Origin of the sequence: Jatrophihabitans sp. (assembly GCA_036399055.1) — a bacterium.
Lineage (GTDB): Bacteria > Actinomycetota > Actinomycetes > Mycobacteriales > Jatrophihabitantaceae > Jatrophihabitans_A.
Genome location: DASWNX010000014.1, coordinates 1 through 56537, shown reverse-complemented (window position 1 = coordinate 56537; position 56537 = coordinate 1). Strand labels below are relative to the sequence as shown.

The following is a 56537-nucleotide window of genomic DNA, read 5'->3' as shown; positions in this document are numbered from 1 at the left end:
GGCCGTCTCCGCCCTTGCAGTCTCCGGCGCCGTCGCGGCATCCGGCTCCACCCCTTCCTCGGGCACGGTGACCGACACCAGTGGCGCCAAGTCCTGGTCCGCTGGCCCGTTCCTCGCTCCGAACGTGACGGCGCAGGCTGGTGACCCGGTCTGCACGCTGCCCCAGTCCTGTGACGACTACACCCTGACGGTGACGACGCCGGCCGGCTACGGAGACGCCAACAACCTCAAGATCGCGGTCAGCTGGCCCAACGCCGCCGCCGACTTCGACGTCTACGTCCTGAACTCCGCCGGCGCCACGGTGGCCACCGCGGCCTCCTCGGCCGACCCCGAGGTCATCGTGCTGCCGCCGACCAGCGGCACGTACACGGTGCGGGTGGTCCCGTTCGCTCCGCTCGGCCAGAGTTACTCGGCGAGCGCGAGCATGGTGGCCAAGGCCTCCGACGGAGCGCCGGGTTCCACCGCGCCGGCCCCCAAGCTGGCCAATTACGGCGCGCCCGAGACGCTGGCTGACGCGCACAACGCGGGCGAGCCGTCCATCGGCAACAGCTTCAAGACCGGCTCAAGCTTCTACCAGGCCTACCTGTCGACCTACAAGGTCAGGTTCAACGACGCGGTGACCCCGCCGGCGGCCACCTGGAGCGATGTGTCGGCCAAGGCGGCCAATGGCTGCCTGGCAGGGTCGACCATCTCTCTCGATCCGATCCTCTACACCGACGCGGTCACCGGCCGGACGTTCGAGTCGCAACTGTCCGGCGCCAACTCGCTGACCTGCTACACCGATGACGAGGGCCTCACCTGGCACCCGAGCACCGGCGGCGGCATCAAGTCCGGTGTCGATCACCAGACCCTCGGCGGCGGCAACTTCGTCGCCGGGGACCCGCTGAACGCGCTGAACCTCTACCCCCGCGCCGTCTACTACTGCAGCCAGGACATCGCCACCGCGTTCTGCGCGCTGTCGCGCGACGGCGGCGCCACCTTCGGCGTCGGCGTTCCGGTCTACAACCTGCTCGACTGCGGCGGCCTGCACGGCCACATCATGGTTGCCCCCGACGGCACCGCCTACGTGCCGAACAAGAACTGCGGCGGCAACCAGGCAGTGACCGTCTCCTCCGACAACGGCAAGACCTGGACGGTGCACAAGATCCCCAACAGCCTTCCCGGCGACACCGACCCGGCGGTCAGCATCGGCGCCAACGGCACGGTGTACTTCGGTTACGCCAACGGTGACGGCACCCAGCACGTCGCGGTCAGCCACGACAAGGGCGTCACCTGGGTCAACGACTTCAACGTCGGCGCGTCCCAGGGCGTGAAGAACTCGGTGTTCCCGACCGCGGTGGCCGGCGATGACAACCGGGCCGCGGTGAGCTGGATCGGCACCACGACCGCTGGCAACTACCAGGACGCGGTGAACTTCAAGGGCGCCTGGCACCTCTACACCGCCTTCACCTATGACGGTGGCGCCAGCTGGGTGACCGTCGACGCCACCCCGACCGACCCGGTCCAGATCGGCTCGATCTGCACCGGCGGCACGACCTGTGGAACCGACCGCAACCTGCTCGACTTCATCGGCTCCACCATCGACAAGCAGGGCCGGGTCCAGGTCGGCTACGCCGACGGCTGCACCGGCAGCTGCGCGAGCACCGGCGTCAACAACTTCGACGCCTACGCCACCATCGCCCGCCAGTACGACGGCCTGACGATGTTCGCGGCCAGTGACCCGGCGGCCAACCTGACGCTCAGCAATGTCTCCGCTGCCCTCGCGGCCAACGGCGCGTCTTCGATCACGGCGACGGTGACCAACCTCGGCAAGGCGGCCGCGACCGCCCCCGTCCAGTTCGTGGTCAACGGCACGGTGCTGAGCACCTCGGCGCCGGTGGCCGTGCCGGCCGGCACGTCCAAGACGGTGACGGCAGCCTGGAGCACCAAGCAGCTCAAGGGCAGCCAGACCGTGTTGGCGATAACCGACCCCGCCAACGTGGTCACCGAGTCCAACGAGGCCGACAACCGGCGTTCCATCTCGGTGACCATCAAATGAGGTGGGCTGCCCGGGCTGCCGCCGTCGCGACAGCTCTGATCCTGGTTGCCGGTTGCGAGAGCGAGTCTGAGAAGGAGAAAGAGAAGGAGAGAGAAGCGGCTGCGGCCGGCGCCGCCGTCTGCCTCAAGGACGCCAAAGCCGCGCAGTTGCCCGACGGCTTCCCCACGAACTTCCCGTTGCCGGCCGGAACGATCGTCACCTCGGCCGAGAACCGCGGTGATGCCGGCTTGGTGATTGAGGGCGTGACGAACACCGCGTTCAAGGATGTTCTGAAGGGCCTGCAGGACGACCTGCCGGCCAAGGGCTTCACATTGAAGAACGGCGAGACCGAGCCGCATGACGCCGAGTCCGACTGGACCTCAGCGGAGTTCGACGGCCGGTGGGCCATCCGTGAGATGTCCCAGTGCGCGGGTGAGACCTCGGTGTCGGTGGTAGCCCGCAAGAAGTAGCGAGCCCCGCGCGTGACAGCGCGATATACGGTGCCGCCGGCTCACCAGCCGGCGGCACTGTCCATTTCGCTGTGGTTCTGTTGGTCCGGTCGGTTCTGTTGGTCCGGGGGAGTAGGCATACTGACCTGGCCCTGTCGGGTTGAGGGTGAGGAGGCCAGTGGATGGACCAGCCTCGGTTTCTGGCGGCCGTGCCGGCGCTGGCGGTCTCCGACGAGCGGCGCGCGGTCGCGTTCCTGCAGGACGCGTTGGGCTTCGTGGAGTTCCAGCACGAGGGCCGCGGTCTGGGGATCCTGCGACGTGACCAGGTCGAGCTTCACGTCTGGGTGGCTGACGGCAGCGCGCCGGGGGCGGAGCGGCGCCTGGCGGGCAGCGTCTCCTGCCGGATCGAGGTCACCTGCGTCGACGAACTGCATCGGCACTGCCACGAGCTGGGGGTGGTCCATCCCAACGCCGGGTTAAGCGACAAGCCGTGGGGGACGCGCGAATTCGCGGTCCTGGACCCGGACCACAACCTGATCACGCTCTACGAGCGGATCGCTCCGGCATGACCGGTCTGTGGCAGCGCCCCGGCGACTGGATCGTCGGATGGGCCGCGTGTGGGTGCGGCGTCATCGGACTGGTGGCGGGTCTGGTGTGGGGGTTGAGGGTCTACGTTCCCACCGCCTGGGCCGCGGCGCTCGAAGTCGGCGTTCCGGCCGCAGCCGTCGGGGGAGTCATCGGGCTCGGCATCGTCGGCGTGCGCAGCCTTGTGCGCTGGGTTCGCGCGCGATCGGCATAGGCGGAAAACGTCGGGTTCCTACGGCATCGAGCCCCGCCCAGGCCGTACTACGGTGAGGCCATGGCTGACAGCGACCGTCCGTGGGAACCATCCGACGCCGACGCCGAGGTCGAGCACCTGGCGGGCGCGCTGGACCGTTTGCGCGCGACCTTCCGCTGGAAAACTGACGGCCCTCGAACGCAGCAGGGCTACCGCGGACTGAGGCCCTAACGAAGCGGCACGGGGTCTCGTGCGGCGTTGGCGTCCTGACTCTTCACGACGCCACCGGTGACCAGCGCAGCCCGGCTGCGATCGCGTCCCGGTCACCACCCACACTGGAGGCATGGTTGAGGTAGATCCCGATAGCTTCGAGGCGATGGTCGGCCAGGCATTGGACGGGTTGCCCCCGGATCTGGGCCGGATGATGCGCAACGTGGCGGTCGTCGTCGAGCACGACGCCGGCCCTGCGGGCCTGTTGGGGCTCTACCGCGGTATCCCGCTGACGGAGCGCACCAGCCAATACTCCGGCGCGTTGCCCGATCAGATCACCATTTACCACCAGGCGATCTGCTCCATCTGCAGCACCGAGGCCGAAGTCGTGGAAGAGGTGCGCCGGACGGTGATCCACGAAGTGGGCCACCACTTCGGCATCGACGACGATCGCTTGCACGAGCTGGGCTGGTGAGCCTGTTTCCGCCTGAGTGTCTCGGCCCTGCCCGGTGCGGTGGTTCTGCGGTCGATTCCATTTGCTGAAAAGCCGTGCCCGAGGCGGAGAAGGGCGCCATTCTCTCTGCCTGGGAGGGATGCGCTATGACGGACCAGGATGACGGCCTGCACGAGGCCGTTGAGTCCCGGCGGGAAGAACTGATCGCCGACAAGTCAGGGTTCATCGGCGAGTGCCGAGAGACGGTGCCGTTCGGGGAGATGTTCTACGTGTTCGCGGGTGGAAAAGAGTACATGTCCTGTACGCACACACCGCCCCACACTCATCCGGCGTAGTCGGTGGCGGCCCGATCGTTGACTGTCCTGCTGGCCCCGTTGAAGGTGCCACTGGCCACCGCGGCATACACATTGGTGGGCCTGGTGCTGGCGAAATACTGGTATGACGGCGTGTACTGGCCGACGTGGGTCGCCTTGCTCGGAGCTGTCGCATTGGCAGTGGGTATCGCCCCAGCCGCGCGCAGCCTGATAACGCGACGGCCCAAAGCCGCTCTAGGGGCCTTCGAATCCTATGCGTGGCTCAACGGCCTCCTCGCCGCTGTGGCCACGTGCGCGACGGTCCTGGTGACCGTGAAGCTGTCTGCCGTCGCGGGTGAGAAGGACCCCGTGAAAGAACTCATCACCCAGGCGAGCACTGCGTTGACCGCCCTGATCGGTGGAGTCGTCGTCGCGACGAAGGATCGGGACGAGACGCTCGGTAAGTGGATCGCCAAGGAGTTCCAGGCGAAGTTCACCGTGAGAGGGCAAGAGGCGCAGGGGCAGGGGCCCCAGGCCCAAGACGTGCGGGGCATGGTCACCTTGAAACCGGATTCAGCGTCCCTCATAGCCCTTCACACGAAGTATGAGAACGGTTGGACCGACTGGTCGAAGGACAACCGGGCCGCGAGGATCGAGTGCCTTCACGACAACCTGGCGGCCGACAGGGTGTGACCCGGCCCGGCCAGGGGCCGCGAGCGGTGAGCGGGTGAGCGGTGACGAGCGGGTGAGCGGGTGAGCGTCATGCTCAGCGGTCGTCGGAGCGACGCGTGAGCATGACGCTCGACGTCTACGCGGGCTATAAGTCGAATTCGGCGGGAGCGATGCCGAGCGCGAAGCACGCCTCGCGGACGACCTTCTTCTCGTCGTCGTCGAAGTTGCCGTCGGCGCCACCGATGATGATGCCGATCTGGATCACCGCGCGGGCCTCGTTCGGCTTCTTCTTCACCTTGCCGATCTCCTGGATGACCGCCACCTTGCCGAAGTCGAAGTCCGCGCTGAGCTTGTTGGCGTAGCCGTCGAACTTGGCGCGCAAATCGTCGGCGGCGAAGTTGGACAGGGCGTCGTTCGTCGTGATCAGCCCGGCGACCCGACGCCGCTCCTCGGCGTCGATCGTTCCGTCCGCGGCCGCGACCAGCGCGCACATGGCCATGCTCGCGTCGCGGAAGGCGCCGCTCTTCAGGTCGTTCTTCTTGGCGGTGAGCTGTTCCTGCATCCCCTGAGCGGACTGCCGCAGCTGATTCCAGATAGCCATACGTCGGTCTCCTCGCATCATTCGGAGCCACGCGCGGCGGCGACGCGACTGTTCTCACCTGGCCCAACGAGCGGCGCCCGCGTAGGTTCCCGTGCTTGGACCACGCTCGCCTGGCCTACAGGCGGGCGAGCGTCATGCTCAGCGGTCGTCAGGGCGAGGCGTGAGCATGACGCTCGACGTCAGCCAGCGCCGACCCTGCCACGACCTACCAGCCGCGGGCTCGCCACTCGGACAGCTGCGGGCGCTCGGCGCCTAACGTCGAGTCGTTGCCGTGGCCGGGATAGAACCAGGTGTCATCGTCGTAGACGTCGAAGACCCGCCGCTCCAGGTCGTCCATCAGCGACGTGAAGTCCGCAGGCGAAGCCGTCCGGCCGGGCCCGCCCGGAAACAGCGAGTCGCCGGTGAACAGGTGCGACGAGCCGTCCGGGTCGCGGTAGTGCAGCGCCACCGAGCCGGGTGTGTGCCCGCGCAGCACGATCACCCGCAGCTCGGCGTCGCCGACGTGCACCGCGTCACCGTGCTCCAGCCGCCGCTCGGTCGGCACCGGGATGCCTCCGGCGTCCTCGACGCTGGCCATCGTCCGGGCGCCGGTCTGGGCCACCACGGCGGCCAGCGCCTGCCAGTGGTCGGCGTGCTGGTGGGTGGTCAGCACCGTCGCGGCGGTCTCGCCGCCGAGCCGGACAAGCTCCAGCAGCCGGTCGGCCTCGTTCGCGGCGTCGATCAGCAGCGCCTGGCCGCTGGCCTGGCACCGCAGCAGGTAGGCGTTGTTCGACATCGGGCCGACCGCGAGCTTGGTGATGCTCAGCCCGGCCAGCTCGCGGGTGTCCATCGGGCCGCCCACGCTCACCTCGCCCGTGTACGTCATTCTCGGATCACCGGGAGCTCCTCAGTAATGGGGTCTGTCAGCACCTGCACGGAGGCGTCCGGCAGCTTGGACAGCACGGTCTTGACGTAATCCTCCACTGCCGCCTGCCGGCCCACGTCGCGGCCCAGCCGCTCTGACATCAACCACCGGTGCTCGGCGATCTCGTAGAACAGCTCCGCGTCGGGCAGCTTGCGACGCAGCTGGGGCGGCACCATGGACAGAACCCCGTAGAACTTCTCATCCAGCCACCGCCGCGCCGCCAGGTCCTCGGGGATGTCGTGCTCGACGCCCTCGATCCACTTCGCGCGGAACCGGGCGAGGTCGGACAGGATCTGGCGTGCCTGATTCTCCTGCACCCGCAGCCCGGTGAGGGCGTACACCCGGCGCTGGTGATGGCCGGGCTCCACGATGTGGGTCTCGAAGCGCAGCTTGCGGCCGGCGTCCTCGGTCCGGATGCCGATCTCGGAGACGTCGAAGCCCAGCGAGTTCAGCCGCCGAACCCGTTCCTCGATGCGGTAGCTCTCGGTGGTGGGGTAGATCTCGTCGTCGGTCAGCTCGGCCCACAGCTGGTCATAGCGCGGCTGCAGGCCCTGGGCCGTCTCGATCGGGTCGTCGTCAAGGGAGAGGTAACCGCCGGCCTGCAGGTCCATCAGCTCGCCGGCGATGTTCTCGGTGGCGATGGACAGGTCGTGCATCCGCTGGCCGCGCGAGAGCTGCGGGTGCATCTCACCGGTCTCGGCGTCCACCAGGTAGGCCGCCAGCGCCCCGGCGTCGCGCCGGAACAGCGTGTTCGACAGCGAGCAGTCGCCCCAGAAGAAACCGGTCAGGTGCAACCGGACGAACAGCTGGGCCAGGGCGTCCAGCAGCCGTGAGCGCAGGTCGGGCAGCGACCGCTCGGTGAACAGCGACCGGTAGGGCAGCGAGTAGGGCAGGTGCCTGGTGATCAGCAGGCCGTCCAGGTGATGGCCCTCGTGGTCGCCGCGGTCGAGCACGGTGCCGAAGGCGTCGACCACCGGCACCGAGGACTCGGCCAGGGCGCGCAGCAGGTGGTGCTCGCGCGTCACGTAGCGCTCGGTGGCCTCCTTGATCGCGAAGATCTGGTTGTGGGCCCGGATGAAGCGCACCACGTGCCGGGAGATCCCGCGCGGGACCTGCACCAGGCGGGGGTCGTTCCACTCCTCCAGCGGCTTGTCGAAGGGCAGATCGAGAAGCTCGGTGGCGGCCCCGAGCGTGATGATCGTGTAGTTGCCCATGACAGTTTCAAGCGTAGTGCCGGATCGCCGGGCGCTACGGTGTCAGTCATGTCTGTGCGCCCCCTGGAAGAGATCGTCGAGACGGGATGGGCCAAGGCCCTGCAGCCGGTGGCCGCCGAGGTTCGGGCGATGGGGGACTTCCTGCGGGCCGAGCTCGCCGCCGGACGGTCCTACCTGCCGGCCGGCGAGCACGTCCTGCGGGCGTTCAGCCAGCCCTTCGAGGACGTGCGGGTGCTGATCGTGGGCCAGGACCCGTACCCCACGCCCGGGCACCCGGTCGGCCTGTCGTTCTCCGTCGCCCCGGATGTCCGGCCGGTGCCGCGGTCACTGCAGAACATCTACCGCGAGCTGCATGAGGACCTGGGCGTGCCGATCCCGTCCAACGGCGACCTGACGCCGTGGACCAAGCAGGGGGTGCTGCTGCTCAACCGGGTGCTCACCGTGCAGCCGGGCAAGTCCGGCTCGCACGCCGGCAAGGGCTGGGAGCGGGTCACCGACCAGGCAGTGCGGGCCCTGGCAGCCCGGGACCAGCCGCTGGTGGCCATTCTCTGGGGCCGGCAGGCGCAGTCGCTGGAGCCGCTGCTGTCCGACGCCGACTGCCTGAAGTCGGTGCATCCGAGCCCGCTGTCGGCCAGCGGCGGGTTCTTCGGCTCCCGCCCGTTCAGCCGCGCCAACGAGCTGCTGGTCAAGCGGGGCGGCCAGCCGGTGGACTGGCAGCTGACCTAGCGGCAGCACCAGCGCGGCGCGTTGTCGTAGCCCGCGATTACTCTTTCAATGCACGCCGCGCACCTTCGTGGTTGGTGACGGCCGAGCTTCTAGCAACAAAGCCCTTCCCAGACCGCCTGCTGGACCAGAAAGAAGACTGTGGCTGACCGTTTGATCGTCCGTGGCGCCCGTGAGCACAACCTCAAGGACGTCCAGCTGGACCTGCCCCGGGACGCGATGATCGTGTTCACCGGGCTGTCCGGCTCGGGCAAGTCCTCGCTGGCCTTCGACACCATCTTCGCCGAGGGCCAGCGCCGCTACGTCGAGTCGCTGTCGGCCTATGCCCGGCAGTTTCTGGGCCAGATGGACAAACCGGACGTCGACTTCATCGAGGGCCTGTCGCCGGCCGTCTCGATCGACCAGAAGTCGACCTCGCGCAACCCGCGCTCCACCGTCGGCACGATCACCGAGGTCTATGACTACCTGCGGCTGCTCTACGCCCGGATCGGGCACCCGCACTGCCCGACCTGCGGCGAGCCGATCAGCAAGCAGACCCCGCAGCAGATCGTCGACCGGGTGCTCGAGATGCCCGAGGGCACCCGGTTCCAGGTGCTGGCCCCGGTGATCCGCGAGCGCAAGGGCGAGTACGTCGACCTGTTCGCAGACCTGCAGACCAAGGGCTACTCCCGGGTCCGGGTCGACAACGTCAACTACTCGCTGACCGAGCCGCCGACCCTGAAGAAGCAGGAGAAGCACACCATCGAGGTGGTGGTGGACCGGCTGACCGCCCGCGCCTCCAGCAAGCAGCGCATCACCGACTCGGTCGAGACCGCGCTGGGCCTGGCCGGCGGCATGGTGATCCTGGACTTCGTCGACCTGCCAGAGGACGACCCGCACCGCGAGCGGCGGTTCTCCGAGCGGCTGGCCTGCCCGAACGAGCACCCGCTGGCCATCGACGAGCTCGAGCCCAGGTCGTTCTCGTTCAACGCCCCGTTCGGCGCCTGCCCGGCGTGCACCGGCATCGGCACCCGCAAAGAGGTCGACCCCGAGCTGCTGGTGCCCGACCCTGAGAAGTCGCTGGCCGACGGCGCCATCGCCCCGTGGGCCAACGGCCAGAACAGCGACTACTTCCTGCGGCTGCTCGAGGGCCTGGGCGACCAGCTCGGCTTCAGCGTGCAGACCCGGTGGGACCGGCTGCCGGCCCGCGCCCAGAAGGCGGTGCTGCACGGCAGCTCCGAGCAGGTGCACGTCCGGTACAAGAACCGCTACGGCCGCGAGCGGTCCTACTACGCCAGCTACGAGGGCGTGGTGCCGTGGCTGGAGCGCCGGCACGCCGAGACCGACAGCGACTGGAGCCGGGAAAAGTACGAGGGCTTCATGCGCGAGGTCGACTGCCCGACCTGCGGCGGCACCCGGCTCAAGCCCGAGATCCTGGCGGTCACGGTGGCCGGCAAGTCCATCGCCGAGATCTGCGCCCTGTCGATCGGCGAGGCCGCGAAGTTCCTGGCCGGCCTGCGGCTGACCGAGCGCGAGGAGATGATCGCCGTCCGGGTGGTCAAAGAGGTCAACTCGCGGCTGGGCTTCCTGGTCGACGTGGGGCTTGACTACCTGTCGCTGAACCGGGCCGCGGCCACGCTGGCAGGCGGCGAGGCCCAGCGGATCCGGCTGGCCACCCAGATCGGCGCCGGCCTGGTCGGGGTGCTCTACGTCCTCGACGAGCCCTCGATCGGCCTGCACCAGCGTGACAACCGCCGGTTGATCGACACCCTGATCCGGCTGCGCGACCTGGGCAACACCCTCATCGTGGTCGAGCACGACGAGGACACCATCCGGGCCGCGGACTGGATCGTCGACATCGGGCCCCAGGCCGGCGAGCACGGCGGCCAGGTGGTCGTCTCGGGAACCCTTGAGGATCTGCTGGAGTCGAAGGACTCGATCACCGGCGGCTACTTGTCCGGCCGCCGGGCTATCGACGTGCCGGCGATCCGCCGGCCGGTGACCGCCGGCCGCGAGCTGGTGGTCGAGGGCGCTCGCGAGCACAACCTGCGCGACATCGACGTCAGCTTCCCGCTCGGGGTGTTCGTCGCCGTGACCGGCGTGTCGGGCTCGGGCAAGTCCACTTTGGTCAACGACATCCTGCACGCGACGCTGGCCAACAAGATCAACGGCGCGAAGATGCCGCCGGGGCGGCACAAGCGGGTCACCGGGATAGACCAGCTGGACAAGGTGGTCGGGGTCGACCAGTCGCCGATCGGGCGCACCCCGCGGTCCAACCCGGCTACCTACACCGGCGTCTTCGACCACGTCCGCAAGCTGTTCTCCGAGACCACCGAGGCCAAGGTCCGCGGCTACCTGCAGGGCCGGTTCTCCTTCAACGTCAAGGGCGGTCGGTGCGAGAACTGCGTCGGCGACGGCACCATCAAGATCGAGATGAACTTCCTGCCCGACGTCTACGTCCCGTGCGAGGTGTGCAAGGGCGCCCGGTACAACCGGGAGACCCTGGAGGTGCACTACAAGGGCAAGACGATCTCCGAGGTGCTGGACATGCCGATCGAGGAGGCGGCGGAGTTCTTCCGGCCGATCTCGAAGATCGCCCGGCACCTGGAGACCCTGGTGGACGTGGGACTGGGCTACGTGCGGCTCGGGCAGCCGGCGCCGACCCTGTCCGGGGGTGAGGCGCAGCGGGTGAAGCTGGCCAGCGAGCTGCAGAAGCGCTCCACCGGGCGCACCATCTACGTGCTCGACGAGCCGACCACCGGCCTGCACTTCGAGGACGTGTCCAAGCTGCTCGCGGTGCTGCAGTCCCTGGTCGACAAGGGCAACTCGGTGATGGTCATCGAGCACAACCTCGACGTCATCAAGACCGCCGACTGGGTGATCGACATGGGCCCCGAAGGCGGCTCCGGCGGCGGCACGGTGGTGGCCCAGGGCACCCCGGAGGACGTGGCGCGGGTGGCCGGCTCCTACACGGGGCAGTTCCTGGCCGGCATCCTGGCCGATCGGTTGGAGTCCGATCGGTTGGAGTCCGAGCGCGCCGGTGAGCAATCCGCCAAGCCGGCGCGCAAGGTGCGCCAGCCCGTGGCCGCCGCGAGCAACGGCTCAGCGCCGGTGAAGCAGTCAGTGGCAAAGGTCACCAAGGTGAGCGCCAAGACCACGGCCACCAGAAACGGCACGGCCAAGGTCACCCCAGCCGAGAACGGCACGGCCAAGAACGGCACGGCCAAGAACGGCACGGCCAAGGCCACCCCAGCCAAGGCAGCCAAGGCCAGCCCAGCCAAGGCAGCCAAGGCCAGCCCAGCCAAGGCGACCAAGGCCAGCCCAGCCACAACCACAGCCAAGGCCAGTGCTGCCAAGACCAGCGCTACCAAGACCACGGCTGCCAAGACCGTGCGACGGACGAGCGCGGCCACCACCCGGGCGGGCGGTCGGGCGACCGCTGTCCGGCAGCCGAGCGCTGACGGCTACTGAGCGCCATCGGCTTTCCTGAGAACCATTCCCTTTCCAGCGACCTAGGCTCTACCCGTGGCTGACCCGTCCTCATACCGCCCGGCTACGGGCTCGATCCCGGTCGAGCCCGGCGTGTACCGGTTTCGGGACGCCACGGGCCGGGTCATCTACGTCGGCAAGGCCAAGAGCCTGCGGTCCCGGCTGAACTCCTACTTCGCCGACATCAGCGCCCTGCACCCGCGCACCAGGCAGATGGTCACCACGGCCGCCAGCGTCGAGTGGACCATCGTCACCACCGAGGTCGAGGCGCTGCAGCTGGAGTACAACTGGATCAAGGAGTTCGATCCGCGGTTCAACGTCCGCTACCGCGATGACAAGTCCTACCCGTCGCTGGCAGTCACCCTCAACGAGGAGTACCCGCGGCTGCAGGTGATGCGCGGTCCGAAGAAGGCCGGCGTCCGGTACTTCGGCCCGTACGCCCACGCCTGGGCGATCCGCGAGACCCTCGACCTGCTGCTGCGGGTGTTCCCGGCCCGCACCTGTTCCAACGGGGTGTTCAAACGGGCCGGTCAGATCGGACGGCCCTGCCTGCTCGGCTACATCGGCAAGTGCAGCGCGCCGTGCGTGGGGCGGGTCAGCGCCGCCGAGCACCGCGCCATCGTCGAGGACTTCTGCGACTTCATGGCCGGCAAGACCGACAGCATGATCCGCCGGCTGGAGCGCCAGATGGCCGAGGCCAGCGACAACCTGGAGTTCGAGCGGGCGGCCCGGCTGCGCGATGACCTCGGCGCGCTGCGCCGGTCCATGGAGAAGCAGGCGGTGGTGCTGACCGACGGCACCGACGCCGATGTCGTGGCCTTCGCCACCGACGAGCTGTCCGCGGCCGTCCAGGTCTTCCACGTCCGAGGCGGCCGGGTGCGGGGGCAGCGGGGCTGGGTGGTCGACTCCACCGCCGGGCTCAACGACGAGTCCTCCGTCGGCGAGCTGGTGGAGCAGTTCGCCCTGCAGTTCTACGGCCAGGAGGACGCCGTCGTCCCGCGCGAGGTGCTGGTGCCCGAGCTGCCCGAAGACCACGAGGCGCTGACCGAGCTGCTCAGCGAGCGGCGGGGCAGCCGGGTGTCGCTGCGGGTGCCTCAACGCGGTGACAAGCGGGCTCTGATGCAGACCGTGGAGCGCAACGCCCAACAGGCGTTCCTGCAGTACAAGCTGCGCCGGGCCAGCGACCTGACCGCCCGCTCGCAGGCGCTGGCCGAGCTGCAGGAAGCGCTCGGCATGCCCGATGCCCCGCTGCGCATCGAGTGCTTCGACATCAGCCACGTGCAGGGCACCAACGTGGTGGCCAGCATGGTGGTGTTCGAGGACGGCCTGGCCCGAAAGAGCGAGTACCGGCGCTTCACCATGCAGAGCAGCGGCGGTGACACCGACTGGATCGCCGAGGTGATCCGGCGCCGGTTCGCCCGCCAACTGCAGGAGCAGGCCGCCGAGTTGGCGGCGGCCCCCGACTGGCAGAGCGGGGCCGAGGCCAAGCCGGTCAAGCGGTTCGCCTATCCGCCGAACCTGGTGGTGGTCGACGGCGGCGCCCCGCAGGTGGCGGCCGCGCAGAACTCCCTGGCCGAGCTGGGCATCACCGACGTGACGCTGGTGGGCCTGGCCAAGCGGCTGGAGGAGGTCTGGGTTCCGGACGAGGACTTCCCGGTGATCCTGCCCCGGGCCTCTGAGGCGCTGTACCTGCTGCAACGGGTCCGGGACGAGGCGCACCGGTTCGCGATCACCTTCCATCGGCAGAAGCGGTCCAAGTCGATGACCGAGTCGGAGCTGATCGGCATCGCGGGGCTCGGCCCGGCCCGCCGCAAGGCGCTGCTGACCCGGTTCGGATCGCTGCGGCAACTGCGCGCGGCCTCCGTCGAGGAGGTCGCGCAGGTGCCCGGCTTCGGGCCCGAGCTGGCCCAGCGGGTGACCGAGGCGCTGGCGGCCAATGCGGCCGACCGGGAGCCTGCGGTCAACATGGCGACCGGTGAGGTGCTCAACTAGCGCAATCAACCGCAGACCGCGCAAGATGCCTTGTGACCGAAGCGGCGCATCGATGAGCCACGCAGCCCGAACCCAAGATCGACCGCAACCGAAGGAGTCCTTTGATGGCCAGCGCAGAGCGCGGCGCACTCCAGACGGTGATCGTCACCGGCCTGTCCGGCGCCGGTCGCAGCACTGCCGCCAAGTGCCTGGAAGACCTCGGGTTCTTCGTGGTGGACAACCTGCCGCCGGAACTGGTCGCCACCATGGTCGACCTGGGCAGCCGCAGCCAGGGGGCGGTCACCCGGCTCGCCGTCGTGATGGACGTGCGCAGCCGGGCCTTCTCCACCGACCTGACCGGTGTCATCGCCGAGCTCGAACGGCGTGAGCTGCAACCGCAGATCCTGTTCCTCGAAGCCAACGACAACGTGCTGATCCGCCGGTTCGAGAGCGTGCGCCGGGCCCATCCGCTGCAGGGTGACGGGCGGTTGTCCGACGGCATCATCGCCGAGCGCTCGATCCTGGAACCGTTGCGCGACATCGCCGACCTGGTGCTCGACACCTCTGAGCGCTCGGTTCCCCAGCTGCGGCAGGCGATCGAGCAGGCCTTCGCCGTCGGCGGCATGGACCTGCCCGAGCTGAAGGCGACGGTGGTCTCCTTCGGCTTCAAGTACGGGCTTCCCGCCGACGCCGACCTGGTGGTCGACGTGCGGTTCCTGCCCAACCCGTACTGGATACCGGAGCTTCGGCAGTTGACCGGCGAAGCCCCGGAGGTCGCCGACTACGTGCTCAGCCAGCAGTCGGCCCTGGAGTTCCTGGACATGTACATCCCGATCCTGCAGCTGATCGGCGCCGGCTACCGCCGGGAGGGCAAGCACTACCTCACGCTGGCGGTCGGCTGCACCGGCGGCAAGCACCGCTCGGTCGCGATGAGCCGCGAGCTGGTGCGCCGCCTGGTCGGCCTGGGCATCCGGGCGACCGCGGTGCACCGGGACCTGGGCCGGGAATAGTGGCCGCCCCGGCACCGGACGCGTCGAGCCAGCCGGCGGCGCCCGCCAGGCGACCCAGGGTCGTGGCGCTCGGCGGCGGCCACGGCCTGCACGCCTCGCTGTCGGCGCTGCGGCTGCTCGACGTCGACATCACCGCGGTGGTGACCGTCGCCGACGACGGCGGCTCCTCGGGCCGGATCCGGCGCGAGTTGGGGCTGCTGCCGCCCGGCGACCTGCGGATGGCGCTGTCGGCGCTGGCGACCGGCCGGCTCGCCGGTCATTCCGACCGCGCTGAGAGCTCTGCCGGGCTGGCCTGGTCGACGGTGCTGCAACACCGGATGGGCGGCGCGGGCGCGCTGGCCGGGCATCCGATCGGCAACCTCTTGCTGACCGGCCTGATGGAGCTGCACGATGACGCCGTGACCGCCCTGGACGCCGTCGCCGAGCTGGTCGGCGCCCGCGGCCGGGTGTTGCCGATGTCGGCGCGGCCCCTGGATCTGATGGCCGACGTCGCCAGCGTGGACCCCGACGACCCGGTGCAGTTCCGCCGGATCCGCGGCCAGTCGGCGATCGCGGCCACGTCCGGCCGGGTCACCTCGGTGCGGTTGATTCCCGAGGACGCCCCGGCCTGCCCCGAAGCGGTCCAGGCCATTCTGCGAGCCGACGCGGTGATCCTCGGCCCGGGCTCGTGGTTCACCAGCGTGATACCGCACCTGCTGGTGCCAGAGCTGGCCGCGGCGCTGACCACCACCGACGCGCTGATGATCACGGTGCTCAACCTTGAGCCGCAGGTCGGCGAGACCGACGGGTTCTCCCCGGAGGAGCATCTGCGGGTGCTGCACGAGCACTGCCCGCAGCTCGGGGTCGACGTGGTGATCGCCGACCGGGACGCGGTGCTGGACGGGCCGAGCCTGCAAAGCTACGCCGAGGGGATCGGCGCCCGGCTGGTGCTGGCGCCCATCGCGCTGGCCGAGTCCGGGGCAAGGCATGATCCGTGCAAGCTCAGTCTCGCCGTGGCCGAGGCCGCCGGACTGGGGCGCACGAAAAGCGACGGTGGGTTCCACCGCGGCCCGACGGACGAAGGAGTGCTCTGATGGCGATGACGGCTGCTGTCAAGGACGAGCTCAGCCGAGTGACCATCACCAGGGCATCGGCCCGTCGCGCGGAGATCGCGACCATGCTGCGGTTCGCCGGGGCGCTGCACCTGGTCGCCGGGCACATCATCGTCGAGGCAGAGCTCGACACCGGCTCAGTGGCCCGCCGGCTGCGCAAGGAGATCGCCGAGGTCTACGGGCACACCGCCGAGATCCAGGTCGTCACCGGCGGCAGCCTGCGCAAGGGCACCCGTTACCTGGTCCGGGTGAGCAAGGACGGCGAGGGGCTGGCCCGTCAAGCCGGGCTGGTGGACCTGCGCGGCCGACCGGTCCGGGGCCTGCCCACCCAGGTGGTGGCCGGCACCCTGTCCGAGGCCGAGGCGGCCTGGCGGGGCGCCTTCCTGGCGCACGGCTCGCTCACCGAGCCGGGCCGGGCCGGCGCCCTGGAGATCACCTGCCCCACCAACGAGGCGGCCCTGGCCCTGGTCGGCGCCGGCCGGCGGCTCGGCATCCTGGCCAAGGCCCGCGAGGTCCGCGGGGCCGACCGGGTGGTGGTCCGCGACGGTGACGCCATCGGCGCGCTGCTCACCAGGCTGGGCGCCCACGACTCGGTGATGGCCTGGGAAGAGCGCCGGATGCGCCGGGAGGTGCGAGCCACCGCGAACCGGTTGGCCAACTTCGACGACGCCAACCTGCGCCGGTCCGCGCGGGCTGCCGTCGCCGCCGGCGCCAGGGTCGAGCGCGCCATGCACATCCTCGGCTCGGACGCTCCCGAGCACCTGCTGCAGGCCGGCCGGCTGCGCCTGGAGCACAAGCAGGCCTCGCTGGAAGAGCTGGGCAGCCTGTCGGACCCGCCGATGACCAAGGACGCGGTGGCGGGCAGGATCCGGCGGCTGCTGGCGATGGCCGACAAGCGGGCCCAGGACGAGGGCATCCCGAACACCGAGGCCGCGGTGACCCCGGAGATGCTGGCGCCCTGAGACCGGCCGGCCTGCCCCACGCGGCCACGCTCCGGTATCAGCCTGGTAACACCGCATGCCGACGCACCCGATAAAGTTGACCCCGGACCCTGCGGGGGCCGGTCAGCAGCGTCGCGGCCAGGCACGACCAGCAGCACCTCGGACCTGATTTTTTCGCTGAGACACACGATGCACAAGGAGACCTGTAGTGACTGTTCGGGTGGGTATCAACGGCTTCGGCCGCATCGGACGCAACTTCTTTCGGGCGGTGCAGGCCAGCGGCGCCGATGTCGAGGTGGTGGCGGTCAACGACCTCACCGACAACAAGACGCTGGCCCACCTGCTCAAGTACGACTCGATCCTGGGCCGGTTCCCGGCCGAGATCGGCTACGACGAGCAGAACATCATCGTCGCCGGCAAGCCGATCCGGGCGCTGGAGGAGCGCGACCCGGCGAACCTGCCGTGGAAGGAACTCGGCGTGGACGTCGTCGTCGAGTCGACCGGCTTCTTCACCAAGGCCGCCGACGCCCGCAAGCACCTGGACGGCGGCGCCAAGAAGGTCATCATCTCCGCACCCGCCACCGATGACGACATCACCATCGTGATGGGCGCCAACCACGAGCTGTACGACCCGCAGCAGCACCACATCATCTCCAACGCCTCCTGCACCACCAACTGCCTGGCGCCGCTGGCCAAGGTCCTTCACGACGCCTTCGGGATCGAGAAGGGCCTGATGACGACGATCCACGCCTACACCCAGGACCAGAACCTGCAGGACGCCCCGCACAAGGACCTGCGCCGGGCGCGCGCCGCCAACCTGAGCATCATCCCCACCTCGACCGGCGCGGCCAAGGCGATCGGCCTGGTGCTGCCGGAGTTGAAGGGCAAGCTCGACGGCTACGCGATGCGGGTGCCGGTGCCGACCGGCTCGGTCACCGACCTGACCGTGACGCTGTCGCGCGAGACCACCGTGGACGAGGTCAAGGCCGCGTACAAGGCCGCCGCCGACGGCCCGTTGAAGGGTTACCTCGTCTACACCGAGGACCCGATCGTGTCCGCCGACATCGTCACCGACCCGGCGTCGTGCATCTTCGACGCCACCCTGACCAAGGTGATCGGCGACCAGGTGAAGGTGGTCGGCTGGTACGACAACGAGTGGGGCTACTCCAACCGGCTGGTCGACCTGATCGGCTACGTGGGCGCCACCCTGTAACGCCCGAGCCGGCAGGAGCCGGCAACGGCTCGCCGACCGAGACCCTGGAGTCGGCCCGCCGACCGAGACCTTGGAGTCGGCCCGCCGACCGAGACCCTGGAGTGGATCTGTATGCGCACGGTGGACGATCTGATCAAGGTCGGGGTGGCCGGGCGGCGCGTCCTGGTGCGTTCTGACCTCAACGTGCCGCTGTCCAAGGACGAGCCCCCGGTGGTCACCGACGACGGCCGGATCCGGGCGTCGCTGCCGGTGCTGGCGCAGTTGCTCAACCACGGCGCCCGAGTGATCGTGGCGGCGCATCTGGGCCGGCCGAAGGGCGCGCCGGAGGAGAAGTACTCGTTGCGCCCGGTGGCCGACCGGCTGGCGGCCTTGCTGGGCGCCCCGGTGGAGTTCGCGCTCGACACCGTGGGCGAAAGCGCCCGGCTGCTGGCCGACGGCCTGGCCGACGGCCACCTGCTGCTGCTGGAGAACGTCCGGTTCAACCCCGGCGAGACCTCCAAGGACGAGGCCGAGCGTGCCGCCTTCGCCAAGGCGCTGGCCCAGCTGACCGGCGGCGAGGACGACGGCGGCGCCTACGTCAACGACGCCTTCGGAGCGGTGCACCGCGCGCACGCCTCGGTCTATGACGTCGCGCGGCTGCTGCCGCATTACTGCGGCGGGCTCGTGCGCGAGGAGCTCGACGTGCTGCGCCGGTTGACCGGCGAGGCCGGCGAGGTGCGGCGGCCCTACGTCGTGGTGCTCGGCGGGTCCAAGGTGTCGGACAAGCTGGGCGTCATCTCCTCGCTGCTGCCCAAGGTGGACCGGCTCCTGGTCGGCGGCGGCATGTGCTTCACGTTCCTCAAGGCGCAGGGCCACGAAGTCGGCGACTCGCTGCTGGAGGCCGACCAGGTGCAGACCTGCCAGCGGTTGCTGGCCGAGGCCGGCGACAAGATCGTGCTGCCCACCGACGTGGTGGTGTCGGCCGAGATCTCCGACGACGCCAGCACCCAGACGGTGCCGGCCGACGCGATCCCGGCCGGGCTCAAGGGCCTGGACATCGGGCCGGACTCGGTGGCCCGGTTCACCGAGGCGCTGTCCGGCGCCGGCACGGTCTTCTGGAACGGCCCGATGGGGGTCTTCGAGGTGTCGCCGTTCGCGGCCGGCACCAAGGGCGTGGCCGAGGCGGTCGCCGGGTGCGAGGGGCTGACGGTGGTCGGCGGCGGCGACTCGGCCGCGGCGGTCCGAGCGCTGGGCATCGACGTCAACCGGTTCAGCCACATCTCCACCGGCGGCGGCGCCTCCCTGGAGTACCTGGAAGGCAAGACCCTGCCGGGCGTCGCCGTCCTCGAGGAGAGCTAGATGGCCCGCACGCCAGCACGCACCCCCCTGATCGCCGGCAACTGGAAGATGAACCTGAACCACCTGGAGGCCCTGGCCCTGGTGCAGAAGGTCGCCTTCAGCCTCAAGCCACAGCACTTCGAGGCCGTCGAGGTGGTGGTGCTGCCGCCGTTCACCGACATCCGCTCGGTGCAGACGCTGGTGGACGGCGACAAGCTGGCGTTGCGCTACGGCGCCCAGGACCTGTCACCGCACGCAGGCGGCGCCTACACCGGTGACATCTCCGGCGCCATGCTGGCCAAGCTCGGCTGCAGCTACGTCGTGGTCGGGCACTCCGAGCGCCGCGAGCATCATCAAGAGACCGACGAGGTGGTCAACGCCAAGGTCATCGCGGCCTACGCCAACGAGCTGACCCCGATCCTGTGCGTCGGCGAACGGCTGGAGGTCCGCGAGGCCGGCGAGCAGGTGCCCCACTGCCTGAGCCAGCTGAGCGCCGGCCTGGCCGGCGTGCCCGCCGAGCAGGCCGCCGCCGTCGTCATCGCCTACGAGCCGGTGTGGGCGATCGGCACCGGCAAGGTGGCCACCCCGGCCGACGCGCAGGAAGTGTGCGCGGCGGTCCGTGGGCGGCTAGCCGAGCTGTACAGCCCCGAGCTGGCGGCCGGCGTTCGGGTGCTCTACGGCGGTTCGGTGAAGTCCACCAACGCCGGTGACATCGTGGCCCAGCCAGACGTCGACGGCGCCCTGGTCGGCGGCGCCAGCCTCGACGGCGCCGAGTTCGCCGGAATCTGCATCGCCGCTGGCGGCGGGCCGATTCCGGCGTGAGCCCGGCTTCTGGACTGAGGCGCCAGCTGCGGCAAGCTGAGCAGGTATCCTCTTGACACATATCGCGTCAACCCGTCTAGATCTGCGAGGCCGTCGAACCACATGATCATCACGACGCTGTCGATCGTCCTCATCATCGCGAGCCTGCTGCTGATGGTCCTGGTGCTGCTGCACCGCGGCAAGGGCGGCGGCCTCTCCTCGATGTTCGGCGGCTCGCTCTACTCCAGCCTGTCGGGCTCCTCCGTGGTCGAGCGCAACCTCGACCGGCTCACCGTCATCGCCGGCCTGGTCTGGTCCATCTGCATCATCGGTCTCGGACTGCTCTACAAGGCGAGCTGATCCCACCCGCGGCGGTCATCGCGGCGGCCGCGCGAAGCGTCGGAGCTCCTGGCCGAAGCCTCACAGTGACATCGAGTTAGAGGAGTCAAGAAGTGGCAGGTGGCAGCGCAATCCGCGGCAGCCGGGTCGGCGCCGGGCCGATGGGGGAGCGGGAGCGTGGCGAGTCCGCTCCCCGCCAGTGGGTCTCGTTCTTCTGCGCCAACGGCCACGAGACCAAGCCTGCCTTCGCGATCGAGGCCCTGGTGCCCGACACCTGGGACTGCCCGCGCTGCGGCTTTCCAGCCGGCCGCGAGTCCGCGGCCCCGCCGGCCGCACCCCGCAACGAGCCGTACAAGACCCACCTGGCCTACGTGAAGGAGCGCCGCTCCGACGCCGACGGCGACGCCATCCTCGAAGAGGCGCTGGCTCGGCTGCGGGCCCGCCGCGGCGAGGCCTGACCCCTGCCCGCCGGCCGCTTCAGCGGCCAGGCTCCTCAGCGCACTGCCGGCCGCTTCAGCGGCCAGGCGCCTCAGAGCACCGGCTGGCCGTCGGGACGCCGAGGCAGGCCGGCCGCCGCGTCCCGGTCCACCAGCCACAACGTCCGCAGTCGCCCGCGCGGGCCGGCGGCGGGCACCTGCACCCGACCGGCGCCGCTGAGCGCCAGCGCGACCGCCCGGGACTTGCCGGCGCCGGAGGCCACGAACCAGATCTCGTTCGCCGCGGCCAGGCCCTCGAAGCTCAGCGAGATCCGCAGCGGCGGCGGCTTGGGTGAGTTGCGCACCGCGATCACCGGGCCGGAGTCGTCATAGGCGCTGGGGTGCTCGGGAAACAGCGACGCGCAGTGCCCGTCCGGGCCGACGCCCAGCAGCAGCACGTCGAAGTGCGGCAGCTCGTGGGGATCGTCGGGCCGGCGGGCAGCCGACAGCTGCTCGGCGTAACCGGCCGCGGCCCGGTCGAGGTCGGCGAACGGGCCGTCACTGGCCGGCATCGGAAACAGCCGGGCAGCGGTGAACGGCGAATGAGAGAACAGCAGCCGGTTCGCCGGGGCGTCGTTGCGGTCGGCAGAGTCGGCCGGGACGTAACGCTCATCGGCCCAGAACACGTCCACCCGCGCCCAGTCGACGGCCTCGCGCGAGGCCGTCGCGGCGATCGCCGACCAGACCTTCTCCATGATCGAGCCCGCGGTCAGGGCCAGCGCCGCCCGGCCGCGCGTCTGCTGAGCGCGGGCCAGGGTGGACACCACCCGCACCGCCACGTCGGTGGCCAGGTTCTCGGCAGTGGCCTGGACGATCAGCTCTGGCGGGGCTGGCATGGGGCCTCTCAGGCTTCCGACGGGGCGGGCATCGACTCAGGCCTCCTGCTGGGCCAGCGCCGGATCGTGCCAGATGTGGGTTCGCACCGCCGGGCGGTCATTGAGGCCGGTCAGCCCCGACACCGCGCCCAGAGCCTCGCCGTAGGGCTGGTCGTCGTCCAGGCGGCGCAACTCCTCGGCCAGCATGTCACCGGTGGTGCGCTGGGGGAACGGCTGGATGGTGTCGAGCTGCCCGGGCCGGCGCATCAGCAGCTTGTAGCCCTCGTTGGTCATCTGCACCGTCCGGCCGTCTTCGAACTCGACCGCGACCGCGACGATGTACTTGCCCTCGGCCTTCTCCACCGGAACCGGGATCCCCAGCCGCGACGTCAGCCAGCCGGCCAGCAACTGGGCCGAGGGGTCCTGCGGGTTGCCGGACACGGTCACCGAGGTGGCCGGTGAGGATGCGGTGTCGAACGCCGCCGCCAGCGCTGCCCGCCAGGGCGTGATCACCGTCCAGGTCAGGTCGGTGTCACCCGGGGCGTAGTCGATGGCCCGTTGCTGCAGCGAGGCAGCCGGGGCGGCGTCACGGATCACGTTGGTGATGCGGCGGTCGGCGAACACGCCGAGCGGGTCGTTGGCGATCACCTTGGGGGTCTCGGAGTACCACCAGGCGACCACCGGCGCGTCCGGGGCCAGCAGCGGCAGCGTCACCGACTCGGCGTGCAGCGCCAGACGCCCGAACATCCTGAGCACCACGGCCTCACCGGGTCCGAGGCGCCCGCCGATCGACACCTCGGCGTCCAGCCGGGGGACCGGGGCGTCGATGTGGTGCCTCAGCACCATGATCACCCGCATCGGGTGCTTGGCCGACGCCGTCGCCACGGCCGCCTCCACATCGGCGGTGTCCTTCTCTTCCAGCACCACAACCAGCGTGAGGGCCAGGCCGCTGGTCACCGCCCCGCCCGAGCGTCGCTTGGCGGCCAGCGCCTGCACCACCGCGGTTCCGGTGGTGTCCCAGAGTGTGGTCACCGCGCATCTCCTCTATCTGAGTGGGTCGAGCCTGGACGGGCCGTGCCTGGACGGCTCTGGGGTGAAGGGGCCGTGCCTGAGCGGGTCACGGCCGTCGCCAGCTGCGCCCGTCGCGGGCCAGCATCTCGTCAGCGGCCTTGGGACCCCACTCGCCGGCCCGGTAGGCCTCCGGCTCCTGACCGGCCCAGAACTCCTCCAACGGGTCGATCACCCGCCAGGACGCCTCGACCTCCTCGTTGCGCGGGAACAGCGTGGCGTCGCCGAGCATGACGTCGAGGATCAGCCGCTCGTAGGCCTCGGGGCTGGACTCGGTGAACGCCTCGCCGTACAGGAAGTCCATCGCGACGTCGCGGACCTCCATCATCGACCCAGGGACCTTGGAGCCGAACTTCAAGGTGACGCCCTCGTCGGGCTGGACCCGGATCACCAACTGGTTGTGGCCGAGCTCCTCGGTGTCGGTGTGGCTGAACGGCAGGTGCGGCGCCTTCTTGAACAGCACCGCGATCTCGGTCACCCGGCGCGGCAACCGCTTTCCGGTGCGCAGGTAGAACGGCACGCCGGCCCAGCGCCGGGTGTCGATCCCGAGCCGGACGGCGGCGTAGCTCTCGGTCTTGGAGTCCTCGGGGATGTCCTTCTCGGCGCGGTAGGCGACGACTCGCTCGCCGGCCAGCCAGCCCTGCTGGTACTGCCCGCGGATGGCGTACGCGCCGGTGTCGCTGGGCAGCCGGATCGCCCGCAGCACCTTGAGCTTCTCGGTGCGGATCGCGTCGGCGGTGAACTCCACCGGCTCTTCCATCGCGGTCAGCGCCAGCAGCTGCAGCAGGTGGTTCTGCAGGACGTCGCGAGCGGCGCCGGTGACGTCGTAGAAGCCGGCCCGGCCGGCGATGCCGACGTCCTCGGCCATCGTGATCTGAACCGAGTCGACGTAGTTGGCGTTCCACACCGGCTCGAAGAGCTGGTTGGCAAAGCGCAGCGCCATCAGGTTCTGCACCGTCTCCTTGCCGAGGTAGTGATCGATCCGGAACACGTCCTTGGCGGTGAACACCTCGTCGACCAGGGCGTTGAGCGCTTTGGCGCTGGGCAGGTCGTGCCCGAACGGCTTCTCCACCACGACCCGGCGCCAACCGCCGGAGGTGGCGTTGTCGGCCATCTTGGTGCGCTCCATCTGCTTGAGCACCACCGGGAACATGCTCGGCGGGACCGACAGGTAGAAGGCTGCGTTGCCCTTGATGCCGTGGCTCTGGCGCAGCTCGTCCAGCGTGGTGGCCAGGGTGTCGAAGGCGGCGTCGTCGTCGAACGAGCCGGCCACGAACTTGATGTCACCCGACAGCCGGGCCCAGACCTCCTCGTTCCAGTCGGTGCGGGCGTGCTCCTTGGCCGCCTTCTTGGCCAGCGACTCGAAGTCGCCGTCCTCCCAGTCCCGGCGGGCGAAGCCGAGCAGCACGAAGTCGGCCGGCAACAGGCCCCGGTTGGCCAGGTCATAGATCGCCGGCAGCAGCTTCTTGCGCGCCAGGTCACCGGTGACGCCGAAGACCACCAGGGCGCAGGGCTCGGGCACCCGTGGCAGCCGCCGGTCCCCGGGATCGCGCAGCGGGTTGGATCGCAACCCGGGACGAGTCTCCGGCCCCTCGCCAGCGTCGATCGCGGGGGACTGGTCCTCGGTCAGGCTCACGTCACTTCTCCTTGGAGCGCTTGCAGAAGCTGACCGATGCCCGCGGCCCGGTCGGTCAGATGCAGGTGTAGCACCGGTCTGCCCTTGTCGGCGAGCACCGTGGCGTCGCCGGCGGCCTGCGCGCGCTGCAGCGAGGCGAAGGTGTACGGGCGGTCCGGCACGGCCAGGTCGCCCCCAGTCTCCTGCGAGGCGTCGGCGGTGAGCTGCAGGAACACGCCGTTGGGGTGTCCGCCCTTGTGGTACTGGCCGGTCGAGTGCAGGAACCGGGGTCCCCAGCCGAAGGTGGTCTGCAGGCCGGTGCGGCGTGCCACCGCCGGACGCAGGTCGGCCGCCGTGGCGTCGGCGTGCCGGTCGAGGTAGGCCTGGATGCTGACGTAGCCCCGCTCGGGCGCCGCGGCCAGGAATGCCTGCAGCGCGTCGGCCAGCGTGCTCGCGCCAGCCAGGTCGAAGCCGGCGCTGAACACTTCCACGGCCCCGTCGGTCAGGGCCGGTCGCTCCTGGGCGGCCTGCTCCGGGGCGTCGAGCAGCGCCCGCGCCTGCTTCTTGGCCTCCTCGACGTTGGGCTGGTCGAAGGGGTTGATCCCGATGACACGCCCGGCCACGGCGGTGGCGTACTCCCAGAGCAGCAGCTGCGCGCCGAGCGGCCCGCTGACCGCCGCCCCCCACCCCGAGGGCGGCTCAACGGACTCCCGATCGCCTCCGAGGCTGACCAGGATCGCGTCCGGGCCCGCGTCGGCGAATCCGGCGGCCTGCGGGCTCTCCACGACCACCGGAAGCAGGCCGCGGCCGTCCTTGCCGGTCGACTCGGCGATCAGTTGCTCGGCCCAGTCACCGAAGCCGGTGATGCCCGAGCCGAAGTCGGCGAAGACCACCTTGTCCAAGCCGGCGTCGTGCGCCTGGCCCAGCAACGCGCCGAGCCGGAGGCCGGGGTTGGCCCCGGAGTCCACCGACAGCGCCTCGGCGGCCGTGCCAGCCTCGTCCAGCAGCGCGCTCAGGTCGACGCCGGCCAGACCGGAGGGCACCAGCCCGAACGCGGTCAGCGCGCTGTAGCGGCCGCCCACGTTCGGATCGGCCAGGAACACCTTGCGGTAACCGGCGTCCTCGGCGGTCTGCTGCAACGGCGAGCCCGGGTCGGTGACCACCACGATCCGCCGCTGGGGGTCGATGCCGGCGTCAGCGAAGGCCTTCTCGTAGGCCCGCCGGTGCGAGTCGGTCTCGACGGTGCCTCCGGACTTGCTCGAGACCACCAGGACGGTGCGCTCCAGGTTGTCGGCGAGGGCGGCCCGCACCTGGCCTGCGTCGGTGGTGTCCAGGGTGACCAGAGGCCGCCCGGCGGTGGCGCAGATGACCTCGGGCGCCAGCGAGCTGCCGCCCATGCCGGCCAGCACCACGTGGTCCACTCCCTCGGCGGCCAGTTCTTCGCGCAGCGCGTCGATCTCGGCGACCAGCGGCCGGGAAGTCTGGGCCAGGGACACCCAGGACAGCCGCTTGGCGGCCTCGGACTCGGCGTCGGCGCCCCACAGGGTCGGGTCCTGCGCGGTGAGCTTGCTCGCGACCTGGTCGTGCACCAGCGTGTTCAGGGCATCGGTGTAGGCCTGGACGTCGGGGTACTGCGGTTCCAGCCGCAGCACCCCGTCGTCAGAGGCTGTGTCGGTCATGCCGGGGCGTCCGAGCGGTCGGCGTTGCCGGCCTTACTGGGATCTCCGTTGTCGGCCTTCTGCGCGCCCGCGGTCAGCTGCTTCTGCACGCCCTCCAGCAGGCTGGCCCAGGAGTCCATGAACTTGTCCACGCCCTCGGACTCGAGCAGCTCGGTGACCTCGTCGAGCTCGATGCCCAGCGCCGACAGGTCGGTGACCACCTGGCGGGCCTCGTCGTAGCCGGAGTCGGCGGTCGGGCCGCTGATCACGCCGTGGTCGCCGACCGCGTTCAGGGTGGCCTCGGGCATCGTGTTCACGGTGTTCGGCGCGACCAGCTGGGTCACGTACATGGTGTCGTCATAGGCCGGGTCCTTGACGCCGGTGGAGGCCCACAGCGGGCGCTGGACGTGCGCTCCGGCCGCCTTGAGCTCCTCCCAGGCCGGGCTGGTGAACACCTCCTGGAACGCCTCGTAGGCCAGCCGGGCGTTGGCGATACCGGCCTTGCCGCGCACGGCTGCTGCACGAGAGCCAGCCTCGTCGGTTCCGCTCAACTTATCCAGCCGCTTGTCGATCTCAGTGTCGACCCGGGAGACGAAGAACGAGGCGACCGAGCGGATGGTGGACAGGTCGATGCCGGCTTCGCGGGCCTGGCGCAGGCCGTCGAGGTAGGCGTCCATCACCTTGCGGTAGCGCTCGATGGAGAAGATCAGCGTCACGTTGACGCTGATGCCGGCCGCTGTCGCCGCCGCGATCGAGGCGATTCCGGCCTCGGTGGCCGGAATCTTGATCATCACGTTCGGGCGGTCGACCAGCCACCACAGCGCGGTGGCCTCGGCGGTGGTCTTGTCGCCGTCGTGGGCGATCCGGGGGTCGACCTCGATCGACACCCGGCCGTCCTGGCCGTCGGTCGAGTCGAACACCGGGCGCAGCACGTCACAGGCCCAGCGGATGTCGAAGGCGGTCAGCAGCCGGACCGCTTCTTCCAGGGCGACCTCACGCACCGCCAGGTCGTGCACCTGCTGGGCGTAGGCGGAGTCGCCGTCGGCGGCGCCCTCCATCGCCTTCTGGAAGATCGACGGGTTGCTGGTCACGCCGACGACGTGCTTGGTCTCGATCAGCTGCTGCAGGTTGCCACTGACCAGCCGCTCGCGGCTGATGTCGTCGAGCCAGATGGACACGCCTTGGGCCGACAGGTCGGCGAGTGCGTCGCTCATGATGGATCCCCTTCTCTGGAAAGCTCTCGAACGTGGGTGTCGGCTAGTTGCCGGTGGTGGTGCCGGTGATCGCGCCTACCCGCTCAAGGCTGGTGTGGGCAGCGGTGACGACGTTGTCAGGGGTGAAGCCGAGCTGCTCGAACAGCACCTTGACGTTGGCGCTGGCCCCGAAGTGGTCCAGCGCGACGATCTCGCCGGCCTCGCCGACGATCTCGCGCCAGCCCAGTGGCACACCGGCCTCGATGCTGACTCGGGCCTTGACCGCCGGCGGCAGCACCTGCTGCTGGTAGGACCGGTCCTGGGCCCGGAACCACTCGACGCAGGGCATCGAGACCACCCGGGTCGGGGTGCCCTCGGCCTCCAGCCGCTCCCGCGCCGCCAGCGCCAGGCTGACCTCGGAGCCGGTCGCGATCAGGATCACCTTGGGCAGGCCCTCGGAGGCCTCTTCCAGCACGTAGCCGCCCTTGCCGGCGTCGACCACCTTGGCGGCGTCGAGCACCGGCAGGTTCTGCCGCGACAGCGCCAGGCCGGCCGGCCGGTCAGTGTGCTCGAGCACCGTCCGCCAGATGACCGCGGTCTCGTTGGCGTCGGCCGGACGGACGACGTCCAGGCCCGGGATGGCGCGCAGCGAGGCCAGGTGCTCCACCGGCTGGTGGGTCGGGCCGTCCTCGCCGAGGCCGATCGAGTCGTGGGTCCAGACGTAGATGGTGGGCAGCTTCATCAACGCGGCCAACCGCACGGGCGGGCGCATGTAGTCGCTGAACACCAGGAAGGTGCCGCCGTAGACCCGGGTGCCGCCGTGCAGGGCGATGCCGTTCATGATCGAGCCCATGGCGTGCTCGCGGATGCCGAAGTGCAGCGTCCGGCCGAACGGGCCGCCCTCCCAAACCTTGGTCTGGCGGTCGGACGGCACGAAGCTCGGCTCGCCCTCCATGGTGGTGTTGTTGCTCTCGGCCAGGTCGGCCGAGCCGCCCCACAACTCGGGCAGCACGCCGGCCAGCGCGCTGAGCACCTTGCCCGAGGCCGCCCGGGTGGCGATCGAGTTCGGCTTGCCGTCCTTCTCGGTCGGAAAGCTCGGCAGCGAGTCGGTCCAGCCCGGCGGCAGACTGCGCTCGACCATGCGGTCGAACAGCGCCTTGCGCTCGGTGTTGTCGGCGGCCCAGGCGTCGAAGGCCGGCTGCCAGTCGGCGCGGGCGGCGCGGCCCCGGTCGACGGCCTTGCGGGTGTGCTGCAGCACCTCGGGCGCGACCGCGAAGTCGATCGCGGGGTCGAAGCCCAGGATCTCCTTGGTCTTGGCGATCTCCTCGGCGCCCAGCGCCGAGCCGTGGGCCTTGCCGGTGTTCTGCTTGGTGGGCGAGGGCCAGGCGATGATCGTGCGGACGGCGATGAAGGACGGCCGGTCGGTCTCGGCCCGAGCCGCCTCGAGCGCGGCCTCCAGGGCCACCACGTCCTCGCCGGACTCGACCTGCTGGACGTGCCAGCCGTAGGCCTCGTACCGCTTGCAGACGTCCTCGGAGAAGGCGATGTTGGTGTCGTCTTCGATGGAGATGTGATTGTCGTCCCAGATGAGCGTCAGATTGCCCAGCTGCTGGTGACCGGCGAGCGAGGACGCCTCGCCTGAGACGCCCTCCTGCAGGCAGCCGTCACCGGCGATGACATAGATCTGGTGATCGAACACCGACTCGCCGGGCGCGGTGTCGGGATCGAGCAGGCCCCGCTCGCGCCGAGCAGCCATCGCGAAGCCCACGGCGTTGCCGACGCCCTGGCCCAGCGGGCCGGTGGTGGTCTCGACGCCGATGGTGTGTCCGTGCTCGGGGTGTCCCGGGGTGAGCGAGCCCCAGGTGCGCAACGACTTGAGGTCTTCGAGCTCGAGTCCGTAGCCGGCCAGGAACAGCTGTGTGTACAAGGTCAACGACGCATGGCCGTTGGACAGCACGAACCGGTCGCGGGCGACCCAATTGGGATCGGTCGGGTCGTGGCGCATGGTTCTCTGAAAGAGCAGGTAGGCCAGCGGCGCGAGGCTCATCGCGGTGCCTGGATGGCCGTTGCCCACCTTCTGCACGGCGTCGGCCGCCAGCAGCCTGGCGGTGTCCACAGCGGTGGTGTCCAGCTCAGTCCACCAATCGGGGTGGGTCTGAACGATGCCGGGTGCGCTCTCGGTCACGTGGCTCTCCTGCTTTCATATGTCGCGATAGGGCCTTAACGGAGCTTAACCGCTTCCAGTCCCGCGCTTTGGCGACGCCGAAGCGCCCCGTCGGGTCGTGGATCGGGCGGCTGCGCCGGATGGGGTAACGGTGTCGCGAGGCCGGTCAGCGACGCCGGATGCGGTGGCGGCCGTAGTTTCGGCCGGGCGTTACGCTGAGCCAGTGACGCAGACCCCGGTTGCCCCTACTCGCTCGGGTGACACGGGTGTCGCTACTCGCTCAGCGATGACCTCGGTACGAGCCTACGTGGCCCTGACCAAGCCACGCATCATCGAGTTGCTGCTGGTCACCACGCTGCCCGCGATGGTGCTGGCCGCCGACGGCCTGCCGCGCTGGCAGACGGTGCTGGTCACCCTGATCGGCGGCACCCTGGCGGCCGGCTCGGCGAACGCGCTGAACTGCTACCTCGACCGCGACATCGACGCGCTGATGCGCCGCACCGGGCACCGCCCGCTCGCCACCCACGACGTCTCGCCGGGCGGCGCGCTGGTCTTCGGCTCGCTGCTCGGAGTCTTCGCCGTGGCCCTGATGGGCGTGGGCGCCAACTGGCTGGCCGCCGGCCTGACCGCGCTGGCGATCGCCTTCTACGTGTTCGTCTACACCATGCTGCTCAAGCGGCGGACCCCTCAGAACATCGTCTGGGGCGGCGCGGCCGGCTGCATGCCGGTGCTGATCGGCTGGGCGGCGGTCACCGGGTCGCTGGCCTGGGCGCCGGTGATCCTGTTCGGGGTGGTGTTCTTCTGGACGCCGCCGCACTTCTGGGCGCTGGCGATCCGCTACAAGGAGGACTACGCCCGAGCCGGCGTGCCGATGCTGCCGGTGGTCGCCTCGCCGCTCGAGGTCGCGCGCCAGATCGTCGGCTACTCCTGGCTGACGGTGGCGACCTCGCTGGCGCTGTGGCCGCTGGCCACCGGCTGGGTGTACGGGGTGCTGGCGCTGGGCGCCGGGGCGGCGCTGCTGGTCGAGGCGCATCGGCTGCACGCGGCCGCCCGGCGTGGCGAGGCCGGCCGGCCGATGCGGCTGTTCCACCTGTCCAACAGCTACCTGGCCTTCGTGTTCCTGGCCGTCGCGGTCGACACCTTCCTGCGCTGACTTCGGGCCCGGCGCGAGGCCGGCGGCCTAGCGGATGCGTCCGCTCGGGGCGCGATCTCAGCCGGGCCGAGACCTCGGGGCCGGCCGGTCCGCCCGTAGGATCGGGGGGTGAGCAGACGCATCGCCCTCGCCAGCTGCCAGGCGCTGCCGACCGGTGACGGTGACGATCTGGCGCTGCTGGCGCCCCTGGCCGCTCTGGGCGTCGAGGCCAGCATGGTGCCGTGGGACCAGCCTGGCGTCGAGTGGTCGCGATTCGACGCGACGATCATCCGGGCCACCTGGGACTACACCTCCCGACGGGAGGATTTCCTTGCCTGGGCGGCCTCGGTGCCCAGGCTGCACAACCCGCTGTCGGTGATCGAAGCCAACAGCGACAAGAGCTACCTCGTCGACCTCGCCGCCGCCGGTCTGCCGGTGGTCCAGACCTGGCTGGCGCCGATCGGGGCCGAGCCGGAGTTGCCCGAGTCCGGTGAGTTCGTGCTCAAGCCGGCGGTCGGCGCGGGCTCGCGCGGCGCGGGCCGGTTCGACGCCGGCCGGCCGGGAGCCCTGGACGCGGCCCGCGAGCATCTGCGGGCGCTGCACGAGGCCGGCCGCACGGTGCTGGTGCAGCCTTACCACTCGGGCGTCGACACCGCCGGCGAGACCGCGCTGATCTTCATCGACGGCGTGTACAGCCACGCGATCGGCAAGGGCCCGATGCTGGCTCCCGGCGTCCGGCATCAGGTGGACGGCCCGGCCTACGTCCTGGAGAACATCACCTCGCGCCAGCCGTCTGAGGAGGAACTGGCTGTCGCGGACAAGGTGTTCGCCTACGCCGACGGCCAGCAGGAGCAGGACCTGCTGTACGCCCGGATCGACCTGCTGCCCGGGCCGGAAGGCCCGGTCGTGGTCGAGCTGGAGCTGGTCGAGCCGTCGCTGTACCTCAGCTACTCCGACACTGCGGCAGGCCTGCTGGCCGCGGCCATCAGCGCCCGGCTGAGCTGATGGCCTCGCCTTCGGGTCAGCAGTCCGACCGTCCACCGCTGGACGTGCCGGTGCTCTCGCTGGCCGGCGACGCCGAGAAGCAGGCCGCGCTGCGGCGGATGAAGCTGGTCGCCACCGGCGGCCTGGTGTTCGCCGCCGTGGTGTTCGTGCTCTGCAAGCTGATCGGCGACGATCGCGGGGTCTGGCCGTTCATCCAGGCGGCCAGCGAGGCGGCGATGGTCGGCGGCCTGGCCGACTGGTTCGCCGTGACCGCGCTGTTCCGGCATCCGCTGGGTTTGCCGATCCCGCACACCGCGATCATCCCGCGCAAGAAGGACCAGATCGGTGAGAGCCTGGGCGACTTCGTCCAGCAGAACTTCCTGACCCCGGAGGTGGTCGGCCCCCGGCTGCAGGCGGCCCAGATCCCGCGCCGGGTAGGGGAGTGGCTGGCCACCGGCGACCGTCCCGAGCGGCTCTCGCACGAGCTGGGGGTGGCGCTGGCCGGCGCGAACACGGTGCTTGCCGACGAGGAGATCCGGCTGGCCATCGAGAAGTTCGCCGACGCGCAGCTGCGCCGAGTGCCGGCCGCGCCGGTGGTGGCCAAGGTGCTCGACCTGGCGGTGGAGGGCGATCAGCACCAGATCCTGCTCGGCGAGGGGCTGCGGTCGCTGATGCGCTTTCTGGACGACAACCGGGACGTCTTTCGGAAGCGGGTGGCCGACGAGTCGCCGGAGTGGGTGCCCGAGTGGGTGGACGGCAAGGTCTTCAACAAGCTGTTCAGCAGCGTCCAGAGCTTTCTGGCCGACGTGGCCAGTGATCCGCAGCACGCGCTGCGCCTGCAGTTCGACGAGCGGCTGCGGCTGTACGCGGTGCAGCTGCGCACCGATCCGGAGGCTGCCAGGCACCTGGAGCAGTGGAAGGCCGAGTTGCTGGACCACCCGGCGGTGCGCAACGCGCTGGCCTCGCTGTGGCTGCCGCTGAAGAAGGCGGTGCTCGAGGCCGCGCTGGACCCGGACTCAGAGCTGCGCCGGGTCAGCGCCTCGGTGATCCGGCAGACCGGAACCGCGCTGCGCGATGACCTGAGCCTGCAGGCCAAGTCCGAACGCTGGCTGCTCGCGGCGATGAGGCACGTGCTGGCCCACTACTCCGGCGAGCTGACCGGAGTGATCTCCCACACGGTGTCGCGCTGGGATGCCGACTCGACGGCGCGTCGACTGGAGCTGCAGGTGGGCCGGGACCTGCAGTTCATCCGGATCAACGGCACGGTCGTCGGCTCGCTGGTGGGCCTAGTGATCTATTCCGTCAGCCGATTTCTCTGAGGCCAGCTAGCCTGTTACCGGATCGCTGAGCCAACAGCGGCTCTTCGTGCTGGCTGGAGGACTTATTTCCGAGGACGAAGGCACCGGTGCGCACACCGCTGTCGGGCGAATCGCGGGCGCCGATCTCGGCCCCGCGACCGAGGCTATGCCTGTCCCGGCGGCAGTCCCCACGCCCCCGCAGCCTGGCGAGCCCGGCTGGCTCCTGGGTGGCCGCTACCGGGTGATCGACCGGATCGGCGCCGGCGGCATGGCCGACGTGTTCCGGGCCCACGACCAGCTGCTGGCCCGCGATGTCGCGGTGAAGGTGTTTCGCGCCCACACCGACCCGGCTGAGACCACCGCCGGCATGCAGCGCCAGGAGCTGGAGCTGCAGACGCTGGCCCGGCTGAGCCACCCCAACCTGATCACCCTGTTCGACGGCTCGATCGGCTCGGCCGGCGAGCCGGCGTTTCTGGTGATGGAGCTGATCGAGGGCCCCAGCCTGGCGGCCCAGATCGCCCAGGGCCCGCTGAGCGAGCCCGAGACGCGCGAGATCGCCATCCAGATCGCCACCGCGCTGGCCTACGTGCACTCCCAGCACATGGTGCATCGCGACATCAAGCCCGCCAACATCCTGCTCGGCGCCGACGGCACCAGCGGCGACACCACGGTCCGGGCGCGGCTGTCGGACTTCGGCATCGTCCGGCTGCTAGGCAGCGAGCATCTGACCAGCGCCGACTTCATGGTCGGGACGGCGTCCTACCTGGCGCCGGAACAGGCCCGCGGCGCCGAGGTCGGCCCCGCTGCCGACGTCTACGCGCTCGGCCTGGTGCTGATCGAGGCGCTCACCGGACGGCGGTCCTACGAAGGCCCGGCGCTGGAGGCGGTGCTGGCCCGGCTGGACCGCTCGCCCGAGATCCCGGCCGGCCTGGGGCAACCGTGGCCGCAGCTGTTGCAGGCGATGACCGCGACCGACCCCTCGCAGCGGCCCGGCGCGGCCGAGGTCGCCCGTACGCTGCGCGACGGCGTCGCGATGCCGACCCCGATGCTGGTTGTGGGCGGCGCCAAGCCGCTCGCCGGAGACGCGGTGCTGGCCGGCGGCGCGCCGCTGGCTGCCGCCTCCGGAGTGGCCGGCGCCGCGGCGCTTGCCGATGGCGCTGGCCTCACCAACGGCGTCGGGTTCGCCAGCGCTACCGGCTCGGCGTCACTGGCCGGCCCTGCCAACCCCGACCTGCCCACCGCCTTCATCAGCACCGGCCTGACGCCGATGCCGCCACCGGTTGACCACGAGCCCGACAAGCCCGCCGAGCCGGACCGGCGCCGCGATGCCGCTGCCGCTGGCCGAGGTCCGCTGGTGGGCGCCGCGGTCGCCGCTGCCGTCCTGGTCACCGCCCTGACGGCCGGCGGGCTGCTGCTCGTGAGAGGTCAGTCGGCGAAGGACCCGTCCTCGACGCTGCCGGGGCAGGCGGTGTCCAGCAGCACCAGCCGGCAGCCCGGCGCCACGCCGTCACAAACGCCGACCTCGCTGGCGCCGGTCGGCGCGGTGCCCAGCACGGGCCTCGGCACGACGGCCCGGGTCAGCTCCGGTCCCACCAGCAGCGCGCCGCCGTCCAGCAGCAGCGCGGCTCCCACCAGCAGCGCCCCACCCACCAGCAGCGCGGCGCCCACCAGCAGCGCGCCTGCGCCTACCAGCAGCGCCCCGCCTACCAGCAGCGCGCCGCCGCCCAGCAGCAGCGCCCCGCCGAGCACCTCGGTCAGCCCGAGTGTCACCGCGACCGGGACCGGCGCCGCCACGGCTCCGGCGGGCGCTGCTGGCACGCCGGCCCCGGGCACCAGCAGCGTCAAGCCGAAGAAGCAGGGCTAGCCGCCGCTTCAGCGCCGCTGGCCGTCCAATGGCTTGGCTTGGCTGGCGCCGCTGGCCGTCTCAGCGCCGCTGGCCGTCTTAGCGCCGCTGGCCCGCCAATGGCTTGGCCGGCGCCGGGTGGGTGCGGGCAGGCGCGGCCAGGGCGTGCGCCAGGACTGCCAGGGCAGCCAGCCAGACCAGGCAGGCGCCGAGCATGTGAACGCCCACCAGCAGCGCGGGAACGTGCGTGAAGTACTGCACGAACCCGATCAGGCCCTGAGCGAGTTCCACCGCGAGCAGCAGCCAGGCGGCGCGGCGTAACCGTTGCGAGGCGCCGGCGGCCTGGGCCAGCACCGCGAAGCCGAGGGTGAGTCCGATCAGCAGCAGCACCACGTCGGCGTGCAGCTGGGACACCGAGGCGGGGTCGAGGTCGATGCGGTTGGTCGCCCCCTTGTCGCCGGCGTGCGGACCGCTTCCGGTCACCACCGTGCCGATGGCCAGCACCGCCGCGGTGAGCGTCACGATCACTGTCGCCGCCGCGCGCAGGCTGCGCTGCCCCGCTGTGCGCAGCCCGGCCGCCGCCGGCCCGGCCGAGTCAGCCGCTGCGGGCCCGGTCGGTTGAGCCGTCGGTTCAGCGTCGTCTCGCAGCCGCCACCACAGCGCGAAGGCGATCGCGATGATCAGCATCGACAGCAGGAAGTGCGCGGCCACCGTCCAGGGGTTCAGACCTGTCAACACCGTGATGCCGCCGAGCACCGCCTGAGCGGGGATGCTCGCCGCCACCAGCGCTGCCAGCTTGACCTGGCGGCGGGCCAGCACGGCGACGATCAGCGTCGCCAGCACCACCGCGCTGAGCACGAAGGTCAGTTGCCGGTTGGCGAACTCGATCACGCCGTGCGCCGCGTACTCCGGGGTGGGGGTCAGCGAGTCCTCGGTGCAGGAGGGCCACGTCGGGCAGCCCAGTCCCGAGCCGGTCAGCCGGACCGCCCCGCCGGTCACCACGATCAGCACGTTGGCGACCAGCGTGGCCAGCGCCAGCCGGCGCAGGGTGGCCGGCGCGCGCAACCAGCCGGCTTCGCTCACTCCCATCGGAACCACCGCGCCGCGGCCGGCAGGGCCAGCGCCGCCCAGAGCAGCAGGATCAGGGCCGGTCGCACCGGCAGGCCGGCGCTCTGCTCGAGCACCTGGTGCAGGCCGTCGGACAGCGCGGCCGACGGCAGGTAGCGCAACACGTCAGCGACCGCCTCGGGATAGCGCGACAGCGGAATGGCGATGCCGCCGGCGAACAGCAGCACCAGCCAGATCAGGTTCGCCGCGGCCAGGGTGATCTCGGCCCGGACGGTGCCGGCCAGCAGCAGTCCCAGACCGCCGAAGGCGAAGGTGCCGAGCACGATCAGCACGGCCGCCGACACCGCTCCGCCGCTGGGACGCCAGCCCAGCACCAGGCCGAACAGGCAGATCAGCACCGCTTGCACCAGCTGCAGGATCAACACCGCGAAGGTCTTGCCGAGCAGCAGCACCCGGCGGGACAGCGCGGTGGCGCCCAGCCGCTTGAGCACCGCGTACTTGCGCTCGAAGCCGGTGCCGATGGCAAGGCCGGTGAACGAGGCGCTCATCACCGCCAGCGCGAGCACCGAGGGCACCACGAAGTCGATTCGCCGGGGCGTGTCGAGGGAGTACAGCAACGGCAGGTTGAAGAAGAACTCCAGCAGCAGCGGGATCACCAGCGTCAACGCGACCTGCTCGCCGTTGCGCAGCAGCAGCCGCAGCTCCATCCGGGTCTGGGCGGCCAGCATCCGCGACGCTGGCGCCGCGCCCGAGGCGGGCGCGAAGCTGGTGGTCATCGACCGGTCTGCGGCAGGGTGAGGGCCAGGAAGACGTCCTCCAGGCTGCGCCGCTCGACACGCAGGCCCTCAGCCAGCACCTCGCGCGCCGCGCACCAGGACGTGATGGCGGCCAGCAGCGTCGGCGTCACCTCGCCCGCGACCAGGTAATGCCCGGCGGCCGGCTCGCTGACCTGGGCGCCGACCGGCAATGCCGCCTGCAGCTCCGCGATCGGTAGGCCGGCGGGCGCTGAGAACCGGACCTGGCCCGCTGAGCCGGCCTGGGTCAGCTCAGCCGGGCTGCCCTCGGCGACGATCCGCCCGGCGTGCAGCATCACGACGTGGTCTGCCAGCTCCTCGGCCTCGTCCAGGTAGTGGGTGCTCAGCACGATGCTGACGCCGTCGCGGTGCAACCGGCGGATCAGGTCCCAGGCACCGCGTCGGGCCTGCGGGTCCATGCCGGTGGTCGGCTCGTCCAGGAACAGCAGCTCCGGACGCGAGATCAGCGCCATCGCCAGCGACAGCCGCTGCTGCTGGCCGCCGGACAGCCGCCTGACCTGGGTGCCGGCCTGCTCGGCCAGGCCCACCTCTTCGAGCAGGTCGCGCGCGTCGAGAGGGTGCGCGGCGTAGCTGCCGAACAGCTGCAGCAGCTCCAGGGCACGGGCGCCGGTGTAGCCGCCGACGCCGCCCTGCAGCATCACCCCGACCTTGGGACGCAGCGCGCCGCTGTCGGTGACCGGGTCCAGTCCGAGCACCCGGACCCGGCCGCTGTCGGCACGCCGGAAGCCCTCGCAGATCTCGATGGTGGTGGTCTTGCCGGCGCCGTTGGTGCCCAGCAGCGCGAGCAGGTGACCACGCGGCACGGTGAGTGAGATGCCGTCCACGGCGGGCCGGCCTGCATAGCGCTTGACGAGATCGGTGATCTCAACGGCGGCGGGCACTGGTCAAGTCTAGGTAGTCCGCGCGGGGCTGACGCACCACCTGCGCTGTGACGTTCGGTGCGGGCCGTGGGCGTCACTCTCCGGCCTTCACCGCGCTCCCGTAGCTGTCGACGTAGTCCTGTCCGGACAGCTTCTGCACCGCCTCCCGGATCGTCTCGGTGACCTCGCGCAGCTTGCGGGACGAGCGCTCGTCCTCGGGGCGGCCGGAGAAGTCCAACGCCGGGCCGTAGTGCACCTCGACCGGAGCGCGGTACCAGTGCCGGTCGCCCTCGATGAGCACCTTGTCGGTGCCGATCAGGCCCACCGGGATGACCGGCGCGCCCGAGCGCAGGGCCAGCCGGGCGACCCCGGTGCGGAACTTGTGCAGCCGGCCGTCCGGTGACCGGGTGCCTTCGGGGTAGATGCCCAGAGCCTTGTGCTGGCCCAGCAGCTCGACGCCCACGTCGACGGCGTTGGCGGCTGCCCGCGGGTTGTACCGGTCCACCGGCACGTGGCCGAACTCGCGAAAGCTCCAGGCGGTGATCCGGCCACGCAGCCCGGGGGCGGTGAAGTACTCGGCCTTGGCGAAGTACAGCACCTGACGGCCGGCGGTGATCGGGGTGAACACCTCGTCCGCGGCGGACAGGTGGTTGGCGGCGATGATCGCCGGACCGGTGCGCGGGACGAACTCCTGGCCGCTGACGCGCGGCTTGAAATAGGCGCGGATCAGAGGCGCTACAAGGACTTCCGAGGCGTGGTACAGCACTTAGCGAACCTACCGCCTGGTCAAGCGCCTTCTGCCCCGCCTCAGGTCAGCCGTAGAGCCGGAGGCCCGCGGCCCGGCGCGGCGCAGGGGCGCCAAACGGGCCAAACCAGCTCGACTGCCGCGCCGAGCCCGTCGGATGAGAGCAACGCCACCTCGGCACGCGGCCCCTCACGGCTGCCCTGGCTAGGCTCGGTCCGGGAAATACGTCATACTTATCTTGTGAAATTAGCTGGCGCCCCCGCCTCGACACCGGTGCTCGCACCGGCTGCCGGCGTGGACGCGGGCGGTCCGGGTGCGATCACCGGCGCCCGCGACGTCGTCCGCGACGAGGCGATGACCGCCGGCTCTGCCGAGGGACGCACCCGCGACGCGGTGACCCGGTTGGTGCAGGAGTCCGGGCCGCTGACCGCCGCCGCGCTGGCCGGGCGGCTGGGGCTGTCGTCCGCCGCCGTCCGCCGCCATCTGGACGCGCTGGTCGCCGACGGGATCCTCGTCGAGGTGCGGCCGCGCAGCTCCAACCCGCGTGGCCGTGGCCGACCGGCTCGGGCCTACGCCCTGACCGACGCCGGCCGCGCAGGCTTCGGACACGCCTATGACGACCTGGCTTCGACGGCGTTGCGCTACCTGCGCGACACCGGCGGCGAGGCGGCGGTGGCGGCCTTCGCCGAGCACCGGGCCAGCACGCTGATCGCCCGGATCGGCTCGCAGCTCACCACGCCCGAGTTCGCCGGGGCCGGCCCGCGCGACAAGGCCGGCCTGGTCGCCGCGGCGCTGACCGCCGAAGGCTATGCCGCCAAGGTCACCCCGGCCGGCAACGCCGGGCAGGGCAGCCAGATCTGCCAGCACCATTGCCCGGTTGCGCACGTGGCCGCGGAGTTCCCGCAGCTGTGCGAGGCCGAGACCCGGGCGCTGGCCTCCGTGCTCGGCGCCAACGTCCAACGACTGGCCACCATCGCCCACGGCGACGGCGTCTGCACCACCCACGTCTCGCACGCGAGCACGAGTACTACCACCACCAGATCCATGACCACCAGATCCACGACAACCGAAGCGGTCCCAGACCGGGAGGCACATAGATGACCACAGCAGCTGAGCGCGTTATCACCCAGGGCGAGCAGATCGAGGCCCTGTCGACCTACAAGTTCGGCTGGTCAGACTCCGACGTGGCCGGTTCGACCGCCCGTCGCGGCCTGAGCGAGGACGTCGTGCGCAACATCTCGGCGCTGAAGAACGAGCCCGCCTGGATGCTGGAGCGCCGGCTCAAGGCGCTGGAGATCTTCCGTAAGAAGCCGATGCCGAACTGGGGCTCGGACCTGTCGGGGATCGACTTCGAGAACATCAAGTACTTCGTGCGCTCGACCGAGAAGCAGGCCGCTTCCTGGGACGACCTGCCGGCCGAGATCAAGAACACCTACGACCGGCTCGGCATCCCCGAGGCCGAGAAGCAGCGGCTGGTCTCCGGCGTCGCGGCGCAGTACGAGTCCGAGGTCGTCTACCACAAGATCCGTGAGGACCTGGAGACCCAGGGCGTGCTGTTCCTGGACACCGACACCGCGCTGCGCGAGCACGAGGAGCTGTTCAAGGAGTACTTCGGCACGGTGATCCCGTCCGGTGACAACAAGTTCGCGGCGCTGAACACCGCCGTGTGGTCGGGCGGCTCGTTCATCTACGTCCCCAAGGGCGTGCACGTCGACATCCCGCTGCAGGCCTACTTCCGGATCAACACCGAGAACATGGGCCAGTTCGAGCGCACCCTGATGATCATCGACGAGGACGCCTATGTGCACTACGTCGAAGGCTGCACCGCGCCGATCTACTCCTCTGACTCGCTGCACTCGGCGGTCGTGGAGATCATCGTCAAGAAGGGCGGGCGGTGCCGCTACACCACCATCCAGAACTGGTCGAACAACGTCTACAACCTGGTCACCAAGCGGGCCGTCGCCCAGGAGGCCGCGACCATGGAATGGGTCGACGGCAACATCGGCTCGAAGGTGACCATGAAGTACCCGGCCGTCTGGATGACCGGCGAGCACGCCAAGGGCGAGGTGCTCTCGATCGCCTTCGCCGGCGAGGGGCAGCACCAGGACGCCGGGGCCAAGATGGTGCACGCCGCGCCGCACACGTCCTCGACGATCATCTCCAAGTCGGTGGCTCGCGGCGGCGGCCGGACCTCCTACCGCGGCCTGGTCCAGGTCGAGCCGGGCGCCCACCACAGCAAGTCCACGGTCAAGTGCGACGCCCTGCTGGTCGACACCATCAGCCGGTCCGACACCTACCCCTACGTCGACGTCCGCGAGGACGACGTGTCGATGGGTCACGAGGCGACGGTGTCCAAGGTCAGCGATGACCAGCTGTTCTACCTGATGAGCCGTGGCCTGTCCGAGGACGAGGCGATGGCGATGATCGTGCGCGGCTTCGTCGAGCCGATCGCCCGTGAGTTGCCGATGGAGTACGCCCTTGAGCTCAACCGGCTCATCGAACTGCAGATGGAAGGAGCGGTCGGCTAGCACCACCAGCTTCTCGCACGTTCGAGGATCCTGGCCGGCCCAACCCGAAAGCACACGATGACGACACTGCTCACCCCCACCGCCAGCGGCGCGCCCGCCGAGCGTTTCACCTCCCGCGACCCCGAGGACTTCGGCGTGCCCACCGGGCGCGAGGAGGAGTGGCGGTTCAGCCCGCTGCGCAAGCTGCGCCCGCTGTTCCAGCCGTTCGAGTCCGAGAACACCTTCGGCTTCGAGACCGAGTTGCCCGACGGGGTGACCGTGACGATGGTCAAGCCCGATCACCCATTGGTGGGCAAGGCGCTGACCCCGGCCGACCGGGTCAGCGCGCTGGCCGCGGCCAACACCGCCCGGGTGGTGCTGGTGAGCGTCGCCGCCGGCGTCGAGCCCGCCGAGCCGATCACGTTGCGCTCGATCGGCCGGCCTGGTTTGAACTACGGCCACTTCGTCATCGACGTTCAGCCGAACGCGCGCGCCACCGTAGTGATGGACCATGTCGGCGAGGTGACCGTGGCCGCCAATGTGGAGTGCGTGCTGTCCGACGGCTCGGCCCTGACGCTGATCAGCGTGCAGGACTGGGACGCCGGCGCCGTGCACGTCGCCGCCCACGCCGCGCTGGTGGGCCGCGACGCCAGTTACGAGCACATCTCGGTGAACCTCGGCGGCGACGTCGTCCGGATCAACCCGACGGTGCGCTTCGGCGGGCCCGGGGGCTCGGCCAACCTGTACGGCGTGTCCTTCTGCGGCGAGGGCCAGCACCAGGAGTCGCGGCTCTACGTCGACCACTCGGTGCCGCACTGCAGCTCCAACGTGGTCTACAAGTCGGTGCTGGACGGCGACAGCGCCCGGACGGTCTGGATCGGCGACGTCCGGATCCGGCCGGAGGCCGTCGGCACCACCACCTACGAGCTCAACCGCAACCTGTTGCTGACCGACGGCGCTCGCGCGGACTCGGTGCCCAACCTCGAGATCGAGACCGGCGAGATCGCCGGCGCCGGCCACGCCAGCGCCACCGGCCGCTTCGACGACCTGCAGCTGTTCTACTTACAGTCGCGGGGCATTCCCGAGGACGAGGCCCGCCGGCTGGTGGTGCGTGGCTTCTTCGCCGACGTGATCAACCACATCAAGGTGCCGGTTCTGCACGACCGCTTGATGGCCAGCATCGACGCCCGTCTCGGCGGCACGCCGGCCGGCCTGGCGGACGGCTGATGGCCACCCGGCTCTGCGCGCTGGCCGAGCTCAGCCCAGGAGTGCCGCTGCGGGTTGAGCTGGCTGCCCTCGATGTCGCCGTGGTCAAGGTCGGCGACGAGGTGTTCGCCATCGAGGACGTCTGCTCGCACGCCGACTTTCCGCTCTCTGACGGCGAGGTCGAGGACTGCACCCTCGAGTGCGCCCTGCACAGCTCCCGTTTCGACCTGCGCACCGGCAAGCCGACCGGGCCGCCGGCCACCCGGCCGGTGCCGGTCTACCCGACTTCGGTGATCGACGGCGACGTCTACGCCGAGCTGGACGACTGACCCGGGCTGCGGCGACACCGCCCGGCCCCCTGAGCGCACAACTTGTGAAAGAGGAGCAACTGATGTCCAAGCTTGAGATCCGCGACCTGCACGTCGCCGTGGACGACACCCCGATCCTCAAGGGCGTCAACCTGACGGTCGAGTCCGGCCAGACGCACGCGATCATGGGGCCCAACGGCTCCGGCAAGTCCACGCTGGCCTACTCGATCGCCGGCCACCCGAAGTACACGGTGACCTCGGGCCAGGTGCTGCTCGACGGCCAGAACGTGCTGGAGATGGCCGTCGACGAGCGGGCCCGTGCTGGTCTTTTCTTAGCCATGCAGTACCCGGTCGAGGTCCCCGGTGTCTCGGTGTCGAACTTCCTGCGCACCGCCGCCACCGCCGTCCGCGGCGAGGCGCCCAAGCTGCGGACCTGGGTCAAAGAGGTCAACGCCGCCATGAGCGAGCTGGAGATGGACAAGGCCTTTGCCGAGCGCAACGTCAACGAGGGCTTCTCCGGCGGTGAGAAGAAGCGCCACGAGATTCTGCAGATGGCGCTGCTCAAGCCGAAGATCGCCATCCTGGACGAGACCGACTCCGGCCTGGATGTCGACGCGCTGCGGACCGTCAGCGAGGGCGTCAACCGGGTGCGAGAGACCGGCATCGGCACCCTGCTGATCACCCACTACACCCGCATCCTGCGCTACATCAAGCCCGACTTCGTGCACGTCTTCTTCGACGGCCGGATCGTGGAGTCAGGCGGAGCCGAGCTCGCCGACGAGCTCGAGGCGCACGGCTACGCCCGGTACGGCGCCAACGAGCCGGCGGCGGTGCTGTAGGTCGCAGCGGGCCGGCGGTAACGCTCGGCCCCGGTTCTTTGTTGAGTACGAAGACACAGAAAGCTCAGTGAGGCGGTGCAGGTGACCAGCTCGTTCGACGTCGAGGCGATCCGCAAGGACTTCCCGATCCTGTCCCGGCAGGTGCACGGGGTCCCGCTGGTGTACCTGGATTCGGCCAACACCTCGCAGAAGCCGCGGCAGGTGCTCGATGCGATGGAGGACTACTACTCCCAGCACAACGCCAACGTCGCGCGCGCGGTGCACACCCTCGGCTCCGAGGCCACCACGATGTTCGAGGCGGCCCGCGACAAGGTGGCGGCCTTTCTCAACGCCCCCCGTCGCGAAGAGGTGATCTTCACCAAGAACATCTCCGAGTCGCTCAACCTGCTGGCGTACTCGCTGTCCAACGCGAGCACCTTCCCGGGCGCGGAGAAGTTCCGGATCGGCCCCGGCGACAACGTCGTGGTCACCGAGATGGAGCACCACTCGAACCTGGTGCCATGGCAGCTGCTGGCCCAGCGCACCGGTGCGGAGTTCCGGTTCATCCCGATCGACGAGGACGGCCGGCTGGTCACCTCGGCGATCGAGGAGCGGATCGACTCCCGCACCAAGGTGGTCTCCTTCGTCCACCAGTCCAACGCCTTGGGCACCGTCAACCCGGTCGCGCGGATCGTGGCCAGGGCCAAGGAGGTCGGCGCGCTGACCATCCTCGACGCCGCCCAGTCCGCGCCGCACCGTCCGGTGGACGTCCAGCAGCTCGGGGTCGACTTTCTCGGCTTCACCGGGCACAAGCTCTACGGCCCGACCGGGGTCGGCGTGCTGTGGGGGCGTTACGAGCTGCTCGCCGCGCTGCCGCCGTTCATGGGCGGCGGCGAGATGATCGAGACCGTCGACATGACCGGCACCACCTACGCCGCGCCGCCGCACCGGTTCGAGGCCGGCACCCCGATGATCGCCGAGGCGATCGGGCTCGGCGCGGCCATCGACTACGTCAGCGCGATCGGCATGGACAACATCCAGGCGCACGAGGACGAGCTCACCGCCTACGCGCTGCAGGCGTTCGCAACCGTGCCGGGCCTGAGGGTGATCGGCCCGAACTCGGCCGAGGACCGGGGCGCGACCATCTCGTTCACCGTCAAGGGCATTCACCCGCACGATGTCAGCCAACTGCTCGATGAGCAGGGCATCGCAGTGCGCGCCGGGCACCACTGCGCCCGGCCGGTCTGCGTGCGCTACGGCATCCCGGCCACCACCAGGGCGTCCTTCGGCGTTTACACCACTGCCGCCGAGATCGACGCGCTGGTGGCCGGCCTGGCCCGGGTGCAGGAGATGTTCGGATGAGCGAGCGTCGCAGCGAAGCGAAGGGCCGAGGTCGACGATGAGCCTGCCGATGGACTCGATGTACCAGCAGATCATCCTCGACCACTACAAGCATCCGCAGAACCGCGGCGAGATCGAGCCGTTCGACGCCGAGGTGCACCACGTCAACCCGACCTGCGGCGACGAGGTGACGCTGCGGGTGAGGCTGTCCGACGGCGAGATCGCCGAGCTGGGCTGGGTGGGGGAGGGCTGCTCGATCAGCCAGGCCTCCACCTCGGTGATGAGCGACCTGGTGGTCGGCACGCCGATCGAGAACGCGATGCGGTTGCAGGAGAAATTCCTTGAGCTGATGCAGTCCCAGGGCAACAGTGAGCTGACCGAGGAGGAAGCCGACGCCCTCGACGACGCGGTGGCCTTCGAGGGAGTGTCGAAGTACCCGGCGCGGGTCAAGTGCGCGCTGCTGGGCTGGATGGCGATGAAGTCGGCGGTGGCCCAGGCCACTGCCGCTGAGGCGCCGGCGTGAACGGCCGTCAAGGTCCCAGTCGCGGGGACCGAAGCCGTCAGACTTCACGCTGTCAGGACCGATGCTGTCAGACTTCACGCTGTCAGGACCGAACCGAAGGAGCCCCACGATGACCGAAGCCGTCACCATTCCCAAGCCGTCGCATGACGACGTCGAAGAGGCGTTGCGCGATGTGGTGGACCCCGAACTGGGCATCAACGTCGTCGACCTCGGGCTGATCTACGGCCTGGACATCGCCGATGACGCCACCGTCACCGTCGACATGACGCTGACCTCGGCGGCCTGCCCGTTGACCGACGTGATCGAGGACCAGGCCCAGGCCGCTCTGACCGGCGGCCCCAAGCCGCTGGCCAGCGCCATGAAGATCAACTGGGTGTGGATGCCGCCGTGGGGCCCGGACAAGATCACCGACGACGGCCGCGAGCAGCTGCGGGCGCTCGGCTTCAACGTCTGAGTCTCACGTTCTCCAGGCTGAGCAGCTGCCGGGTCTGGGCTTGAGCATCATGCTGTGGCGTCGCTATAACGCCGCGGGAGCATGACGCGCCCGGCCAGCATGCCGACCCTTGGAGTCAGCCTGATATAGCCGGGGCAACAAATCAGCCCAGGTTGCTCGTCTTAAACGTGTCGCAGCGGGCCGGGTCGCCCGTCTTATAGCCGGTGCCGAACCACTTCTGCCGCTGCGCCGACGAGCCGTGGGTGAACTTGCTCTCGTCCACCCCGCCGCTGCCCAGGTGTGACTGGATCCAGTCGTCGCCGATCCGCCCCGCCGTGTCCAGCGCGGCGTCGATGTCGGCCTGGGTGAGGTTCTCGATGAACGGCCGGCCGTTGGCCGAGGGCACCGTGGTGGCGTGGTGGGCCCAGGCCCCGGCGTAGCAGTCGGCCTGCAGCTCCAGCCGCACCGTGTCCGAGGTCGGGCCGCTCTCACCGTGGTTCACCCGGTCCGAGGTGCCCATCAGGTCCTGCACGTGGTGGCCGTACTCGTGGGCGATCACGTAGGCGTTGGGAAACGCCCCGCCGGTCGCGCCGAACTGGGTCTTGAGCTCGTCGAAGAACGACAGGTCGATGTAGATCTTGGCGTCGGCGGGGCAGTAGAACGGGCCCACGCCTGAGTTGGCCGAGCCGCAGCCGGTGTTGACTCCGCCGGTGAAGAACACCGTGGGGGACTTGCGGTATCGCACGCCCTGGCGCGGCAGCTCGGTGGCCCAGAACGCCTGCACCGAGTCGATGTCGGCCACGATCGCGCAGTCCGAGCGCTCGTTGGCGTCCGCGCCGGTGCGGCACTCGCTGCTGAGCTCGCTGTTGTCGATCGAGCTGGGGTTCGAGCCCTGGCCCAGGCTGCTGAGCCCGCCCATCCCGCCGCTGCCGTCACCGCCGCCGCCGCCGAGGACGTTGAACAGCACCACCACGATCAGCCCGACGATTCCCAGTCCGCCGCCGCCGACGGCCAGGCCTCCGCGGCCCATCCCGCCGCCGCGGGCGTCCTGCACCTGTGAGGTGTCCAGCTGAGCGTCGTCGTTGAACTGCATCGTCACCGTCCCCGCGCGAGCGGTCCCCGTGGTTGGAGCCGCTTGTCTAGTCCCGCCTGGCCTAGGCCCGAGCCGCCTGGCCTAGCAGTGAACGGTACCGGGGAGGCGCCCCCGCGCCCGTCAGCGGCAGAAAGCGGTGGCCGGTTGGGGTAATCTGATCAAACGTGAGCACCGTTCCGCGCTGAGCCCGGCCCTGTTCATCTGCCCATCAGCCTTGAACCGGAAAGTGCCTTCACATGATCACCGCCACCGACCTCGAACTGCGCGCGGGCGCGCGGCTGCTGCTGCAGCCCACCACGTTGCGGGTCCAGGCTGGTGACCGAATCGGCCTGGTGGGCCGCAACGGCGCCGGCAAGACCACCAGCCTGAAGGTGCTCGCCGGCGAGACGCTGCCGCACGGCGGCCAGGTGAGCAGCAACACCCCCGTCGGCTACCTGCCTCAGGACCCGCGCACGGGGGATTTGGAGCAGACCGCCGGTGACCGGGTGCTGTCGGCCCGCGGCCTGGACGAGATCCTGCACGAGCTGACCTCGGTCGGGCACCGGCTGGCCGAGGAGCACGCCGACGAGGCGCTGGTGCGCCGCTACGGCCACCTCGAGGAACGGTTCTCAAGCCTCGGCGGGTACGCCGCCGAAGCCGAGGCGGCTCGTATCTGCGCCCATCTGGGCCTGCCCGAGCGGGTGCTGGCCCAGCCGCTGGGAACGCTGTCGGGCGGGCAGCGACGGCGCATCGAGCTGGCCCGGATCCTGTTCGCAGACTCGGCCGGCGAGCCGACCACGCTGCTGCTGGACGAGCCCACCAACCATCTCGACGCCGACTCGATCGTGTGGCTGCGCGACTTTCTCAAGGGCCACCGAGGCGGGCTGATCGTGGTCAGCCACGACGTCGAGCTGCTGGACGCGGTGGTCAACAAGGTCTGGTACCTCGACGCCAACCGCAGCGTGGTCGATGTCTACAACGTCGGCTGGAAGGCCTATCTCAAGCAGCGTGACGCCGACGAGCGCCGGCGCAACCGCGAGCGGGCCAACGCCGAGCGCAAGATCGACTCGCTGCGCGGCCAGGCCGACAAGATGCGGGCCAAGGCGACCAAGGCCAAGGCGGCCCAGCAGATGCTGCGCCGGGCCGACGCGCTCAACGCCGGGCTGGCCGAGGTGCGGGCTCACGACAAGGTGGCCAGGCTGCGCTTCCCCGACCCCGCGCCGTGCGGGCGCACCCCGCTGACTGCGGAGGGCCTGTCCAAGTCCTACGGCTCGCTGGAGGTGTTCGCAGGCGTCGACCTGGCCATCGACCGGGGGACCCGGGTGGTGGTGCTCGGCCTGAACGGGGCGGGCAAGACCACGCTGCTGCGGCTGCTGGCCGGCGCTGAGAAGCCCGACACCGGCGAGGTGGTGCCCGGCCACGGCCTGCGGCTGGGTTACTACGCCCAGGAGCACGAGACGCTGGACACCGAGCGCACCGTCCTGGAGAACATGCGCAGCGCCGCTCCCGACCCCGCCGACCTTCAGCTGCGCAGCGTGCTGGGAGCGTTCCTGTTCTCCGGTGAGGACGTCGACAAGCCCGCCGGAGTGCTCTCCGGCGGCGAGAAGACCAGGTTGGCCCTGGCCATGCTGGTGACCAGCGCGGCCAACGTGCTGCTGCTGGACGAGCCGACCAACAACCTGGACCCGGCCAGCCGGGAGCAGGTGCTCGACGCGCTACGCCACTACGCCGGCGCCATCGTCCTGGTGACCCACGACGAGGGCGCGGTGGAAGCGCTCAACCCCGACAAGGTGATCTTGCTGCCCGACGGTGTCGAGGACACCTGGAGCGCCGACCTGGCCGACCTGATCGCGTTGGCCTGACGTTTGGAAGATCACCCCAAGCATTGCCTTGCGGTTGCCAGCCTGCTAGCAAGAGAAGGCGTGCGAAAAGGATCACTGCACCACGGTGCTGCGCTGCGGTATCCAATGAGAGGAATGACGGTGGCTGATCTGAAAAAGGGCGCCCGGATCACGGGGTCTGATCGGAACAAGTTGGCGGTCGAAGTGAAGAAGCAGTACGAGAAGGGGCGCAGCATCCGCGAATTGGCGGACAGCCACGGCCGTTCCTACGGTTTCATCCACCGGCTGTTGAGCGAGAACGAGGTGTCGCTGCGCAGTCGCGGCGGCGCCACCCGGGGAAAGAAGAACGTCTCCTGACGCCCGAGACCGGCTTGCGGCCGGCTGAGGTTCCGGCTGCCGCCGGGTTCGTCGTCGAGCTGTCCGAAGCGGATCAGGTCGCCACCTTCACCCTGAACCGGCCGGCCAAGCGCAACGTGCAGAACCCGTTGACCTGGGAGTGGTTGACCCGGACGGTCAACGCGCTGCCCGGCACCGTGCGGGTGCTGGTGGTGCGCGGCGAGGGGCCGTCCTTCTCCGCGGGCCTGGACCGGGCGATGTTCACGCCGCAAGGCATCGAGGGGATCCCGAGCGTCCTGGATCTGGCCCAGGCAGATCACGACGAGGCCAGCGCCGAGATCGCCGGCTATCAGGAGGGTCTGGCGGTGTTCGCGCGCCCCGGCTTGGTCAGCGTGGCGCTGGTGCAGGGCCACGCGGTCGGGGCCGGCTTTCAGCTCAGCCTGGCGTGTGACGTCCGGATCGCCGCCGAGGACGCCCAGTTCAGCATGGCCGAGGTCAACCTCGGACTGGTGCCCGACCTGGGCGGGACCAAGCGCCTGCTCGAGCTGGTCGGCTACTCCCGGGCTGCCGAGATCTGCCTCACCGGCCGCCGGGTGGACGCCGCCGAGGCGCTGCGGATCGGGCTGGTGAGCACCGTGGTGAACGCGGCCGAGCTGGCCGCGGCGGGGGAGCGGTTCGTGAGCCGGATCCTGAAACAGCCGGCAGCGGCGGTGACCGAGATCAAGGCGCTGCTGCTGGCAGCGTCGGGCCGGTCCCAGGCCGAGCAGGAGCGGGCCGAGCGGGAGGCGCAGCACCGCGTGCTCCGGACGCTGGTCGGCCTGGACGAGTGATCCGGCGGCTGCCGAACTCAGGCGGTTGCGCTGCCAGCGAATTAAGCCCGTGTGCCGGCGGCAGGTTTTCCCCGCGCGTCGATAATCGATGGGTGATGACGCGATGATGCCCCGTGGCAATTACTCGGTGATGCGCTCGATGCAACGGGACTCCTCACTGGCCAAGCGGCCGCTGCGCGCCGGCACCGCGCGCCGGGTGATCGCCTTCGCCCGGCCTTACCGCCGCGAGCTGTCGCTGTTCCTGTTCATGATCGTGTTCGACGCGCTGATCGGGGTCGCCACCCCGGTGCTCGCCGGCCGGGTGATCAACGAGATCACCAGCCGGGGCGAGGTGCGGGTGGTGGTCTGGATCGCGGTGATCATCGCCGGCCTGGCGGTAGTCGACGCCGGCCTGTCGCTGGCCCAGCGCTGGTACTCGGCCAGGATCGGTGAGGGCCTGATCTTCGACATGCGCACCTCGGTCTTCGACCACATCCAGCGGATGCCGCTGGCCTTCTTCACCCGCACCCAGACCGGCGCCCTGGTCAGCCGGCTCAACGGCGACGTGCTGGGCGCCCAGCAGGCGTTCACCTCCACCCTGTCCGGCGTGGTCAGCAACGTCTTCGGCCTGGTGTTCACCGCGGCCGTGATGTTCACGCTGTCCTGGCAGATCACCGCCCTCGCCCTGACCCTGCTCCCGGTGTTCGTGCTGCCGGCCAAGCGGATCGGCAGCACGCTGCAGGTCATCACCCGGGAGGCCTACGGGCTCAACGCCTCGATGAACACCACCATGACCGAGCGTTTCAACGTCTCCGGCGCCTTGCTGGTCAAGCTTTTCGGCAAGCACTCGGACGAGTCGTCCTCCTTCCGGGCGCGGGCAGCCCGGGTGCGCGACATCGGGGTGCGCTCGGCGATGTACGGCCGGACCCTGTTCGCCGCGCTCGGCCTGGTGGCCAGCCTGGCCCAGGCGCTGGTCTACGGCCTGGGCGGCTACTACGCGCTCACCGGCCAGCTCTCGACCGGCACCGTGGTCACCCTGGCGCTGCTGCTGTCACGGCTGTACGGCCCGCTGATGGCGCTGTCCAACGTCCGGGTCGACGTGATGAGCGCGCTGGTCAGCTTCGACCGGGTCTTCGAGGTGCTCGACCTGGCGCCGCTGATCGACGACGCCCCGGACGCCAAGCCGCTTGAGGTCACGCCGGACGAGGCGAGCGTGGAGTTCGACGACGTCTGGTTCTCCTACCCCACCGCCTCGGAGGTCTCGCTGGCCTCGCTGGAAGACGTCGCGGTGCTTGATCAGACACCGAGCCAGGACGTGCTGCGCGGGGTGAGCTTCACCGCCCAGGCCGGCCAGATGGTCGCCCTGGTCGGGCCGTCGGGCGCGGGCAAGACCACCATCAGCCAGCTGCTGCCCCGGATCTATGACGTCCGCTCGGGCTCGGTGCGCATCGGCGGCCACGACGTCCGGTCGGTCACCCAGCAGTCGCTGCGCGACATGATCGGGGTGGTCAGCCAGGACGCCCACCTGTTCCACGACACGATCGCGGCCAACCTGCGCTACGCCCGGCCCCAGGCCACCGACGCCGAGCTGTGGCAGGCGTTGCTGGCCGCCAACATCGCCGACAAGATCGCCGAGCTGCCCGACCAGCTCGACACCGTAGTCGGGGACCGCGGCTATCGGCTCTCGGGCGGGGAGAAGCAGCGGATCGCGATCGCCCGGCTGCTGCTCAAGGCGCCGCCGATCGTGATCCTGGACGAGGCCACCGCCCACCTGGACAGCGAGAGCGAGCGCGCGGTGCAGCTAGCCCTGGCGGTGGCGTTGCACGGCCGGACGTCGCTGGTGATCGCGCACCGGCTCTCGACCATCCGGGCCGCCGACCAGGTGCTAGTGATCGACGAGGGACGGATCGTGGAGTCGGGCACCCACGACGAGCTGCTGCGGGCCGGCGGGCTGTACGCCGAGCTGTACCGCACCCAGTTCGCGCCCGGCAGGCAAGAACAGGTGGATGACGTAGAGGCGCCGCTCCGCGATGCCCCTGTCTGAGATGTCAGGGAGTCCGGCCGAGTAGACAGGTCGCGATTTAGTTCTAGTGACGACCCGAATTCGGTCCTACAATCGGAGGCATGGAGACCACGTCACTGTCCGACCTGAAGGCGCACCTGTCGGAGTACACCGAGCGCGCCGAGGTGGAACACGAACAGTTCACCATCACGCGTAACGGCCGGCCCGCAGTGGTGATGGTGTCGGCCGAGGAGTGGGAGTCGATGCAGGAGACGCTGTTCTGGCTCTCTCAGCCGCGAATCCTTGAAGATCTGGCCCAGGCCGAAGAAGACGTCGCCGCAGGGCTACTCTACGACGAAACCCAGGTTCGCCAGGCGTTGAACCTGCCGCCGCGGCGGTGAGCCGCGATACGCCGGGGTACCGGACGGTGCTCACCGCCGCCGCGCTGCGTAGTCTGCAAACGGTCCCGCCGCGGGTCGCCGAGCCGCTGGTGGCCTTCGTTTTCGGCAGCCTCGCCCAAGAACCGAAGCGTCGCGGGAAGCCCTTGCAGGGCGAGTTGACCGGACGATGGGCTGCCCGCCGCGGTGACTACCGCATCATCTATCGGCTCGACGATGACGCCAAGGCGATGTACATCCTTAAGATCGCCAGGCGGGCGGATGTGTACCGCTCGCGTTGAGTCTCTGAGACCGTGTGACCCCCTACTGCCTGTGGGTGGTGCCCAGTCAGCCCGCTAAGCAGGCAAGTCGGGCGCGTGATCCACGCGACTGATATAATCGACAATGGTGTCGATTAGATGCTCGCTATAGCGGCCCGCTGCTTTTACAGGGAAGGGTGATCGTATGACTAAGCCGAAGCCTCCCCAGGTACCTAAAAAGGGCGGCGGCACGCAGGAGCGTGACCGCAACAAGGATGGTCGCTGGCGCGAGAAGCGCGACGATGCCGGAAAGCCCCGTCCTAAGTAATCAAGGGCGGGACGTGACCGTCGATCGCCAGTGACTTTTGCCGTGGCGGGTCTGGCATTGCGCCAGCCGATAACCGTCGATGTTGCTGCGCCGACGGTCCTGCTGGGTCTCGAGCATTCGCTCAGTTCGCGGCGAACGAGCCCACCAGCGAGTCCGGCGAGGTCAGCAGGCTCTGAAACGCAAGCTCGGCGGCGCCGATCAGCGCCGAGTCCTGGTCCAGCCCCGGCAGCAGCACCTGCACGCCGGCCCGGGCCGCGGCCATCGCCCGCCGGTCGAGCTCGGCCTCCACGGTCGCGCGGTCCAGCCGGACCACCTCGGCCAGCGAGCCGCCCACCACGATCGCCTGCGGGTTGAAGCAGTTGACCACGTTGGCCAGGCTGCGGCCGAGCCACAGGGCCACCGTGCCCACCGCGTCGGCCGCCCGCCGCTCGCCGGCCGCCGCGGCCTCGAACACCGCGGCGACGGCCCGGGGTCCGTGCCGGTCGGGGACCCCGGCCGCCCGAAGCAGGGCGTGCTCGCCGATGTAGGTCTCGATGCAGCCGGTGCTGCCGCAGTGGCACGGCGGGCCGTCCGGGTTGATGGTCATGTGGCCGATCTCGCCGGCGTAACCGCCGACCCCGTGCAACTGGCCGCCCTCGGCGATGATGCCGCTGCCGACGCCGACGCTGCCGTTGAGATAGACCATGTGGTCATAGCCGATCGCCGCCCCGCGCTGATGCTCGGCGACCGCTCCGAGGTCGGCGTCGTTGCCGACCTGCACGTCCAGCCGGGCCGGCATCGCGGCGGCCAGCAACTCGGCGAACGGCACCGCTCGCCAGCCGAGGTTCGGGGCGTGCTCGACGAAGCCGTCCTGGCGGCGCACGGTGCCCGGGATGCTGACTCCGATGCCGACCGGGCCCTGCGAGCCGGGCAACCGGTCAGCCAGCCAGCCGGCGTCGGAGACGATGCGCCCGACCACGGCCTGGGGTCGCCGGTCCGGTCCCTCGATAGCGGTGTCCCGACGTTCGAGCACCGTGCCCCCGAGCCCTACCGCGGCCGTCACGATCCGCTCGACCGCTACGTCGACAGCCAGCACGTAGGGCCCGTCCGGACGCGGGGCCACCACGTGCGAGGGCCGGCCGGCCCGGTCACCGCCAGAGGGCACGTACTCGGTGACCAGCCCCAGCGCGACCAGGTCCGCGACCAGGGCGCCGATGGTGCTGCGGTTGAGCCCCATCGCCGCGGTCAGGTCAGCGCGGGTGAGCTCGCCGTGCTGGTGGATGGAGCGCAGCAGCCGGCTGAGGTTGTGGCGGCGGATCTCCTCCGGCCGAACCGCGACCCGCTGGGCGGCCAACGGATGTCAGCCGAGGCCGGCCGCGCCGGCCCGTCTGCGCGAGAGCGCGTCGATCGCCGCGGCCAGCATCAGCACCAGGCCGGTCACGACGTACTGCACCGACGAGCCGTTGGTGCCCTTGACCAGGTCGGCCATGCCGTTGTAGATCACCTCGACCACCATGCCGCCGATGATCGCGTCGATGATCCGGCCCTTGCCGCCGAACAGGCTGGTGCCGCCGATCACCGCCGCGCCGACCGCCAGCAGCAGGGTGTTGCCGCCGTAGTTGTCCACGCTGACCGACTTGACGTTGCTGGCGATCAGGATGCCGCCGATGGCGGCCATGAACGAGCTGATCACGAACACCGAGATCCTGATCCGGTCGACCGGCACGCCGGCCCGGCGGGCGGCCTCCTCGTTGCCGCCGACGGCGTAGACGTGGCGGCCGTAGCGGGTCCGGGTCAGCACGAAGGTGCCGATCACCAGCAGCGTCACCACCAGCGGGATCACCCACGGCACGCCCTCCAGCCGGGGCGCAGGCACCCGGACCAGCTGGCCGTTGACGTTCTCGATCGAGGAGGTCTTGACGATCGCCCGGTTCTTGCTCAGCACGTAGACCATGCCGAAGACCAGCACCGCCAGGCCCGCGATCTTGAGCGCCAGCACCGAGGTCGGCTCGGCCGAGAGCCCCGCACGGCGCCGGCTGAGGCTGGCCGAGAGCTTGACGCCGGCGTAGAGCAGCACGCACAGCGCGGCGAACAGCCAGCCGGCCCACAACGGCATCTGCCCGTTGTTGATGCCGTTGACCAGTTCGTCGGTGACGGTGACGTTGCCCTGCTGGCCCTTGAAGTTGTTCAGGATGTAGAGCGCCACGCCCTGGAAGGCGAGGAAGAAGGCCAGCGTGACGACGAAGGACGGGATGCGCAGCTTGGCCCGCAGCAGCCCGATCAGCACGCCGATCACGATGCCGGTGAGCAGCGCCAGCCCGATGGAGACCGGCCATGGCGCGTTGTAGCCGACCATCACCCGGACCATGACCGCAGCGCAGACGCCAGCGGCGTAGCCGGCGGACAGGTCGATCTCGCCGAGCAGCAGCACGAACACCAGGCCCATCGCGATGACGATCGGCCCGGAGCCCTCGGTGAGCAGCACCGCGGTGTTGTAGAGGCTGGCGAAGGACGGTTGCAGGATGCCGAACAGGATGACCAGCACGACCAGGCCGGTGATGGCCGGCAACGAGCCCATGTCGCCGCCGCGCAGCCGGGAGACGTAGTTGCGGGCGTAGTCGCCGATGCCGTTGCCGACCGGAGCGGTCGAGGCCAGCACGGCCAGGCCGGCCGGGTCTGACGGCTCCTCCGGCCCGGGTGGGGCCGCGGTCGCCGAGGACGTGTCAGAGGTGGTCATGCCCGCACTCCCGTCGCGCCAGAGGTTGCCGCGACGCCGGTGACGCTGTCGGATCGTCCGGTGGTGATCAGCTCGACGAGCTGGGTCTGGTTCACAGAGGAGCGGTCGACGATGGCGACCAGTTGGCCGAGGTAGAGCGCGGCGATCCGGTCCGAGACCTCCAGCACGTCGAGCATGTTGTGCGAGATCAGCACGACCGCCAGGCCGCGGTCGGCCAGCCGGCGCACCAGTTCGAGCACCTGGGCGGTCTGGGCCACGCCGAGGGCGGCGGTCGGCTCGTCGAGGATGACGACCTTGGAGTTCCACAGCACCGACTTGGCGATGGCCACCGTCTGACGCTGGCCGCCGGACAGGCTCGACACCCGCTGCCGGACCGACTTGACCGTGCGCACGGACAGCGAGGCCAGGGTCTCGGCAGCCGCCTTCTCCATCGAGTTCTCGTCCAGGGTGACGCCGCGTTTGCGTTCGCGGCCCAGGAACATGTTCTGGACGATGTCGAGGTTCTCGCACAGCGCCAGGTCCTGGTAGACGATCTCGATGCCGAGGGCGGCCGAGTCACGAGGCGAGCGGACGTGCACCGGCGCGCCCTCGAACAGGTACTCGCCGGAGTCGATGGTGTACGTCCCGCCGATGCACTTGACCAGGGTCGACTTGCCGGCGCCGTTGTCACCGATCAGCGACACCACCTCACCGGCTCGGGCTTCGAAGCTCACGTCGTGCAGCACCTGCACCGGGCCGAAGCTCTTATTGACGTTGCGCAGCTGTAGCAGCGGCGGGTCGTTCTGAGTGGTCAAGGGTCTCAAGTCCTTTCGCATCCGACCTCGGACTGGGTCGTGGCGGCGGTGAAGCTGGTGAGGCTGAGAACTGGTGAGGCTGAGGTGCCAGCGCAGCGCCCTATCAGATCGGGCGGCGCGCAGAGCGAGTTGGAGGGCGCCAGGCGGCCGGCAGGTGCGCTGCTGGCCGCCTGGCGCGCGGGCTTACTTGACGCCGGCCGCCTGGCACAGGGCGGCGAACCTGCCGGTGCACACCTGGTCCTTGGCGGTGTAGCCGTCGTTGATCGGGTCGGCGACGTTCTCCTTGGTGATCACGACCGGCTCGGCCAGGATGGCCGGGACGTCCTGACCGGTCTTGGGGTCCTTGATCTTCTGGGTGGTCTGCGGGATCTCGCCGTTGGCCAGTCTGGCCGCCGCCTCGACCGCCGGACCGGCTTCACCGGTGGACGGCTTGTAGATGGTGAAGCACTGGTTGCCCGCCAGGATCTGCTGCAGGCCGGCCGGAGAGGCGTCCTGACCGGAGACCGCGACCTTGCCGTTGAGGCGCAGGTTGGTCAGGTTGGTGATCACGGCGCCGGCCATGGTGTCGTTGGCGACCATCACCGCGCCGAGGTCGGGGTTCTTCTGGATGAAGGAGTTGAACACCCGGCCGGCGGTGGTGGCGTCCCAGTTGCCGGTCTGCTTGCC

At 70.1% G+C, this 56537-nt stretch carries 55 protein-coding genes (1 of these 55 running past the window's edge); 37 read left to right on the top strand and 18 right to left on the bottom strand.

Annotation, left to right across the window (positions count from 1 at the left end; all coding sequences use genetic code 11):
- The 8 genes from VGB75_04350 to VGB75_04315 all read left to right on the top strand — a co-directional run.
- Nucleotides 1-2038 carry the 3' portion of a CARDB domain-containing protein gene (locus VGB75_04350; GenBank protein ID HEY0166254.1) on the top strand. It extends 65 nt beyond the left edge of the window, so the window shows 2038 of its 2103 coding nt (coding positions 66-2103); the start codon falls outside the window, past its left edge; the stop codon is at nucleotides 2036-2038.
- On the top strand, nucleotides 2035-2487 hold the full coding sequence (locus VGB75_04345; GenBank protein HEY0166253.1) for a hypothetical protein: 453 nt from the start codon (nucleotides 2035-2037) through the stop codon (nucleotides 2485-2487). The genes VGB75_04350 and VGB75_04345 overlap by 4 nt, the downstream gene beginning before the upstream one ends.
- Nucleotides 2488-2648: 161 nt before the next feature.
- On the top strand, nucleotides 2649-3035 hold the full coding sequence (locus VGB75_04340) for a VOC family protein (protein HEY0166252.1): 387 nt from the start codon (nucleotides 2649-2651) through the stop codon (nucleotides 3033-3035).
- The gene (locus tag VGB75_04335; GenBank protein ID HEY0166251.1) at nucleotides 3032-3265 is read left to right on the top strand and encodes a hypothetical protein; all 234 of its coding nucleotides are present in this window, start codon (nucleotides 3032-3034) and stop codon (nucleotides 3263-3265) included. Before VGB75_04340 ends, VGB75_04335 begins: the two co-directional genes overlap by 4 nt.
- Before the next feature lie 60 nt (nucleotides 3266-3325).
- Entirely contained in the window at nucleotides 3326-3475 is a 150-nt protein-coding gene (locus VGB75_04330) for a hypothetical protein (GenBank protein HEY0166250.1), read from the top strand.
- Between the two features lie 112 nt (nucleotides 3476-3587).
- The gene (locus tag VGB75_04325; protein HEY0166249.1) at nucleotides 3588-3929 is read left to right on the top strand and encodes a metallopeptidase family protein; all 342 of its coding nucleotides are present in this window, start codon (nucleotides 3588-3590) and stop codon (nucleotides 3927-3929) included.
- A gap of 125 nt (nucleotides 3930-4054) precedes the next feature.
- Entirely contained in the window at nucleotides 4055-4243 is a 189-nt protein-coding gene (locus VGB75_04320; GenBank protein ID HEY0166248.1) for a hypothetical protein, read from the top strand.
- 18 nt (nucleotides 4244-4261) lie between these two features.
- A complete protein-coding gene (locus VGB75_04315; protein HEY0166247.1) occupies nucleotides 4262-4894 on the top strand; it encodes a hypothetical protein in 633 nt (210 codons plus the stop codon).
- 124 nt (nucleotides 4895-5018) lie between these two features.
- Here the strand turns inward: VGB75_04315 and VGB75_04310 are convergent, their stop codons facing one another.
- The 3 genes from VGB75_04310 to VGB75_04300 form a co-directional block, all read right to left on the bottom strand.
- Entirely contained in the window at nucleotides 5019-5474 is a 456-nt protein-coding gene (locus VGB75_04310; protein ID HEY0166246.1) for a TerB family tellurite resistance protein, read from the bottom strand.
- A gap of 205 nt (nucleotides 5475-5679) precedes the next feature.
- Entirely contained in the window at nucleotides 5680-6339 is a 660-nt protein-coding gene (locus tag VGB75_04305) for an MBL fold metallo-hydrolase (protein HEY0166245.1), read from the bottom strand.
- Nucleotides 6336-7592: a DUF4032 domain-containing protein gene (locus tag VGB75_04300; protein ID HEY0166244.1), complete on the bottom strand. Its 1257-nt coding sequence runs from the start codon at nucleotides 7590-7592 to the stop codon at nucleotides 6336-6338. Before VGB75_04300 ends, VGB75_04305 begins: the two co-directional genes overlap by 4 nt.
- A 48-nt stretch (nucleotides 7593-7640) precedes the next feature.
- Here VGB75_04300 and VGB75_04295 point away from each other — a divergent pair, with 48 nt between their 5' ends.
- The 11 genes from VGB75_04295 (at nucleotide 7641) to VGB75_04245 (ending at nucleotide 20924) form a co-directional block, all read left to right on the top strand.
- Nucleotides 7641-8318 (top strand): uracil-DNA glycosylase, encoded by a 678-nt coding sequence (locus tag VGB75_04295; protein ID HEY0166243.1) that lies wholly within the window; start codon nucleotides 7641-7643, stop codon nucleotides 8316-8318.
- 138 nt (nucleotides 8319-8456) lie between these two features.
- On the top strand, nucleotides 8457-11765 hold the full coding sequence (uvrA, locus tag VGB75_04290) for an excinuclease ABC subunit UvrA (protein ID HEY0166242.1): 3309 nt from the start codon (nucleotides 8457-8459) through the stop codon (nucleotides 11763-11765).
- A gap of 54 nt (nucleotides 11766-11819) precedes the next feature.
- Nucleotides 11820-13775 carry an excinuclease ABC subunit UvrC gene (gene uvrC, locus VGB75_04285; protein HEY0166241.1) on the top strand — a complete coding sequence of 652 codons (1956 nt, stop codon included), beginning with the start codon at nucleotides 11820-11822 and terminating at the stop codon, nucleotides 13773-13775.
- Nucleotides 13776-13879: 104 nt separating this feature from the next.
- Nucleotides 13880-14764 carry an RNase adapter RapZ gene (rapZ, locus tag VGB75_04280; protein ID HEY0166240.1) on the top strand — a complete coding sequence of 295 codons (885 nt, stop codon included), beginning with the start codon at nucleotides 13880-13882 and terminating at the stop codon, nucleotides 14762-14764.
- 62 nt (nucleotides 14765-14826) lie between these two features.
- Nucleotides 14827-15837, top strand: coding sequence for a uridine diphosphate-N-acetylglucosamine-binding protein YvcK (gene yvcK / locus VGB75_04275; GenBank protein HEY0166239.1), 1011 nt, complete (start codon nucleotides 14827-14829; stop codon nucleotides 15835-15837).
- Nucleotides 15837-16817, top strand: a complete 981-nt coding sequence (gene whiA / locus VGB75_04270) for a DNA-binding protein WhiA (protein ID HEY0166238.1) — start codon at nucleotides 15837-15839, stop codon at nucleotides 16815-16817. Before yvcK ends, whiA begins: the two co-directional genes overlap by 1 nt.
- Before the next feature lie 187 nt (nucleotides 16818-17004).
- Nucleotides 17005-18009, top strand: a complete 1005-nt coding sequence (gap, locus tag VGB75_04265; GenBank protein ID HEY0166237.1) for a type I glyceraldehyde-3-phosphate dehydrogenase — start codon at nucleotides 17005-17007, stop codon at nucleotides 18007-18009.
- A 111-nt stretch (nucleotides 18010-18120) separates the two neighbouring features.
- Nucleotides 18121-19347 carry a phosphoglycerate kinase gene (locus VGB75_04260; GenBank protein HEY0166236.1) on the top strand — a complete coding sequence of 409 codons (1227 nt, stop codon included), beginning with the start codon at nucleotides 18121-18123 and terminating at the stop codon, nucleotides 19345-19347.
- Nucleotides 19348-20148 (top strand): triose-phosphate isomerase, encoded by an 801-nt coding sequence (tpiA, locus tag VGB75_04255; protein HEY0166235.1) that lies wholly within the window; start codon nucleotides 19348-19350, stop codon nucleotides 20146-20148.
- A gap of 102 nt (nucleotides 20149-20250) precedes the next feature.
- Nucleotides 20251-20487 carry a preprotein translocase subunit SecG gene (gene secG, locus VGB75_04250; GenBank protein ID HEY0166234.1) on the top strand — a complete coding sequence of 79 codons (237 nt, stop codon included), beginning with the start codon at nucleotides 20251-20253 and terminating at the stop codon, nucleotides 20485-20487.
- A 92-nt stretch (nucleotides 20488-20579) separates the two neighbouring features.
- On the top strand, nucleotides 20580-20924 hold the full coding sequence (locus VGB75_04245; GenBank protein HEY0166233.1) for an RNA polymerase-binding protein RbpA: 345 nt from the start codon (nucleotides 20580-20582) through the stop codon (nucleotides 20922-20924).
- Between the two features lie 71 nt (nucleotides 20925-20995).
- Here VGB75_04245 and pgl read toward each other — a convergent pair whose 3' ends face one another.
- From pgl to tkt, 6 genes are all read right to left on the bottom strand, one after another.
- Nucleotides 20996-21778, bottom strand: coding sequence for a 6-phosphogluconolactonase (pgl, locus tag VGB75_04240; GenBank protein HEY0166232.1), 783 nt, complete (start codon nucleotides 21776-21778; stop codon nucleotides 20996-20998).
- 36 nt (nucleotides 21779-21814) lie between these two features.
- Nucleotides 21815-22789: a glucose-6-phosphate dehydrogenase assembly protein OpcA gene (locus VGB75_04235; protein HEY0166231.1), complete on the bottom strand. Its 975-nt coding sequence runs from the start codon at nucleotides 22787-22789 to the stop codon at nucleotides 21815-21817.
- An 85-nt stretch (nucleotides 22790-22874) separates the two neighbouring features.
- Nucleotides 22875-24461 (bottom strand): glucose-6-phosphate dehydrogenase, encoded by a 1587-nt coding sequence (zwf, locus tag VGB75_04230; GenBank protein HEY0166230.1) that lies wholly within the window; start codon nucleotides 24459-24461, stop codon nucleotides 22875-22877.
- Nucleotides 24458-26119, bottom strand: coding sequence for a glucose-6-phosphate isomerase (locus VGB75_04225; protein HEY0166229.1), 1662 nt, complete (start codon nucleotides 26117-26119; stop codon nucleotides 24458-24460). Before VGB75_04225 ends, zwf begins: the two co-directional genes overlap by 4 nt.
- Entirely contained in the window at nucleotides 26116-27312 is a 1197-nt protein-coding gene (tal, locus tag VGB75_04220) for a transaldolase (protein HEY0166228.1), read from the bottom strand. Before tal ends, VGB75_04225 begins: the two co-directional genes overlap by 4 nt.
- A gap of 43 nt (nucleotides 27313-27355) precedes the next feature.
- Nucleotides 27356-29476 (bottom strand): transketolase, encoded by a 2121-nt coding sequence (gene tkt / locus VGB75_04215; protein HEY0166227.1) that lies wholly within the window; start codon nucleotides 29474-29476, stop codon nucleotides 27356-27358.
- Nucleotides 29477-29573: 97 nt separating this feature from the next.
- Between tkt and VGB75_04210 the strand changes: the two genes are divergently transcribed.
- The 4 genes from VGB75_04210 to VGB75_04195 all read left to right on the top strand — a co-directional run bounded on the left by VGB75_04210 (nucleotide 29574) and on the right by VGB75_04195 (nucleotide 34733).
- On the top strand, nucleotides 29574-30608 hold the full coding sequence (locus VGB75_04210) for a heme o synthase (GenBank protein HEY0166226.1): 1035 nt from the start codon (nucleotides 29574-29576) through the stop codon (nucleotides 30606-30608).
- 108 nt (nucleotides 30609-30716) lie between these two features.
- Entirely contained in the window at nucleotides 30717-31592 is an 876-nt protein-coding gene (locus VGB75_04205; GenBank protein HEY0166225.1) for a hypothetical protein, read from the top strand.
- Nucleotides 31592-32890 (top strand): DUF445 domain-containing protein, encoded by a 1299-nt coding sequence (locus tag VGB75_04200; GenBank protein ID HEY0166224.1) that lies wholly within the window; start codon nucleotides 31592-31594, stop codon nucleotides 32888-32890. The genes VGB75_04205 and VGB75_04200 overlap by 1 nt, the downstream gene beginning before the upstream one ends.
- A gap of 145 nt (nucleotides 32891-33035) precedes the next feature.
- Nucleotides 33036-34733 (top strand): serine/threonine-protein kinase, encoded by a 1698-nt coding sequence (locus VGB75_04195; GenBank protein ID HEY0166223.1) that lies wholly within the window; start codon nucleotides 33036-33038, stop codon nucleotides 34731-34733.
- 78 nt (nucleotides 34734-34811) lie between these two features.
- Here the strand turns inward: VGB75_04195 and VGB75_04190 are convergent, their stop codons facing one another.
- From VGB75_04190 to VGB75_04175, 4 genes are all read right to left on the bottom strand, one after another.
- On the bottom strand, nucleotides 34812-35801 hold the full coding sequence (locus VGB75_04190) for a COX15/CtaA family protein (protein ID HEY0166222.1): 990 nt from the start codon (nucleotides 35799-35801) through the stop codon (nucleotides 34812-34814).
- A complete protein-coding gene (locus tag VGB75_04185) occupies nucleotides 35792-36556 on the bottom strand; it encodes an ABC transporter permease (GenBank protein HEY0166221.1) in 765 nt (254 codons plus the stop codon). The genes VGB75_04190 and VGB75_04185 overlap by 10 nt, the downstream gene beginning before the upstream one ends.
- Nucleotides 36553-37476: an ABC transporter ATP-binding protein gene (locus tag VGB75_04180; GenBank protein ID HEY0166220.1), complete on the bottom strand. Its 924-nt coding sequence runs from the start codon at nucleotides 37474-37476 to the stop codon at nucleotides 36553-36555. Before VGB75_04180 ends, VGB75_04185 begins: the two co-directional genes overlap by 4 nt.
- A gap of 73 nt (nucleotides 37477-37549) precedes the next feature.
- Nucleotides 37550-38221: a lysophospholipid acyltransferase family protein gene (locus VGB75_04175; GenBank protein HEY0166219.1), complete on the bottom strand. Its 672-nt coding sequence runs from the start codon at nucleotides 38219-38221 to the stop codon at nucleotides 37550-37552.
- A gap of 219 nt (nucleotides 38222-38440) precedes the next feature.
- On the opposite strand from VGB75_04175, the gene VGB75_04170 reads away from it, so the two are divergent.
- The 8 genes from VGB75_04170 to VGB75_04135 all read left to right on the top strand — a co-directional run bounded on the left by VGB75_04170 (nucleotide 38441) and on the right by VGB75_04135 (nucleotide 45357).
- Nucleotides 38441-39301 (top strand): metalloregulator ArsR/SmtB family transcription factor, encoded by an 861-nt coding sequence (locus VGB75_04170; protein ID HEY0166218.1) that lies wholly within the window; start codon nucleotides 38441-38443, stop codon nucleotides 39299-39301.
- Complete coding sequence (sufB, locus tag VGB75_04165) at nucleotides 39298-40728, top strand: Fe-S cluster assembly protein SufB (protein ID HEY0166217.1); 1431 nt, start codon at nucleotides 39298-39300, stop codon at nucleotides 40726-40728. Before VGB75_04170 ends, sufB begins: the two co-directional genes overlap by 4 nt.
- A gap of 57 nt (nucleotides 40729-40785) precedes the next feature.
- Entirely contained in the window at nucleotides 40786-41934 is a 1149-nt protein-coding gene (gene sufD / locus VGB75_04160) for a Fe-S cluster assembly protein SufD (protein HEY0166216.1), read from the top strand.
- A complete protein-coding gene (locus VGB75_04155; GenBank protein HEY0166215.1) occupies nucleotides 41934-42242 on the top strand; it encodes a non-heme iron oxygenase ferredoxin subunit in 309 nt (102 codons plus the stop codon). The genes sufD and VGB75_04155 overlap by 1 nt, the downstream gene beginning before the upstream one ends.
- Before the next feature lie 62 nt (nucleotides 42243-42304).
- Nucleotides 42305-43060 carry a Fe-S cluster assembly ATPase SufC gene (gene sufC / locus VGB75_04150; GenBank protein ID HEY0166214.1) on the top strand — a complete coding sequence of 252 codons (756 nt, stop codon included), beginning with the start codon at nucleotides 42305-42307 and terminating at the stop codon, nucleotides 43058-43060.
- Between the two features lie 81 nt (nucleotides 43061-43141).
- Nucleotides 43142-44401: a cysteine desulfurase gene (locus VGB75_04145; protein HEY0166213.1), complete on the top strand. Its 1260-nt coding sequence runs from the start codon at nucleotides 43142-43144 to the stop codon at nucleotides 44399-44401.
- A gap of 37 nt (nucleotides 44402-44438) precedes the next feature.
- On the top strand, nucleotides 44439-44903 hold the full coding sequence (locus VGB75_04140) for an SUF system NifU family Fe-S cluster assembly protein (GenBank protein ID HEY0166212.1): 465 nt from the start codon (nucleotides 44439-44441) through the stop codon (nucleotides 44901-44903).
- A 109-nt stretch (nucleotides 44904-45012) separates the two neighbouring features.
- Nucleotides 45013-45357 carry a metal-sulfur cluster assembly factor gene (locus VGB75_04135; protein HEY0166211.1) on the top strand — a complete coding sequence of 115 codons (345 nt, stop codon included), beginning with the start codon at nucleotides 45013-45015 and terminating at the stop codon, nucleotides 45355-45357.
- 142 nt (nucleotides 45358-45499) lie between these two features.
- Here VGB75_04135 and VGB75_04130 read toward each other — a convergent pair whose 3' ends face one another.
- On the bottom strand, nucleotides 45500-46429 hold the full coding sequence (locus VGB75_04130; protein ID HEY0166210.1) for a neutral zinc metallopeptidase: 930 nt from the start codon (nucleotides 46427-46429) through the stop codon (nucleotides 45500-45502).
- A gap of 236 nt (nucleotides 46430-46665) precedes the next feature.
- On the opposite strand from VGB75_04130, the gene VGB75_04125 reads away from it, so the two are divergent.
- The 6 genes from VGB75_04125 (at nucleotide 46666) to VGB75_04100 (ending at nucleotide 52075) form a co-directional block, all read left to right on the top strand.
- Nucleotides 46666-48270 carry an ABC-F family ATP-binding cassette domain-containing protein gene (locus VGB75_04125; protein HEY0166209.1) on the top strand — a complete coding sequence of 535 codons (1605 nt, stop codon included), beginning with the start codon at nucleotides 46666-46668 and terminating at the stop codon, nucleotides 48268-48270.
- A 114-nt stretch (nucleotides 48271-48384) separates the two neighbouring features.
- On the top strand, nucleotides 48385-48606 hold the full coding sequence (locus VGB75_04120) for a helix-turn-helix domain-containing protein (protein HEY0166208.1): 222 nt from the start codon (nucleotides 48385-48387) through the stop codon (nucleotides 48604-48606).
- A 14-nt stretch (nucleotides 48607-48620) separates the two neighbouring features.
- Nucleotides 48621-49415 (top strand): enoyl-CoA hydratase/isomerase family protein, encoded by a 795-nt coding sequence (locus tag VGB75_04115; GenBank protein ID HEY0166207.1) that lies wholly within the window; start codon nucleotides 48621-48623, stop codon nucleotides 49413-49415.
- Nucleotides 49416-49503: 88 nt separating this feature from the next.
- Nucleotides 49504-51438, top strand: a complete 1935-nt coding sequence (locus VGB75_04110; protein HEY0166206.1) for an ABC transporter ATP-binding protein — start codon at nucleotides 49504-49506, stop codon at nucleotides 51436-51438.
- Between the two features lie 80 nt (nucleotides 51439-51518).
- Nucleotides 51519-51797, top strand: a complete 279-nt coding sequence (locus tag VGB75_04105; protein HEY0166205.1) for a type II toxin-antitoxin system Phd/YefM family antitoxin — start codon at nucleotides 51519-51521, stop codon at nucleotides 51795-51797.
- On the top strand, nucleotides 51794-52075 hold the full coding sequence (locus VGB75_04100) for a type II toxin-antitoxin system RelE/ParE family toxin (protein ID HEY0166204.1): 282 nt from the start codon (nucleotides 51794-51796) through the stop codon (nucleotides 52073-52075). Before VGB75_04105 ends, VGB75_04100 begins: the two co-directional genes overlap by 4 nt.
- Nucleotides 52076-52482: 407 nt before the next feature.
- On the opposite strand, the gene VGB75_04095 is transcribed toward VGB75_04100, so the two are convergent.
- The 4 genes from VGB75_04095 to VGB75_04080 all read right to left on the bottom strand — a co-directional run.
- Nucleotides 52483-53694 carry an ROK family transcriptional regulator gene (locus VGB75_04095; protein HEY0166203.1) on the bottom strand — a complete coding sequence of 404 codons (1212 nt, stop codon included), beginning with the start codon at nucleotides 53692-53694 and terminating at the stop codon, nucleotides 52483-52485.
- 6 nt (nucleotides 53695-53700) lie between these two features.
- Entirely contained in the window at nucleotides 53701-55077 is a 1377-nt protein-coding gene (locus tag VGB75_04090; GenBank protein HEY0166202.1) for an ABC transporter permease, read from the bottom strand.
- Nucleotides 55074-55871, bottom strand: coding sequence for an ATP-binding cassette domain-containing protein (locus VGB75_04085; protein ID HEY0166201.1), 798 nt, complete (start codon nucleotides 55869-55871; stop codon nucleotides 55074-55076). The genes VGB75_04090 and VGB75_04085 overlap by 4 nt, the downstream gene beginning before the upstream one ends.
- A 183-nt stretch (nucleotides 55872-56054) precedes the next feature.
- A partial coding sequence (locus VGB75_04080; protein ID HEY0166200.1) for a substrate-binding domain-containing protein occupies nucleotides 56055-56537 on the bottom strand: 483 nt, incomplete at its 5' end.

What these genes read in the sequence shown, in the direction of transcription:
- VGB75_04140 (HEY0166212.1), top strand. Translation starts at nt 44,439, where the DNA reads ATGAGCCTGCCGATGGACTCGATGTACCAGCAGATCATCCTCGACCAC.
- tal (HEY0166228.1), bottom strand. Translation starts at nt 27,312, where the DNA reads ATGAGCGACGCACTCGCCGACCTGTCGGCCCAAGGCGTGTCCATCTGG.
- VGB75_04110 (HEY0166206.1), top strand. Translation starts at nt 49,504, where the DNA reads ATGGGTGATGACGCGATGATGCCCCGTGGCAATTACTCGGTGATGCGC.
- VGB75_04345 (HEY0166253.1), top strand. Translation starts at nt 2,035, where the DNA reads ATGAGGTGGGCTGCCCGGGCTGCCGCCGTCGCGACAGCTCTGATCCTG.
- VGB75_04300 (HEY0166244.1), bottom strand. Translation starts at nt 7,592, where the DNA reads ATGGGCAACTACACGATCATCACGCTCGGGGCCGCCACCGAGCTTCTC.
- VGB75_04155 (HEY0166215.1), top strand. Translation starts at nt 41,934, where the DNA reads ATGGCCACCCGGCTCTGCGCGCTGGCCGAGCTCAGCCCAGGAGTGCCG.
- VGB75_04185 (HEY0166221.1), bottom strand. Translation starts at nt 36,556, where the DNA reads ATGACCACCAGCTTCGCGCCCGCCTCGGGCGCGGCGCCAGCGTCGCGG.
- VGB75_04195 (HEY0166223.1), top strand. Translation starts at nt 33,036, where the DNA reads ATGCCTGTCCCGGCGGCAGTCCCCACGCCCCCGCAGCCTGGCGAGCCC.
- VGB75_04330 (HEY0166250.1), top strand. Translation starts at nt 3,326, where the DNA reads ATGGCTGACAGCGACCGTCCGTGGGAACCATCCGACGCCGACGCCGAG.
- VGB75_04325 (HEY0166249.1), top strand. Translation starts at nt 3,588, where the DNA reads ATGGTTGAGGTAGATCCCGATAGCTTCGAGGCGATGGTCGGCCAGGCA.
- sufD (HEY0166216.1), top strand. Translation starts at nt 40,786, where the DNA reads ATGACGACACTGCTCACCCCCACCGCCAGCGGCGCGCCCGCCGAGCGT.
- VGB75_04135 (HEY0166211.1), top strand. Translation starts at nt 45,013, where the DNA reads ATGACCGAAGCCGTCACCATTCCCAAGCCGTCGCATGACGACGTCGAA.
- VGB75_04090 (HEY0166202.1), bottom strand. Translation starts at nt 55,077, where the DNA reads ATGACCACCTCTGACACGTCCTCGGCGACCGCGGCCCCACCCGGGCCG.
- VGB75_04295 (HEY0166243.1), top strand. Translation starts at nt 7,641, where the DNA reads ATGTCTGTGCGCCCCCTGGAAGAGATCGTCGAGACGGGATGGGCCAAG.
- VGB75_04310 (HEY0166246.1), bottom strand. Translation starts at nt 5,474, where the DNA reads ATGGCTATCTGGAATCAGCTGCGGCAGTCCGCTCAGGGGATGCAGGAA.
- VGB75_04340 (HEY0166252.1), top strand. Translation starts at nt 2,649, where the DNA reads ATGGACCAGCCTCGGTTTCTGGCGGCCGTGCCGGCGCTGGCGGTCTCC.
- tpiA (HEY0166235.1), top strand. Translation starts at nt 19,348, where the DNA reads ATGGCCCGCACGCCAGCACGCACCCCCCTGATCGCCGGCAACTGGAAG.
- secG (HEY0166234.1), top strand. Translation starts at nt 20,251, where the DNA reads ATGATCATCACGACGCTGTCGATCGTCCTCATCATCGCGAGCCTGCTG.
- rapZ (HEY0166240.1), top strand. Translation starts at nt 13,880, where the DNA reads ATGGCCAGCGCAGAGCGCGGCGCACTCCAGACGGTGATCGTCACCGGC.
- VGB75_04335 (HEY0166251.1), top strand. Translation starts at nt 3,032, where the DNA reads ATGACCGGTCTGTGGCAGCGCCCCGGCGACTGGATCGTCGGATGGGCC.
- VGB75_04320 (HEY0166248.1), top strand. Translation starts at nt 4,055, where the DNA reads ATGACGGACCAGGATGACGGCCTGCACGAGGCCGTTGAGTCCCGGCGG.
- sufC (HEY0166214.1), top strand. Translation starts at nt 42,305, where the DNA reads ATGTCCAAGCTTGAGATCCGCGACCTGCACGTCGCCGTGGACGACACC.
- pgl (HEY0166232.1), bottom strand. Translation starts at nt 21,778, where the DNA reads ATGCCAGCCCCGCCAGAGCTGATCGTCCAGGCCACTGCCGAGAACCTG.
- VGB75_04225 (HEY0166229.1), bottom strand. Translation starts at nt 26,119, where the DNA reads ATGACCGACACAGCCTCTGACGACGGGGTGCTGCGGCTGGAACCGCAG.
- VGB75_04200 (HEY0166224.1), top strand. Translation starts at nt 31,592, where the DNA reads ATGGCCTCGCCTTCGGGTCAGCAGTCCGACCGTCCACCGCTGGACGTG.
- VGB75_04120 (HEY0166208.1), top strand. Translation starts at nt 48,385, where the DNA reads ATGACGGTGGCTGATCTGAAAAAGGGCGCCCGGATCACGGGGTCTGAT.
- VGB75_04190 (HEY0166222.1), bottom strand. Translation starts at nt 35,801, where the DNA reads ATGGGAGTGAGCGAAGCCGGCTGGTTGCGCGCGCCGGCCACCCTGCGC.
- whiA (HEY0166238.1), top strand. Translation starts at nt 15,837, where the DNA reads ATGGCGATGACGGCTGCTGTCAAGGACGAGCTCAGCCGAGTGACCATC.
- VGB75_04305 (HEY0166245.1), bottom strand. Translation starts at nt 6,339, where the DNA reads ATGACGTACACGGGCGAGGTGAGCGTGGGCGGCCCGATGGACACCCGC.
- sufB (HEY0166217.1), top strand. Translation starts at nt 39,298, where the DNA reads ATGACCACAGCAGCTGAGCGCGTTATCACCCAGGGCGAGCAGATCGAG.
- VGB75_04130 (HEY0166210.1), bottom strand. Translation starts at nt 46,429, where the DNA reads ATGCAGTTCAACGACGACGCTCAGCTGGACACCTCACAGGTGCAGGAC.
- VGB75_04105 (HEY0166205.1), top strand. Translation starts at nt 51,519, where the DNA reads ATGGAGACCACGTCACTGTCCGACCTGAAGGCGCACCTGTCGGAGTAC.
- VGB75_04260 (HEY0166236.1), top strand. Translation starts at nt 18,121, where the DNA reads ATGCGCACGGTGGACGATCTGATCAAGGTCGGGGTGGCCGGGCGGCGC.
- VGB75_04125 (HEY0166209.1), top strand. Translation starts at nt 46,666, where the DNA reads ATGATCACCGCCACCGACCTCGAACTGCGCGCGGGCGCGCGGCTGCTG.